Below are 57,671 nucleotides of genomic sequence, written 5' to 3'. Positions count from 1 at the left end.
GTGGCAAAGAGAGCTGTGCCGGTGTGTTCAGAGAGACCTCAACCCAGATTTCATTAAAATCGTGATGAGTTTACCACAGAATTCCGTCGCGTTAGAACCGGGCAGCATCACTGCCCGGATCCCATTTTACGGCTTCGGCGTATCCGCATCTTCCGCGTCCAACACCACTTCTTCCGGGCGCAGGACAGAAATCAGCTTGAAGATCAGGCTCAGACCGATCCCAACGATCGTCGCCAGCGCCATTCCTTTCAGCTCCGCCGCGCCAATGTGCACTTTCGCGCCGCTGACGCCAATGATCAGAATGACAGAGGTCAGGATCAGGTTCTGCGCTTTGTTGTAATCCACTTTCGATTCAATCAGCACGCGAATACCGGATGCCCCGATCACCCCGTACAGCAGCAATGACACCCCACCCATCACCGGTAGCGGAATGATCTGGATCGCCGCCGCCAGTTTACCGACGCAGGACAGCAGAATCGCGAAAATCGCCGCGCCGCCAATTACCCAGGTACTGTAAACACGGGTGATTGCCATTACACCAATGTTCTCACCGTAGGTGGTGTTGGGCGTGGAGCCAAAGAAGCCAGAAATCACCGTCGACAAACCGTTGGCAAACATCGAGCGATGCAGGCCCGGGTCGCGAACCAGATCTTTTTTGACGATATTCGCCGTGACCACGAGGTGACCGACGTGTTCGGCAATCACCACCAGCGCCGCAGGCAGAATAGTCAGAATGGCGAACCACTCAAAGCGCGGCGTGTAGAAGGTCGGCAGCGCAAACCAGTGCGCCTCGGCAATCGGTGTGGTATCAACCACGCCCATCGCAAATGACAGTGCATAACCTGCCAGTACCCCAATCAGGATCGGGATAATCGCAAGGAAACCACGAAACAGCACCGAGCCAAACACGGTCACCGCCAGCGTCACCATCGAGATAATGATGGTCTTCGAATCCGCAGATTGTCCTTCCGCAGGCAGCAATCCAGCCATACCAGCGGCCACGCCTGCCAGTTCAAGACCGATGACGGCAACGATTGCGCCCATTGCCGCAGGAGGAAACATCACGTCCAGCCAGCCGGTTCCCGCTTTCTTGACAATGAAAGAAACCAGGCAGAACAGCACACCACACATGATGAAGCCGCCCAGCGCCACTTCGTATCCCAACGGCAACAGCAGTAGAACCGGTGAGATAAACGCGAAGCTTGAACCTAAATAGGCAGGAATTTTTCCTTTACAGATAAAGAGATACAGCAAGGTCCCGATCCCGTTGAACAACAGAACGGTAGCCGGGTTGATATGAAACAGAACTGGCACCAGCACGGTTGCGCCAAACATGGCGAACAGGTGTTGCAAACTAAGCGGGATTGTCTGTAAAAGTGGCGGTCTTTCACTCACCCCGATAGCACGGCGCGTCATAGTGTTTTCCTCTGAGTGTGTTTGTTATGAATCGTTGAGTTGTTTTATTCAAAAAAAAGCCGACTCTTAAAGTCGGCTATTTATCAGTTATTCACTTACTTCGTACCAAAAATCTTATCGCCGGCATCACCCAGCCCCGGAATAATGTATCCGTGCTCGTTCAGGCCCTGGTCGATCGACGCGGTGTAGAGTTCCACATCCGGATGCGCTTTTTCCAGCGCGGCGATCCCTTCCGGGGCCGCCACCAGCACCAGCACTTTGATGCTGCTGCAGCCCGCTTTTTTCAGCAGATCGATAGTGGCGATAACAGAACCCCCGGTTGCCAGCATCGGGTCGACGATCAGCGCCATGCGCTCGTCGATATTGGATACCAGCTTCTGGAAATACGGGACCGGCTCAAGCGTTTCTTCGTTGCGGTACATGCCGACCACGCTGATACGTGCGCTGGGTACGTTTTCCAGCACGCCTTCCATCATGCCCAGACCGGCACGCAGGATAGGTACAACGGTAATTTTTTTGCCTTTGATTTGATCCACTTCGACCGGACCATTCCAGCCTTCAATGGTTACTTTTTCGGTTTCCAGGCCCGCAGTCGCTTCGTAGGTCAGCAGACTGCCTACTTCCGAGGCGAGTTCACGAAAGCGTTTGGTGCTGATATCGTTCTCACGCATCAGACCCAGCTTGTGTTTGACGAGTGGGTGTTTGACTTCCACGATCTTCATACTCTTCTCCTTTCCTCAGACGAGTGGCAACCACAAAAAAAATCGCCGGATTATACCGCTTTTCCTCTCTGGCGCAACATAACGTATGCATGACCTGGATCAAGCAAAGTAGTATACGTTTGGGTGATGAGTATAAAACACGCCCCGCATTCTGTGCGGGGCCAAGTATCAAGTGGCTGAAATCAGAGGGATTCACCGTTACTTTTTATCACCTGCTGATACCAGGCGAAAGATTTCTTACGACTGCGCGCCAGCGTCCCACTACCGTCATTATTTTTATCAACGTAGATAAACCCGTAGCGTTTTTTCATCTCTCCCGTTCCCGCAGAAACCAGATCGATACATCCCCACGGCGTGTACCCCATGAGATCCACGCCATCCTCTTCCACCGCTTTTTTCATTTCACGAAGATGTGCCGCCATATACTCGATACGGTAGCTGTCATCCACGGTGCCGTCAGGCAACTGAACATCAATCGCACCAAACCCGTTCTCAACGATAAACAACGGCAACTGGTAGTGATCCCAGAACCAGTTCAGCGAATAGCGCAATCCCACCGGATCAATCTGCCAGCCCCAGTCCGATTTCTGTACGTAGGGATTGGAGACCAGACTTTTGCTCTCGTCATAATCGAGTTGCGGGTTATCGTCTGTCGCTTTGGTGACAAACGACATGTAATAGCTAAAACCGATGTAGTCGACGCAGCCTTCGGACAGAGCAACACGGTCTTCTTCCGTGATATCGAGGTCAAACTCGCGGCGCGTAAAATAGTTGAGAATATGCTGCGGATATTTCCCCCGCACATGCACATCGGTAAACCAGTAGCGACGGTGCATGGCGTTCATCGCCATCATCATGTCGTTTGGCGCACAGGTCAGTGGGTAGATGGGGCACATGGCGATCATGCAGCCGATCTGCAATGCCGGGTTAATTTCTCGTGCCGCCTTCACCGCCAGCGCACTGGCCACCAGTTCATAGTGCGCCGCCTGGTACATTACCGGTTCACGATCTTCACCTGGCTGATACTTCAGGCCGGAGTTCGTGAACGGTGCAAAATCCTCATGGTAATTGGCCTGGTTGTTGATCTCATTGAAGGTCATCCAATACTTCACTTTGCCCTGATAGCGGGTAAAGACGACCTTCGCAAAGCGGACAAAAAAGTCGATCAGCTTCCGGTTGCGCCAGCCGCCATACTCCGTCACCAGATGGTAGGGCATCTCGAAATGCGACAGGGTAATTACCGGTTCAATGCCATACTTCAGGCATTCATCAAACAGATCGTCGTAAAATTGCAGTCCCGCCTCGTTTGGCTGCGTTTCATCCCCAAGTGGGAAAATGCGCGTCCAGGCAATGGACGTCCGGAAACATTTAAAGCCCATTTCAGCGAAAAGCTTAATGTCTTCTTTGTAGCGATGATAAAAATCGATCGCCTCGTGGTTAGGGTAGTTTTTGCCGGGCAGCACGCCATCGGTAATTTCTCGCGCCACGCCATGAGCGCCCGCCGTCATGACGTCAGCAACGCTGATCCCTTTTCCGCCTTCCTGCCAGCCGCCCTCAAGCTGATGAGCGGCGACCGCCCCGCCCCACATGAAATTCGCGTTAAATCCAGACATAGTTTCCCTCGTTAATTTGCTATGACAAAACAGAAACCGGTTTCAGTATGATACTGAGCAATCCCGGCACTGCTTTCAAGGGTGAAACTGAACCCGGTTTCATTTTCGTGGTTCAGGTCATAAAAACACCGCGCCGCGGAGAAAATGCAGCAAATCTCGACAGATAAAAACGGATGCAACACAGGCTCGCAAACGTTTGCTTTCCCTGCTAGAATTGCGCCGAATTTTACTTTTACCGTAAGAAAACGTGGGGAACCAGGCAGTGACCGATAAAACCTCTCTTAGCTATAAAGATGCCGGTGTTGATATTGACGCGGGTAATGCTCTGGTGGATCGAATCAAAGGCGTAGTGAAGAAAACTCGCCGCCCGGAAGTGATGGGTGGTTTGGGTGGCTTCGGTGCGCTGTGCGCATTGCCGCAAAAATATCGTGAACCAGTGCTGGTTTCCGGTACTGATGGCGTCGGGACAAAACTGCGTCTGGCGATGGATCTGAAGCGTCACGATACCATCGGCATTGATCTCGTGGCGATGTGCGTCAACGACCTGGTCGTTCAGGGTGCTGAGCCGCTGTTTTTCCTCGACTACTACGCCACTGGCAAACTGGATGTGGATACCGCAGCCAGCGTGATTAACGGTATCGCCGAAGGCTGCCTGCAATCCGGCTGCGCGCTGGTCGGCGGGGAAACCGCTGAAATGCCGGGGATGTATCACGGTGAAGATTATGACGTCGCGGGTTTCTGCGTCGGCGTGGTCGAAAAATCAGACATCATTGACGGTTCCAAAGTGGCCGATGGCGATGTGTTGATTGCACTGGGTTCCAGCGGTCCGCACTCCAACGGTTACTCACTGGTACGTAAAATTGTTGAAGTCAGCGGCTGCGATCCAGAAACGACGGTTCTGGAAGGCAAACCGTTGGCCGACCACCTGCTGGCGCCGACCCGCATCTACGTGAAATCGATTCTGGAATTGATTGAAAAGGTTGATGTGCACGCTATCGCGCACCTGACCGGCGGCGGCTTCTGGGAAAACATTCCGCGCGTACTGCCGGACAACACGCAGGCGGTGATCGATGAATCCTCCTGGCAGTGGCCAGCTGTTTTTAACTGGCTGCAAAGCGCCGGCAACGTCAGCCAGCATGAAATGTATCGTACCTTTAACTGCGGCGTCGGCATGGTCATTGCTCTTCCGGCGGCAGAAGTAGACAACGCCCTTACCCTGCTGAAGGCAAAAGGTGAAAAAGCCTGGAAGCTCGGCGTCATCAAGGCTTCCGATTCCGCGCAGCGCGTGGTTATTGAATAATGAATATTGTGGTGCTTATTTCCGGTAACGGAAGCAATTTGCAGGCGATTATTGATGCCTGCAAAGAGAAGAAAATCAACGGCACCCTGCGGGCAGTATTCAGCAACAAGGCCGACGCGTTCGGCCTTGAGCGTGCCAGAAAAGCGGCAATCCCGGCCCATACGCTGACGGCGGATCAGTTTTCCAGCCGTGAAGCATTTGACCGCGAGCTGATCCTTGAGATCGACGCGTATGCGCCTGACGTGGTGGTGCTGGCCGGTTTTATGCGCATTCTGAGCCCGGCGTTCGTCGCGCACTACAACGGTCGACTGCTGAATATTCACCCTTCCCTGTTGCCCAAATATCCCGGTTTGCACACCCACCGTCAGGCGCTGGAAAACGGCGATGAGGAACACGGCACCTCGGTCCACTTTGTCACTGACGAGCTCGACGGCGGACCGGTCATTTTGCAGTCCAAAGTTCCGGTTTTTGAGGGCGATGACGAAGATGAAATCACCGCCCGCGTTCAGGTTCAGGAACACGCCATTTACCCGCTGGTCGTCAGTTGGTTTGTGGACGGACGGCTGAAAATGCGCGATAACGCCGCCTGGCTGGACGGTGTTCGCCTGCCGCCACAGGGCTACGCTGCCGACGAGTAAAAACGGTGCCGGATAACGGATGTCATCCCTTATCCGGCCAGCGCTTCTCTTCAGACCTCCAGTCCCCCTTCCCCTTTGCGATCAGACGGTTTATTGTCATATTTTTCTGGCACAGTTGGACATCTGAGCGCAATGCTCGCCATAATAATCAGGCAGTGTCCCGTGAATAAAACGGAGTATAAGTATTAATGGGTCAGGAAAAGCTTTATATCGAGAAAGAGCTCAGCTGGTTAGCGTTCAACGAACGTGTGCTCCAGGAAGCCGCGGATAAATCAAACCCGCTAATTGAACGGATGCGTTTCTTAGGCATCTATTCCAATAACCTGGATGAATTCTACAAAGTTCGCTTCGCAGAGCTCAAACGTCGCATCATCATCAGCGAAGAACAGGGTTCAAATTCACATTCTCGCCACCTGTTAGGCAAAATCCAGTCCCGCGTACTGAAAGCCGACCAGGAATTCGATGGCCTGTATAACGAACTGCTGCTGGAGATGGCGCGTAATCAGATCTTCCTGATCAACGAGCGTCAACTGTCAGTCAATCAGCAAAGCTGGCTGCGCCACTATTTCAAACAGTATCTGCGCCAGCACATCACCCCTATTTTAATTAACCGCGAAACGGATCTGGTACAGTTCCTGAAGGATGACTACACCTATCTGGCAGTCGAAATTATTCGCGGCGACACCATTCGCTATGCGCTGCTGGAAATTCCGTCTGACAAGGTTCCACGCTTTGTGAATCTGCCGCCGGAAGCCCCGCGTCGCCGTAAACCAATGATCCTGCTGGATAACATTCTGCGCTACTGTCTGGACGACATCTTTAAGGGCTTCTTTGATTATGACGCACTGAATGCCTATTCCATGAAGATGACCCGTGACGCCGAGTACGATCTGGTGCACGAGATGGAATCCAGCCTGATGGAGCTGATGTCCTCCAGCCTGAAACAGCGTTTGACCGCCGAGCCGGTGCGTTTTGTTTATCAGCGCGACATGCCTAATGCACTGGTCGAAGTGCTGCGCGAGAAGCTGACGATTTCACGCTATGACTCTATCGTTCCCGGCGGGCGTTATCACAACTTCAAAGATTTCATTAACTTCCCTAATGTCGGCAAAGCCAATCTGGTGAATAAGCCGCTGCCGCGCTTACGCCATATCTGGTTTGATAAAGAGAAGTTCCGTAACGGATTTGACGCCATTCGTGAACGCGATGTGTTGCTTTACTATCCGTATCACACCTTTGAGCACGTTCTGGAACTGCTGCGCCAGGCCTCGTTTGACCCGAGCGTGCTGGCAATCAAAATCAACATCTACCGCGTGGCAAAAGACTCGCGGATCATCGACTCAATGATCCACGCCGCCCATAACGGTAAAAAAGTGACCGTTGTGGTGGAGTTACAGGCACGATTTGATGAAGAGGCCAACATTCACTGGGCGAAACGCCTGACGGAAGCGGGCGTGCATGTCATCTTCTCCGCGCCAGGCTTAAAAATTCACGCCAAGCTGTTCCTGATTTCGCGCAAAGAAGGCGAAGAGGTGGTGCGTTACGCCCATATCGGCACCGGTAATTTCAACGAAAAAACCGCGCGTCTGTATACCGACTATTCGCTGTTGACCGCCGACGCGCGGATCACTAACGAAGTCCGTCGGGTGTTCAATTTTATCGAGAACCCGTATCGCCCGGTGACGTTTGATTATCTGCTGGTCTCGCCGCAAAACTCGCGCCGCCTGCTGTATGAGATGATCGATCGTGAAATCGCCAACGCTCAACAGGGACTCCCCTCCGGCATCACACTGAAACTGAATAACCTGGTGGACAAAGGGCTGGTCGATCGGCTGTATGCCGCCTCCAGCTCAGGTGTACCGGTCAATCTGTTGATTCGTGGTATGTGCTCGCTTATTCCGAATCTGGAAGGTATCAGCGATAATATCCGCGTCATCAGTATTGTGGACCGTTATCTTGAGCATGACCGGGTGTATATCTTCGAAAACGGCGGCGATAAGCAGGTCTATCTCTCTTCCGCCGACTGGATGACGCGTAATATCGACTACCGCATTGAGGTGGCGACGCCGCTGCTTGATCCGCGCCTGAAGCAGCGGGTGCTGGATATTATTGACATCCTGTTCAGCGATACGGTAAAAGCCCGCTACATCGATAAAGAACTGAGTAATCGCTACGTGCCGCGTGGAAACCGCCGCAAAGTGCAGTCGCAACTGGCTATTTACGACTATATCAAATCACTCGAGCAATCTGACTAACGCTATGCCAATACATGATAAGACCCCACGACCGCAGGAGTTTGCGGCGGTCGACCTCGGTTCAAACAGTTTTCACATGGTGATTGCCCGTGTGGTGGATGGCGCCATGCAGATCATCGGTCGCCTGAAACAGCGCGTGCATCTGGCGGATGGTCTCGGCGAAGACAACATGCTGAGCGAAGAGGCAATGGAGCGCGGGCTAAGCTGCCTGTCACTGTTTGCTGAACGTCTTCAGGGGTTCGCCCCCTCCAGCGTGTGTATTGTCGGTACCCATACGCTTCGTCAGGCGCAAAACGCCACCGATTTTCTCAAACGAGCGGAAAAGGTTATCCCCTATCCGATCGAGATCATTTCCGGCAATGAAGAAGCGCGTCTGATCTTTATGGGCGTAGAACATACGCAACCGGAAAAAGGCCGCAAGCTGGTCATCGACATTGGCGGCGGCTCGACGGAGCTGGTCATTGGGGAAAACTTCGAACCGAAGCTGGTTGAAAGCCGTCGTATGGGTTGCGTCAGTTTTGCCCAGATCTATTTCCCCGGCGGCGTCATCAGCAAGGAAAACTTCCAGCGTGCCAGAATGGCGGCGGCGCAGAAGCTTGAAACCCTGACCTGGCAATTCCGTATTCAGGGCTGGAACGTTGCGCTGGGGGCCTCTGGCACCATCAAAGCCGCGCACGAAGTGCTCTTAGAAATGGGCGAGAAAGACGGGTTCATCACCCCAGAACGTCTGGACCGACTGGTAACCGAACTGCTGCAACACCGCAGTTTCGAGTCGCTAAGCCTGCCGGGGTTATCTGAAGAGCGAAAAGCGGTCTTTGTTCCAGGTCTGGCGATTTTATGCGGTGTCTTTGATGCGCTGGCGATCCGCGAGTTACGCCTTTCCGATGGTGCGCTGCGCGAAGGCGTGCTGTACGAAATGGAAGGTCGCTTCCGCCATCAGGATGTCCGCAGTCGCACCGCCAGCAGCCTGGCGAATCAGTACAATATCGACAGCGAACAGGCGCGACGCGTGCTGGAAACCACGATGCAGATGTATGACCAATGGCAAACGCAGCAGCCGAAGCTGGCGCATCCGCAGCTTGAAGCGTTGCTGAAATGGGCAGCGATGTTGCATGAGGTTGGACTGAACATTAATCACAGCGGCCTGCACCGTCACTCGGCGTATATCCTGCAAAACAGCGATTTGCCTGGTTTTAATCAGGAGCAGCAAACCATGATGGCCACGCTGGTTCGCTACCATCGTAAGGCGGTGAAGCTGGACGATCTCCCCCGTTTTACGCTGTTTAAGAAGAAGCAGTTCCTGCCGCTCATTCAGCTATTGCGTCTTGGCGTACTGCTGAACAACCAGCGCCAGGCCACGACCACACCGCCTACGCTGACGCTCATCACCGATGACAACCACTGGACCCTGCGTTTCCCTCACGACTGGTTCAGCCAGAACGCGCTGGTTTTGCTCGATCTGGAAAAAGAACAGCAATACTGGGAAGCGGTGACCGGCTGGCGTCTGAAAATTGAAGAAGAACGCTCACCGGAAATCGCCGCGTGAAGCACACTCAGGTGCCAGTCACTGGCACCTGCTCTTTCAGCGTGTCGCTTAACGGCTGCGGCACACCGATTAAATATCCCTGCATATAGTCAATCCCCAGAGAGATCGCGGCATGGCGAATCTCCTCGCTTTCGACAAATTCAGCGACCACCTGCATTTTCTTCATACGCGCCAGATGACAGATTGAGGCCACAATCTGATAGTCGAGGCTATTCGAAACGATATTGCGGATGAAACTACCGTCAATCTTCAGAATATTGGCGTTAACGTTTTTCAGCCTTGCATAACTGGCGTAACCCGTACCGAAGTCATCAATAGCGATTTGGCAGCCCAGTTGTTGCAGATTTTGCAGCGTTGCCTCCGCCTGTCCGGCATTCATCAGCGCCTGACTTTCTGTCACTTCAAATATCAATTGCCAGGCTTCGATCTGGTATTTGCTCAGCAGTTTGCTGATATCCTGCGCAAACCTGGCCCGACAGACCGAGGACGCCGACAGGTTAAGCGCAAAGCGACGGGCAGGCATCTGCGCACGATTCTCCGCCATAAAGCGTAACGTGTGTTCGATAACCCAGAGATCAATTCTCGAGGAGAGACCAAACTCATGCGCGACGGGCAGGAAGGCATCAGGGTTGATCATGCCACCGTCATCATCCAGCAATCGCAGTAAAATCTCATGATAAACATCGCCGCGAAGCCCTTCGATTGGCTGCGCCATCAGACAAAAACGGTCATGCTCCAGCGCATGCTGTAACCGGTTCATCATTGCGACTTTGTCTCGCAGATTACGCTGCATGTTCATCGCACCACTACGCTCTAAATTTTCCGGCGTGTTGGTCATGATGGACAGCTCAGCCGTCGTGCTCAACTCCCCCAGCAACAGGTAAATGTGATTTACCGGGGAACGCACATAGCAATAGCTCATCCCCACCTGTGGCTGGAACGTCATGCCATCCCAGACAAACCGGAACATCTTGATATGCTCATCCAGATCGTCAATGCGTTGCTGATGTGACTCTGTATTTAAGCGTAGCAGCAGGTCAGGCCCGGACATTTGGTAAACATGCTCATCAGGACCCAACTTTTCGGCAATCCAGTGGGAGAGCTGTTGCTTGTACTGGATACGCAGCATTATTCCGTAATTTTTCACGAGAAACTCGAGTTCAGGAACGCGCAGAAAGCACAACGCAGACCAGGGCGTATTTCTCAGCGCGCGGTTGAGCGCACGAAGATTGGGAAGATGGACAACCGGATCAAGAAACGCAAGCCGTCGGGCACGACTGCTCACAATCCGCTGACGCGTCGCCAGCACCGCCATGTAATTCACAATAAAAGAAAAAACCAGGAAACTGGAAGAGGTAATCGCCAGTTGTACATCGTAACCTGAATAATAGGGCGTATAGCTTCTGTAATTATGGATCGCAATAATTAAAACTGGCGCCCATAGCAGTGATATGAATCGATAGCCATAACGCATCGCTCCCCATAACATAACCGGGAGTAATAATGACATAGTATAGTTCGTGCTGAATATGGAACTATTTTCATTCAGTGGCATACAAAGCAAAGACATTAAAGCGGACAATACCAGCAACCAAATAATGATCTCTTTTTGCGAGGCCTTGGCATCAAACTGTAACTTTAATTGCGAATAATAGCCGCGTAAATGTAGCGGGTTACGAATAACGCGAATAATAAAGTAGAAGAGCGGTACACCAATCAAATTGCCCACCAGAATACCCTGGTAGTTTATTAATGCGTTGATGTTAAATGGTGTTCCCCCCATTAAGCTCAACTTGCTTTCATACAACCCCACAAAGGCTGCGAACTGGAAAAGCACCAGAAATAGCGTTGCGGGGCAAAAAACTTGCCAAAAAATGCGGGGGAAGACCAGCTGCGCGTCACCATGCGAGATGTTGTTACGTCGGGGCGTAAAAACACGGTAACCGCCCCAGCTGAGCACGACAGCAATAAGAAAATGCGCAATAACAGGCAATGTTTCCGCCAGACCTACCTGCGGATATTTGCGAATAAAAACCGCCAGAACAATACCGGGTAATGCCGCCCAACCGAAAAAAATCATCAGGCTCATCATGAGTGATAACGGTAAGTAGAAAAGGATGACATCCCCGGTGGCCACATGCGCATAGGTATTCGTATGGCTCACGAGCGGTAAAAACAGGGAAGGCAAAATCAGAGGCAGTCCCCACCACTTATCTCTGATTGCAATATAAGTTTTATTCAGTCGCATAGACGCTCAGCGGAACCCCTGGATCCTTAAGGGGTGAATCAGACAGGCATCCCACCTGACGTCAAAATTAAGATGAAAAACTCACCATACATGTCGCACAGATTTTAGTTATCAACGGGAAGTTATTTTTGACGTATATCAAATAATTCCGTCCCCATTAATCAATTATTACCTTTATTTCACGGTGTTATCATTCTCATATTATTAATGTAAATAATATCATTATTCTTCATAACAACGAGATATGATTCAACTGACGCAATTTTACATAATCAAGAATTGACCCGCCTGACACAGTGTGCCTTAATGTATCTATCGCCCGTATGGGCATCCCTTAAGGAACCTTTTGTGAGTCAGGCAACCAGTATGCGAAAACGACATCGATTTAACAGTCGCATGACCCGTATCGTATTGCTTATCAGCTTTATCTTCTTTTTTGGACGTTTTGTCTACTCTTCTATCGGCGCCTGGCATCATCATCAGGACAAAAAAGACGCGCAACAGTCTACTCTTTCTGTCGAAACGCCTGCTCAACGTTAATCCTGTTATTTCAGACAGACGCCATTTGGTCTTTTATACGCCCAAATAAAGCAAAAACCCCCTGTCTAAACAGAGGGTTTTGTCGATTATACGTCAGTGACGTGTGGGGATATTATTCCCACTCGATCGTAGCTGGCGGCTTACCGCTGATGTCATACACGACGCGGGAAATGCCGTTCACTTCGTTGATGATGCGGTTAGACACACGGCCCAGGAAGTCATACGGCAGGTGTGCCCAATGCGCGGTCATGAAGTCGATGGTTTCAACCGCACGCAGAGAAACCACCCAGTCGTATTTACGGCCATCGCCCATCACGCCAACAGAGCGAACCGGCAGGAACACGGTGAACGCCTGACTCACTTTGTTGTACAGGTCGGCTTTGTGCAGTTCTTCAATGAAGATAGCGTCCGCACGACGCAGCAGGTCGCAATATTCTTTCTTCACTTCACCCAGCACGCGCACGCCCAGACCTGGTCCCGGGAACGGGTGACGGTAGAGCATATCGTACGGCAGGCCCAGTTCCAGACCAATTTTACGCACTTCGTCTTTGAACAGCTCTTTCAGCGGCTCAACCAGACCCATCTTCATCTCTTTAGGCAGACCACCTACGTTATGGTGAGATTTGATGACATGCGCTTTACCGGTCGCAGAAGCGGCAGATTCGATAACGTCAGGATAGATGGTGCCCTGCGCCAGCCATTTCACATCTTCCAGCTTCAGCGCTTCTTCGTCGAAGACTTCAACAAAAACGCGGCCAATGATCTTACGTTTCGCTTCCGGATCGTTCTCGCCTTTCAGCGCGGTCAGGAAACGATCTTCAGCCGGAACATGCACAATGTTCAGACCAAAGTGATCACCGAACATATCCATCACCTGCCCGGCTTCATTCAGACGCAGCAGACCATTATCGACGAAGACACAGGTCAGGTTTTTACCGATCGCACGGTGCAGCAGCATCGCCGTGACGGAAGAGTCCACGCCACCGGAAAGGCCGAGGATCACTTTGTCATCGCCAACCTGCTGGCGGATACGCTCAACGGCGTCGTCGATGATTTTTGCCGGCGTCCACAACGCTTCACACTGGCAGATATCGCGGACAAAACGCTCCAGCATACGCATCCCCTGACGGGTATGGGTCACTTCCGGGTGGAACTGAACGCCGTAGAAGCGTTTTTCTTCGTTCGCCATAATGGCAAACGGGCAGCTTTCGGTGCTGGCAACGGTGACGAAGTCGGACGGAATTGCCGTCACTTTATCGCCGTGGCTCATCCACACATCCAACAGCGGTTTGCCGTCAGCGGTCAGGGAGTCTTCGATACCGCGAACCAGCGCGCTGTCGGTTACAACTTCAACCTGCGCGTAGCCGAATTCACGCTCAGTCGACCCTTCAACATGACCGCCCAACTGCATCGCCATCGTCTGCATGCCGTAGCACACGCCGAAGACCGGAACGCCGGCTTCGAAAACGTATTGCGGTGCACGTGGGCTGTTTGCTTCCGTGGTGCTTTCCGGGCCACCGGAAAGAATGATGCCGCTAGGATTAAACTCGCGAATCTGTGCTTCAGTTACATCCCACGCCCACAGTTCACAGTAAACGCCCAGTTCACGTACGCGACGTGCAACCAGTTGTGTGTACTGCGATCCGAAATCAAGGATGAGAATGCGATGCTTGTGAATATTGTCTGTCATTGACGCTAATTCCGAGGCAAGTGAAACAATAACAAAACGCCCGGTTAAAACCGGGCGCGGAAACTTATCAGGAGCCCATACGGTAATTCGGGGACTCTTTGGTGATGGTCACGTCGTGAACGTGGCTTTCCTGAATACCCGCACCACTGATACGTACGAATTCCGCTTTAGTACGCAATTCGTCGATAGTACCACAGCCGGTCAGCCCCATACAGGAGCGCAGGCCGCCCATCTGCTGGTGAATAATCTCTTTCAGGCGGCCTTTATAGGCAACGCGGCCTTCGATACCTTCCGGCACCAGTTTGTCTGCGGCGTTATCGCTCTGGAAGTAACGGTCAGAAGAACCTTTGGACATTGCGCCCAGAGAGCCCATGCCGCGGTAGGATTTGTAGGAACGGCCCTGGTAAAGTTCGATTTCACCCGGGGATTCTTCCGTGCCCGCCAGCATGGAACCCACCATCACCGCGCTTGCGCCAGCCGCGATGGCTTTGGCGATATCGCCAGAGAAACGGATACCGCCGTCAGCGATAACGGGAATCCCCATCCCTTCCAGCGCTTCAACAGCATCAGACACTGCGGTGATCTGCGGCACACCCACGCCAGTCACGATACGAGTGGTACAGATGGAACCAGGGCCAATACCCACTTTCACCGCGCTCACGCCCGCTTCCGCCAGGGCACGAGCCCCCGCGCCGGTCGCCACGTTACCGCCAATGATTTGCAGATCCGGGTATTTCGCACGAGTTTCACGAATGCGCTGTAAAACACCTTCAGAATGGCCGTGAGAAGAATCAATCAGCAGCACGTCAACACCTGCCGCGACCAGCGCATCAACACGCTCTTCGTTGCCAGCGCCTGCGCCAACCGCAGCGCCAACGCGCAGACGGCCATGCTCATCTTTACAGGAGTTCGGCTTACGTTCAGCTTTCTGGAAATCTTTTACGGTGATCATACCGAGCAGATGGAAGCTGTCATCAACAACCAGCGCTTTCTCGACGCGTTTCTCGTGCATTTTTGCCAGCACGACGTCACGCGCTTCGCCTTCGCGAACGGTGACCAGACGCTCTTTCGGCGTCATGTAAACGCTGACCGGTTGGCTCAAATCGGTGACAAAACGCACGTCACGACCGGTGATGATCCCAACCAGCTCATTGTCTTCGGTCACGACAGGATAACCTGCAAAGCCATTGCGTTCAGTCAGTTCTTTCACTTCACGCAGGGTAGTCGTCGGCAGAACGGTTTGCGGGTCAGTTACTACGCCAGATTCATGTTTTTTCACGCGGCGGACTTCTTCTGCCTGACGCTCAATCGACATGTTTTTGTGGATAAAACCAATGCCACCTTCCTGTGCCAGTGCAATCGCGAGGCGCGCTTCAGTCACGGTATCCATCGCTGCGGAGAGCATAGGAATGTTCAGACGAATCGTTTTCGTCAACTGCGTGCTGAGGTCAGCAGTATTCGGCAGAACGGTGGAATGAGCGGGAACGAGGAGGACGTCGTCAAACGTCAAAGCTTCTTTAGCAATACGTAGCATGGGCAATATCTCTAACCTGGGGGTGGATAAATATTGCCGTGGCATTATACAGAGCGTAATCGGTTGCATCCACACTTTTTTGCAAATAATGCTTGCGCTCCTGCTCAGGCGGGTTACTATCGATTGAATAACCTGCTGATTTAGAATTTGATCCCGCTCACATGTTATCCTCTCAGACCTCCGCAATTTTTACTGTTAGCCGCCTTAATCAGACGGTTCGTCTGCTGTTAGAACAGGAAATGGGACAGGTCTGGATCAGCGGCGAGATTTCCAATTTCTCACAGCCGTCATCGGGGCACTGGTACTTCACGCTAAAAGATGACACGGCACAGGTTCGCTGTGCCATGTTCCGCAACAGCAATCGTCGGGTGACCTTTCGCCCCCAGCACGGCCAGCAGGTTTTGGTTCGCGCCAATATCACCCTGTACGAGCCGCGCGGCGACTATCAGATTATCGTCGAAAGCATGCAGCCTGCCGGTGAAGGTCTGCTCCAGCAAAAGTATGAACAGTTAAAAGCTAAACTGCAGGCTGAAGGGCTTTTTGATCAGCAGCATAAGCAGTCACTTCCCTCTCCCGCCCACTGCGTGGGGGTGATTACCTCGAAAACCGGGGCCGCACTGCACGATATTCTCCATGTTCTGAAACGTCGCGATCCCTCTTTACCGGTTATCATCTATCCGACCGCCGTCCAGGGTGACGACGCACCGGGGCAGATTGTCCGTGCAATCGAACTGGCGAATGCGCGCCAGGAGTGTGATGTCCTGATCGTCGGTCGCGGCGGCGGTTCGCTGGAAGATTTATGGAGCTTTAACGACGAGCGTGTCGCACGGGCTATTTTTGCCAGCGCGATTCCGGTAGTCAGCGCCGTCGGCCATGAAACGGACGTCACCATTGCCGATTTTATTGCCGACCTGCGTGCGCCGACGCCTTCGGCCGCCGCTGAAATGGTCAGCCGCAATCAGCAGGAGTTGCTGCGTCAGATCCTGTCTGCACAGCAGCGTCTCGGCATGGCGATGGATTACTTTCTGGCGAACCGCAGTCGTCGATTCACTCAGATTTATCATCGCCTGCAACAGCAACATCCGCAGTTGCGTCTCGCTCGTCAGCAGACGGCACTGGAGAGGTTGAATCAGCGTATGAACGTGGCCATCGACGGCCAGTTGAAGCGCACCAGCCAGCGGCAATCCCGTCTGCTGCAACGCCTGAACCAGCAAAATCCGCAGCCACGCATTCATCGTGCGCAAACCCGCATTCAGCAACTGGAATATCGTCTGGCGGAGAATGTGCGTTCCCGTCTGAGCGCCACGCGGGAACGCTTTGGCAACGCAGTTACCCACCTGGAAGCGGTCAGCCCACTCTCGACCCTGGCGCGTGGTTACAGCGTCTCTACGGCCACCGACGGCAAAGTGCTGAAAAAAGTGACACAAGTGAAAGCCGGTGATGTGATGACGACCCGGCTGGAAGACGGCTGGGTAGAAAGTGAAGTCAAAAGCATAACGCCGGTGAAAAAACGCGCGCGAAAAAAAGCCTGACATCAGGCTAGCGTTCGTCTTCAGGTGAAATGAACAGCAATGCCCCCGACAGCCCAGAAAAAACAACCAGTGCCCCCGCCGCGCCAATCGCGCCATAAAGCTGACCAAATGCCACTGAGCCAACAATTTGCCCAACGGCCAGCATCAGGAAAGCCAGACTGACGCCCGCCGCTGGTGAAGGCTCCGCCAGCGCGGCGCCCCGCACCAACAGCACACCGGATAAAATGACATATCCCGCCCCGTTTAACGCCGCCACCGGAAACAGCCACCAGGCGAAACCGTGGCTTAGCGCCAGGGACACTAGCGAAACCGCCATAAACAGCAGCGAGCAACAGTAAACCCCGCGCATACCGATACGCTTTGCCGCACTTCCGGTAAATACAGCGGCAATTCCTGCACCACCGCTGACCAGCCACAGCATATGGGTGATGGCACTGTCCAGCCCGGTATGGCGCTGCAGCAATTCGGGGCCAAAACTCCACCATGCCGCGCTGGCGACACCGCTAACAAAGGCTATCACCAGCAGGCGAAACATCCCCGATTTCGCAAGGACAACGCGCCAGCGCGGCGGCGATCGGAGTTGTTCCGCACGTTCCCTTGGCAACGTACGCAGTACTGCAAACAGGCAAAATAGCGCCATGACTGCAAAGACGATGCATGCCAGGCGCCAGTTGCCCGACATAACCCGTAACACCAGAACCGACAGGATGATCCCCCCACTCGTTCCAGCGTTGATAAGGGTATTTACCTGGGTTTGCCGTTCCGCTGAGATTCGCTTACTCACCGCTGCGGCAAGGGACGGTGAGGCTAGCCCGGAGCTGAGCCCGGCGATAAAAAGACCTGTCGCCAGAATAAGGGGGGAATACGCCAACGCCAGGATAACTAATCCAATTGCTGCGGTGATCCCCGCCAGAACGGCCGGGAGTCGTGGACCAAAGCGATCCGTCAGAAAGGAGACCAAAAAAACGGATAAACAGTAGGCAACATAGCTGCAGGCCGCAATTATCCCGGCAACTTCTGGCGTGAAGGGAATCGCCTGACGGATATCAGGCAGCATGATTCCCCATGAAAATCGCGCCATTCCGTAAGTCACAGCAATCAGTGAGAAACCCGTCATCCCCAACGCGACATGTTTATTCATTGTTCCCCTCACCTTATGCGTCGTTAAAAACGTAAACCCTGATAGTCAGTTGCGCCACTTTCAGCAGCGCTGATTTGTCCGACTTTCCTGCAGGTTTGCTTCTATGATTTACACTTAACATGCTTACTTTTTCGGCATTGCCAGACTCAGGAGAGCCTTATGTCCCATGCTTACAGTGTGATCCCGCCCTATATCCTGCGACGCATTATTGAAAGCGGTTCGGCGATGCAGCAACAGTGCGCACGCCAGACGCTGACTCACGTACAAACCCTGATGGCGCACATGCCCGGAAAACCTGCGGCGCCGCATGTGAATCAACCCGGTCAACTTGAACGTGATATCTACGATGCGAAAAACAGGCAGGAATTACCCGGCACGCAGGTGCGCTATGAAGGCCATCCCTCAAACGGGGATGTTGCAGTGGACGAAGCCTATGATTACCTCGGTGTCACGCATGACTTTTTCTGGAAAAACTGGCGCCGCGACTCGCTGGATAACAAAGGCTTAATTCTCACCGGGACCGTGCATTACGGGCATGAATACCAGAATGCGTTCTGGAACGGTCAGCAGATGGTCTTTGGCGACGGCGATGGTGAGATATTTAATCGATTTACGATTGCCATTGATGTCGTGGCTCATGAGCTGGCACACGGGATCACCGAATCAGAAGCAGGGTTGATTTACTTTGAACAGGCCGGGGCGCTCAACGAATCGGTTTCCGATGTATTTGGTGCGTTGGTTAAACAGTATCATCTCAAACAAACCGCCGATCAGGCTGACTGGCTTATCGGGCAAGGATTGCTGGCGGACGGCATTAATGGAAAGGGATTGCGCTCCATGTCAGCACCGGGCACAGCCTATGACGACCCGTTGCTTGGGAAAGACCCACAACCTGCGCATATGCGGGACTTTATTAAGACACGCGAAGACAATGGCGGTGTTCATCTTAACTCTGGCATCCCGAACCGGGCGTTTTATCTGGCAGCCACCGCGCTCGGCGGCTACGCATGGGAAAAAGCAGGTTATGCCTGGTATGATACGGTCTGCGATCGACAACTGGCACAGGATGCAGACTTCATTGATTTTGCCCGCTTAACCGTTTATCACGGCGACAAGCGCAGCGGCGCGGAAACGGCGAAAGCGATAGAAGCGGCCTGGAAAGCCACAGGAGTGATGTGAATGGAGATCCCAGAATTAACTGATGACGCCGTGGTAGAACTGGCCCGGGAAGGTGGCGTCGCGTTTATGCCCAAACTGGCACGGCAGCGCAAAATTGCGCTGTCGACCTTATCGACTGTTCAGCGTCAGCGCGTGGCCGACATTCTCCGGCAGAGCCTGACCGTCGGTATGCCTCCGGGACAGACGGGATCGCCGGGTCGCGGCGACCAGCGCTACTTTCGCATACAGATCATCTGGACACAGCATAATCAGGCAGGCGTTACCGACATCATCGTACTGGTACCGGAAAACGATGCGCCAGCCTCACTGGTCGATCTTTGGCAAAAGGGCGAAGCCTGTATCTGCGATTAATCCTGCGACAGCACAAACTCAACGCGTTTTTTCGAAATCAGTCCGTGACCGTTGTGACAGAAATAATCGACTGCGCCGCAGGCTTTTAAAACCTGGAGCGGCTGATGACAGTCCGGGCAACGCGCTTCTACGCTAAAGTCTGTCTGACAGGTTTCACAATGTGCGTTATCGCCATGACGATCGAGCGGATGCTGACAAACGGGACAAATGAGTTCCACACTTCCTCCTCATATTCCTGTTGATGGCGCCCTCCCCGCCGGGAGAGGGCGTAATGAATTATTTGCTTTTTTTGATGTGCTTAATCAGACGTTTACGCTTGCGCATCTGAGTCGGGGTCAGCGTATTGCGCTTGTTGGCATACGGGTTCTCGCCCTCTTTAAACTGAATACGGATCGGCGTCCCCATCACTTCCAGCGATTTACGGAAGTAGTTCATCAGGTAGCGCTTATAGGAATCCGGCAGGTCTTTGACCTGGTTACCGTGAATCACCACAATCGGCGGGTTATATCCCCCCGCATGAGCATATTTCAGTTTCACGCGACGACCACGGACCAGCGGTGGCTGATGATCTTCAACCGCCATCGTCATGATTCGGGTCAGCATCGCCGTGCTAACGCGACGGGTGGAGCTGTCATAGGCTTCGCGGACGGATTCAAACAGGTTGCCGACACCGCTGCCATGCAACGCAGAGATAAAATGCACACGCGCAAAATCGATAAAGCCCAGACGGAAGTCCAGCGTCTCTTTCACCTGCTCTTTCACTTCCTGCGTCAGGCCGTCCCACTTGTTCACTACGATGACAAGTGAGCGCCCACTATTGAGGATAAAGCCCAGCAGCGACAAATCCTGGTCAGAGATACCTTCGCGGGCATCAATCACCAGCAACACCACGTTAGCGTCCTCTATCGCCTGCAACGTCTTGATAACGGAGAATTTTTCTACCGCATCGGTGATTTTCCCGCGTTTACGTACCCCGGCGGTATCGATCAGCACGTATTCGCGCTCATCACGTTCCATCGGGATATAAATACTGTCACGCGTGGTGCCCGGCATATCATAAACGACCACGCGGTCTTCACCCAGAATACGGTTAGTCAGTGTGGACTTACCGACGTTCGGACGACCGACAATCGCCAGCTTAATCGGCAGATCCTGCGGATTGAAGTCATCTTCAGGCTCTTCTTCACCGTTCTCGTCAGCTTCAAACTGTGCCCAGTATTCGGCGTCTTCGTCCACCTCTTCCTGCGGCGCGGCATCGTCCATCCACGGCAGCAGAACGTGTTCCAGCAGACTGAGCACGCCACGGCCATGAGACGCGGCGATCGGATGGATTTCACCCAGGCCCAGCGAGTAGAAATCAACGATAGCCTGATCCGGATCGAGTCCGTCCGTTTTGTTGGCGACCAGGAACGTCGGTTTTTCACGAGAGCGTAAATGCTGGGCGATCGCTTCATCGGCAGGCATCAGGCCAGCGCGCGCATCCACCATGAACAGCACCACATCCGCCTCTTCAATTGCCAGTAGCGACTGTTCCGCCATACGGGTTTCTACGCCATCTTCGGTGCCATCAATCCCGCCGGTATCGATGCAGATAAACTCACGGCCTTCAATCTCCGCACGACCGTACTTACGGTCACGAGTCAGACCCGGGAAATCCGCCACCAGCGCATCTCGGGTGCGAGTTAGACGGTTAAATAACGTGGATTTTCCGACGTTAGGGCGCCCGACAAGCGCGACCACAGGTACCATGTTTAAAGCCTCATTTTAAAAATCATCAGACAACAGACGCGATTTTTGCGCCGTTGTTAAAAACAGGAAAACGGCCCCTGCACCAGGAGCCGTTTTTTAAAGCGTACGACCAGGACGATTAACGTGTAATGGAATACACGGTACCGTCTTTGGCCTGGATCAGCAGCTTGCCATCAGCAGAGACCGGTTCAGTCAGGAAGCCGGAGCTGTCTACTTTCTGCTGAGCCACAAAACGGCCATCTTCGACGTTAAGCCAGTGCAGATACCCTTCGCTGTCACCCACCACCAGGTTGCCATTATACAACGCCGGGGAAGTCAGCAGACGGTGCAGCAGATCGCTTTGCGTCCACAGCGTAACGCCGCCATCGGTCGTCAACGCCAGTACGCGGTCATTCTGATCCACCAGATAGATACGGTTGCCGTCGACGATAAAGTCATTCACCGAGCCCAGTTCACGTTTCCACATGATCTGGCCACTGCGCAGATCCAGCGCGGTCAGGTTACCATTATAAGCCAGGGCGTAAACGACGCCATTGACGATGACCGGAGTGGTGTCCACATCGCTCAGACGGTCAATCTCTGTAGAACCGGTCGCCTGAGAAATACGCTGCTGCCAAATCATCTGGCCTTGCTGCATCAGTACGGCGCTCACGCGGCCGTTATCGCCACCGACAATGGCCGCACCAAAGGCGGTTGCCGGCGCAGATTCGCCACGCAGTGACAGCGAAGGCATATCCAGGTTCACGGTCCACTTAATGGCGCCATCGGCTTCGTTCAGTGCCTGCAACTGACCGTTGCTGGTATGAATCAGCACCATGCCGTCACTGACTACCGGACGGGAAAGCGCTTCGCCAGCCACTTTGGTTTGCCACGTAACCGTACCGTCCGCTGCGTTCAGCGCATAAACCTGCGCTTTTTCGCTGCCGATATAGACGTGACCGCCTGCAACCGTTACGCCGCCAGACAACTGGGCTGACGAACGCGAGAACCAGCCATCTTTCTCACCCAGGTTCACCGACCAGATTTCTTTGCCGTCATCAGCATTTAACGCTTTCACCACGCCAGCGCGATCGGCTGCGTAGACCACGTTATCGGCATACGCCGGGTGGAGGTTGGAATAGAAATCGCCGATACCATTACCTACAGACGTGCTCCAGGCCGTAGACGGGGTAAACTGATTTTCAACCACCGGTAATGGGGACATTTTAACAACGTCTTCTTCGCCACTAAACAGTGAACAGCCGCTCAACAGGGTAACGGAAAGCAGCCCTGGCAGAAGTAATTTACGCAATTGCATCGGGTCCCTCTCAGATGGACAAATTATTGATTTTCATCTGCATCATTTCGCTCAGTGCCGGGGAGGCGTTACTTTTCACGCCCGCTTCCCACGCACTACGCGCACCTTGTTTATCACCTTTGCTCAGCAGCGCTTCGCCGCGCAGATCGGCAACAATCGCCGCCCATCCTTCACCCTTCACACTCTCCAGGGTTTTCAGCGCCGTATCCGCCTGCTTGAGTTGAATCTGAACGCGAGCAAGACGCAGCGTGATCACTGCGTTAAGATTCTCATCACTCGTGGCGGCCAGTCCCTGCTGAAGCTGGGCTGCGGCCTTCTCAAGTTGATTCTGATCGACAAACTGCTGCGCCAGTTCCATCGACGCTAACGCGCCGTAGGTGTTCTTATTGTCGGCAGCAAATTTCTCTGCGGCTGACAGGTCTTCCGCTTTACCCGCGCTGAGCGAACTCACCACGGTTTGATATGACAGAGAAGCAGAGCGTGCGGACTCAATCTGATGATTGTTCCAGTAGCGCCAGCCTACCAGCGCACCAACACCTAAAATAACCCCAACAGCCAGGGCTTTGCCGTTCTCGGCAAAGAAGCGTTTAATCGCCTCAACCTGATCGTTTTCGTTCTCGTAAATTTCCACGCAGTCCTTCTCCTTAAGCCATTAACGTGCGCAAATGCGTTGCAACGCTATCCTGTGCAACTTCAGTTTGCTCACCGGAGCGCAAATCCTTCACTACGACAGTACCGGCGGCCACTTCGGACTCGCCAAGCACCAGTGCAACGCGGGCACCCCATTTATCAGCTCGGGCAAACTGTTTCTTAAAGTTGCCGCCGCCGTGGTTTGTCATTAGCTTCACGCCCGGGATTTCATCACGCACGCGCTCAGCCAGTGTCATTGCCGCAGACTGCGTATCCGCACCTGAAGCGACCAGGTATATATCGACAACAGAATCGGCTTTAAATTCCGGATTAACTGCCTGAACCAGTAAAACAAGGCGTTCCAGGCCCATTGCAAAGCCCACTCCCGGCGTCGCGCGACCGCCGAGTTGCTCAACCAGTCCGTCATAACGACCGCCCGCACAGACGGTGCCCTGTGAGCCCAGGCTGCTGGTGACCCACTCAAACACGGTGCGGTTGTAGTAGTCGAGGCCACGAACCAGACGCTGGTTGACAGTGTAGGCAATCCCTGCGGCTTCCAGCAGTTTGCACAGGCCAGCAAAGTGTTCGCGGGAATCGTCATCCAGATAGTCGCCAAGCTGAGGAGCATCGTTGAGCAGCGCCTGTACGTCCGGATTTTTTGAATCCAGCACGCGCAGCGGGTTGGAGTACATGCGACGTTTGCAGTCTTCGTCCAGTTTCTCAACGTGCTGCTCCAGGAATGCCACCAGCGCATCGCGGTAGTTTGCACGCGCGTCCAGCGATCCGATGGAGTTCAGCTCAAGATTGACATGTTCAGCGATACCCAGCGCACGCCACCAGCGCGCGGTAAGCATAATCAGTTCGGCATCAATATCCGGCCCTTGCAGACCAAAGGCTTCGACACCCAACTGATGAAACTGACGATAGCGCCCTTTCTGCGGACGTTCGTGGCGGAACATCGGCCCGATGTACCACAGGCGCTGTTCCTGATTGTACAGGAGACCATGCTCGATGCCGGCGCGTACACAGCCCGCCGTGCCTTCCGGACGCAGCGTCAGGCTATCGCCATTGCGGTCCTCAAAGGTGTACATCTCTTTTTCAACCACGTCGGTCACTTCGCCGATCGCGCGTTTGAATAACGGGGTCTGCTCTACAATCGGCAAGCGGATTTCACTGTAACCGTAGCTGCCGAGCACGTTTTTGAGTGTGCCTTCAATGCGCTGCCAGATGGCGGTCTCGCCAGGCAGATAATCGTTCATGCCGCGAATGGCTTGAATGTTTTTTGCCACGTTTATTCTCTTTCTGAATATAAAAATGAACCCTCAGCGCTTCCCCGAGCGATACGGGAGCCATGCGGGTTCAATCATACACGGGAAGCACGCCGCTTCCCATCACGTTATTATTTTTCAACCTGCTGCACGTTAATCCGCTGCGCTTCGTCGAGCATCGTCGCTTTGGCGCGGATACGGGCTTCAAGCTGGTCAATCATATCGCTGTTATCCAGACGATCTTTTCGCACGCCGTCTTCATAGAGGCCGCTTTTTTTGTTACCACCCGTCACGCCCAGCGTCGAAACCAGTGCTTCACCCGGTCCGTTAACGACACAGCCAATGATGGAAACGTCCATCGGCGTAATGATGTCTTCCAGACGCTGCTCCAGGGCGTTGACCGTGCCGATCACGTCAAACTCCTGACGCGAGCAGGTCGGACAGGCGATGAAGTTTATCCCGCGAGCACGAATGCGCAGAGACTTCAGGATATCGAAGCCAACCTTAATCTCTTCCACCGGATCGGCAGCCAGCGAAACGCGCAGCGTATCGCCAATCCCTTCGGACAGCAGCAGGCCAAGACCGATTGCCGATTTCACCGCACCACTGCGCGCACCACCGGCTTCGGTGATCCCTAAATGCAGTGGTTGATCGATTTGCTTCGCCAGCAGGCGATAGGATTCAACGGCGAGGAAAACATCAGACGCTTTTACGCTGACCTTGAACTGATCAAAGTTCAGACGATCGAGATGATCCACATGGCGCATTGCCGATTCCAGCAAAGCCTGCGGCGTGGGTTCGCCGTACTTTTCCTGTAGATCTTTTTCCAGCGATCCGGCGTTAACACCGATACGAATCGGGATATTCTTGTCGCGCGCGCAATCCACCACCATGCGGATACGCTCTTCATTGCCGATGTTGCCTGGATTAATCCGCAGGCAGTCAACGCCGTATTCCGCCACTTTGAGCGCAATACGGTAGTCGAAGTGAATGTCGGCGACCAGCGGAACAGAAACCTGTTGCTTGATCAGTTTGAAGGCTTCTGCGGCATCCATCGTGGGTACGGAGACACGAACAATGTCAGCGCCAACGCGTTCCAGCGCTTTGATCTGATTAACCGTCGCTTCCACGTCCGTGGTCCGCGTGTTGGTCATCGACTGGACGGCGATGGGAGCCCCATCGCCAATCGGCACATTCCCAACGTAAATTCGCGTTGATTTTCTACGTTGAATTGGAGCCTGGTTATGCATGAAAAATCTCCCGCGTTACCCGTCTATTACTGCGCCGGTGATTGTTCGGCATTTAGGGTCAGACGCGCAACCTGGTTAGTTCTGATAAAACGGCTCAGATCGACAGGTTTTCCTTGATACTGGATCTGCACCGCAGCCGGCGCGCCAATTTTAAGCTTGTAAGGTGCCTGACCGGTCAGGTTTAAATTACCATCTTTACGCTGCATTCCGCTGAACAGCTTTTTACCTGTCGCATCGCTGACTTCCAGCCAGCAATCGGCGGTAAAGTTCATCACCAGCGCGTTTGGATCCGCAGCGGCTTCCACACCCGCCTGATTGGTCGGCAACGGTGCCGCGCCATCCGGCGTTGCCGGTGTCGCAGGAGAGGTTGTAGCGGTATCAACGTTGGCCTGAGAAGGCGCGACTACGGCGTTCTGCTGCGGGTCAACCGCAGGTGCCGTCGTCGGCGCAGGCGTTTGCACCGTCTCCGCCGGACCGGTTGCCGCTGGCGTGTTGTCCTGAGTTGCCGTCGCGCTGGTGTCCAGCGGCACGCTTTGTGTGTTTTCGCTGTTGGCGTTCAGCTCAGCAGAGGATTGATCGGCCATCGTGGAGATCTCTTCCTGTTGCGCTTTGTGGTTTTGCCACCACCATGCGCCCGTCAGGCCGACCACCACAAACAGCACCAGCCAGGTAAACGTCATCAACCAGCCATCACGCTTTCTACGACGCTTGCCTAATGAGAAGCTCTGCATCGGTGCCACTTTCGCCGCACGAACCGGAGCCTGTTTCTCCAGAGCCGGTAACAGTTCTTCTTCAGGAATATGGACCAGGCGTGCATAAGAGCGAATGTATCCGCGCAGGAACGTTGAAGCCAGGTCGGCAGGCGCCTTATCGTCTTCAATGTCGCGTACGGTGGATACCTTCAGGCAAAGTCGCTCAGCGACAGCCTGCTGGCTGAGTCCGAGTTGTTCACGGGCATTACGTAGGCGAACGCCGGTGGATTGTGCTTCATGTTGGTCGTGAGTGGCTTCAGTATTCATTCGCTACAGCTGCTGGTGAAAATTAGGGTTCAGGCGCCGGTGAGTCACAATGCCCACCCACACCGCGAAAATCGGTTCAGTCAACCTGAGTCAAACAGTATAAACCTCTCTGCTGACTCTTAACAAAAACAGCTTAAGCCTGAGGGCTAAACTATTGTCGCGCCGTACATACTGCCTTAAAGTCGACAAAAACGCACCGTTATTATTGACCGGACAAGTACAACCCTGGCCCTCATGCAAATTACATTGCGCCACAGCACAAAAATCCGGCTGTAGCGCAATGTGCATCAGACGGTTTTAACGTCGATAGCCTCACCCTGCATACGCTTACGTAGAGTACGTTTAGTCCGGTCAATCACATCCCCCGCCAGTTGTCCGCAGGCAGCGTCAATATCATCACCGCGCGTTTTACGCACAATGGTGGTAAAGCCGTAGCTCATCAGCACCTTAGAGAAACGGTCAATACGGCTATTAGAACTACGTCCATAAGGTGCCCCCGGGAACGGGTTCCATGGGATCAGGTTAATTTTACAAGGCGTGTCTTTCAGCAACTCTGCCAGTTGATGCGCATGCTCTGTGCCATCGTTAACGTGATCCAGCATGACGTATTCAATAGTGACGCGTCCCTGGTTGGCATTGGATTTCTCCAGATAGCGGCGAACCGCGCCCAGGAAGGTTTCGATATTGTACTTTTTGTTGATTGGTACAATTTCGTCACGAATGTCGTCATTCGGCGCGTGCAGCGAAATCGCCAGCGCGACGTCAATCATGTCACCTAATTTGTCGAGCGCAGGCACGACGCCGGAAGTCGACAGCGTGACGCGACGCTTGGACAGACCGAAGCCGAAATCATCAAGCATGATTTCCATGGCTGGCACAACGTTAGTCAGGTTGAGCAGCGGTTCCCCCATCCCCATCATCACCACGTTGGTGATTGGACGCTGACCGGTGATTTTCGCCGCGCCGACAATTTTCGCCGCACGCCAGACCTGACCTATAATTTCAGAAACGCGCAGGTTACGGTTAAAACCCTGCTGTGCGGTTGAACAGAATTTACATTCCAGCGCACAACCCACCTGCGAAGAGACGCACAGCGTGGCGCGATCATCTTCCGGGATATACACCGTTTCGACGCGCTGATCACCCACGGCAATTGCCCATTTGATGGTGCCATCGGAGGAGCGCTGTTCTTCAACCACTTCCGGTGCGCGGATTTCCGCCACCTCTTTGAGCTTGTTGCGCAGCACTTTGTTGATGTCAGTCATCTCATCAAAGTTGTCGCTGCAATAGTGGTACATCCATTTCATCACCTGGTCAGCGCGAAACGGCTTCTCACCCATCTCTTTAAAGAATTCGCGCATCTGCTGACGGTTCAGATCCAGCAGGTTGATTTTGCCATTTTTCGCAGGAACCGCAGGGGTGATGATTTCGGAAGTGTTAACTAATTCAGACATAATTTTTTCCGGCCTCGTTGTTACACGTTATGGCCCATGGGAGGTTGAAAAGAAACGCCCCGGTAAGCTGTGCTCATCCGGGGCGTTGCATTGTACAAAGTCTGGCGCAAGGATGCCACGTTTGCACGCGGCATTTACCGAAAATTATTCCCGAAGGGATCAGCGAGTGCGAGCGCACACTTCGCCTTCACCGAAGAAATAGGCGATTTCGCGCTGGGCGGATTCCACTGAATCCGAACCGTGAGTCCCGTTTTCAGTGAAGCTGTCGGCGTAGTCGGCACGCAGCGTACCCGCCAGGGCATTAGCCGGGTTGGTTGCACCCAGCAGATCGCGGTGACGCTGTACCGCGTTTTCGCCTTCCAGCACGGACACCACGATCGGACCAGAGGTCATGAACTCGACCAGACCGTCAAAGAACGGTTTGCCGTCATGCTCAGCATAGAAACCGCGCGCCTGTTCAACGGTCAGGTGCAGCATTTTGGTACCGACGATTTTGAACCCTGCTGCTTCAAAGCGCGCAAAGATATTACCAATAACGTTTTTTGCCACCGCGTTTGGCTTGATGATGGAAAAAGTACGTTCAATAGCCATGATTACCTCTGAAAGATGTTCTGTTGTGTTTTACCTGGCGCGGATTATAAAGAGCATCCCGGCTATTGCATATGGATGAAGGTAACATTTTTTTAAAATAAGATGAGCATTAGCAACAAAAAGTGTCAACCTGGTCTACTGCAACGTAAACCTCACCGTCGCAACCTGCCCGCTCTCATCCATCGCCAGTAGCTGATAGTCACCTTTTTCGCGCAGACGTAACGTGACACCGCGCCCACGTTCTTGTAGCGGTTCGCCATTAAGGAACCACCAGCGCTCTCCTGTGCCGCCGCTGCTCTGAAGCGTTACGCTCGCCTCTGTAGCCCCCGGTAAACGTCTGACGATTGCGCCATCACGCACGCCAGACAGCAACAGTGGTAATGCGGGATCCTGCCCGTGCGGCGGACACACCGTTGAGGATAACGGCAAGCGCGCACGGCGACGCTCAGCGGCGGGCAACCACGGTTCAAGCGGCAACGGCCAGACAATCAGCATTTGTTCTTGCGCCTGCGGACAATCTGCGGCAACGCGTCGGCCTGCCTTATCCAGCCAGATCGGGAAACGAATACCGCTCACCCCTTCCTGCTCCGGCAGCAACAGCGTGGGCGGCTGCACGTCTTCCAGCAGCCAGGTGGCCAGACGACGCCGACAATTGCTGTCACCAGGGGGAAGAGACTGCCCGCCAGGCCAGCACACAACGCCACGGGTGACCGACTGCGGGCGCGGATCTTCCGGCAGCGAGGCGCCACGGGCTAAGAGCAGGTTGTTTACCTGATTGAGCAGCGGGATTGCACTGGCATAACCGAACTGTCCGGCAACGGGCGTACCGTCCGGTCTGCCCGTCCAGATACCGATGACATAGCGAGCATTGAGGCCAATCGCCCACGCATCGCGATAGCCATAGCTGGTGCCCGTTTTCCATGCCGACGGGGCCACCCGGGGAAGCGCGCTATCCGGCAGCGGCTGCGCTTCATCGGCCAAAATACGCCGGATGATCCACGCCGCACCGGGCGACATCAGTCTGCGTTCGACAAGGGGATCGCCCGGCTGCAAACGCAATTTTCCCGCTTTGCCGTGGCGAGCAAAAGCGCTGTACGCCGCGACCATATCCTCAAGCCGCGCGCCTGCGCCCCCCAAAATAAGCGACAAATTAGGAGTCGCGCCCGCAGGCAAGTACAGCGGCAGTCCACTATTACGTAATTGTGCGGCAAAACGCTTCGGACCGTAGGCCTCAAGCACCTGTACCGCAGGTAAATTCAGCGAGCGCACCAGCGCTTCGCTCATACTGACAGGGCCATGAAAACCGCTGTCAAAATTACCAGGACGATAATCCCCACTACGGCGCGGTACATCCTGCAATAAAGACGCCGGGTGGATTAATCCATCATCCAGCGCCAGCCCATAGACAAAAGGCTTAAGCACGGAACCGGGCGATCGAATCGCCTTGACCATATCCACATGACCGAAACGCGTGGCATCATTCAGATCGACCGAACCGACCCAGCCACGCACGCTCATGTCAGTGTGATCGACGACGATCATCGCCAGCGAACTTCGCGCTGGCAGCCTGCCCTTCCAGTTTTGTGCCAGCTCTTCCAGCTGTCGTTGCAGCCCGGCATCCAGGGTGGTGACAATTTTGTCGCCTTGATTTTTACCCAACATCATCCGCGAGAACAGCGGTGCCAGTTGCGGCATCTGGCGAGGCGTCAGCCAGACCGGCTCTTCACGTGATTCCTCCACCTGGTGCGGCGACCAAATCCCCTGCATTGCCATCCGCTCAAGCACTTTGTTGCGCGCAGCTTCTGCCCGATCCGGCCAGCGATCAGGGCGCAGTCGACTCGGTGCTTGCGGTAATACCGCCAGTAACGCGGCTTCAGAGTAACTGAGCTGTGACGGAGGTTTTCCGAGATAGGCCCAACTGGCCGCGCCAATTCCCTGCAACGTGCCGCCAAACGGCGCACGATTGAGGTACAGCGTCAGGATGTCGCGTTTTGAGAGATGCCATTCGAGCTGCAGAGCGCGCCAGAGCTGGCGAAACTTACCGCCAAAAGTGCGGGGATGTGGATCGAGTAATCGCGCTACCTGCATGGTCAGCGTACTGCCGCCAGAAATCACCCGTCCGGAGGAGAGATCCTGCCAGGCGGCACGAAGAATGGAGAGAGGGTTTACCCCCGGATGTTTCCAGAACCAGCGGTCTTCGTAGTTAATGAGCGCCTCAAGATAACGCGGAGAGACCTCTTCAGGCGTTACCGGATAGCGCCAGATGCCATCCGCGTCAGCAAACCGCCACAGTGGCGTTCCGTCATGGGCCACGACCACTCGCGCCGGATTGACCTCACGTAAAGGCAGCGGCCAGATTTTATCTGCCACCCAGACGGCGCAAACGAGTAAAACAGACGCGGCGGTCAGCCAAAGCCAACCGCCGCGTTTGCCGGTTAATAGCCCCATTTACGGCTTAACAATCAGAATGTCCCCGGCTACACCGGTCGCCCGCCATTGTGGAACATACATCGATTCTACCATGGGCATCGGCACCTGATAGGTTCCCGGCGTCACCGCTCGCGCCAGATAGACCAGCGTCACCGGCTGTCCACTATTCACGGCCACGGCGGCAACAAAGCGGTCATCCCGAAACTCAACGTGCTGAATATCTGCCTGCTGCATTTGATTGAGCAGGTTTTGCACCTCGCTGCCGCTGTCCTGCAAGCTGGCGCTACCGTTTGCCAGATTCTGGTTTTCCAGTTCCAGCCCGGCTGGCAGCAGATCCACCACCAACGCATCCGGTACATCCTGACTGGCTTTCACTTCCAGCCAGACCAGAACAAGTTCACCACTACGCAGGGAATCCAGCGATTTGCTCTGCCCGTCACTGCCCAGAATATGACGCTCAATCTGCAGCACATTGCTGGCAGGTGCCGGAGCCGATTGTGGATAGCCGCTCACGTCCAGGCGCAACCACATCGGTTGAGCACCGTTATTCGTCACCTGCAACGCCGCAAGTTGATCGGCATCCAGATTACGGGTTTGCGCTTTATCGCCCGTCAGCGGTTGCTCCGCAAGAGAAGTCTGCGCCTGCCAGGTACCGGGTAGATCCTGCAGCGAACGGGCTGCCAGGAACAGCGCATTATTCTCCTGCGTTGACAGCCAGCGCTGACTAAACGCTTGTTCAGAGAGCGTGTTCAGCAGCGAGTTCTGGACGTCCGGCTTAAGGTTATTTTCTTCCAGCAGCGCCAGCATCAGGGCATTATCGCGAAGCGGACTACCGTAATCAGCCAGCCACTGACGTTCATCGTGACGCGGTGTGGAGAGCGCCAGCGCAACCGCATCGTCACTCCGTTTCGCGTCCCCCATCGTTTTCAACGCTATACCTAATTGCAGCAGCGGTAAGCCGGATGCCGCCTGACTGCGCCGTTCCCAGATCTCGCGCAGCGCGCCAAGTGGGGCTTTTTGCTGCCGCGCCAGGACCAGCGCGGCATAAGCCTGCACGGCAAATTTGCTTGCCTGCGTATCGCTGGAGTAGCGAATCGACATCATTCCCGGATCCTGCAGGTATCGCAGCAGGCGCGCATTGCCCTGATTGATCCCCGCCGCTGGAACGCTATAGCCCTGCTCACCCGCCCGAACCAGGAAATCCATCGCATAGGCGGTCAGCCAGTACTCTTCCGGACCATTTTTGTCCCACAGCGCGAAACCACCGTTATCACGCTGCATTTGTAACAGGCGGGCAATCCCGGTTTCGATTGCCGCACGACGCTTCTCGTCGGTATCACCCGCGATGCCCAGCGCTTGTAGCTGCGCGGCATTGGTATAAAGCGACGGGAACAGGCCACTGGTGGTTTGTTCCAGACAGCCGTATGGATACGCCTTCAGTTCGCGAATATAGCGCGCCAGATTTAACGGCGGTTTACCACTGAACAACAGTTGGCCCTGTACCGTCACCGGCGAGAAGTTCATCACCTCTTCTTCAGGAAGGGTCCAGCTTTCCCCCGGTTGCAGCATCACGCCGTTATTGACCGTTTGCGCCGGGAATGCCGGACGTACGCCAATCTTCCACTGCTTTTGCTGCGGTCCGATGTCTTCTCCCGGCACGTTCAATCCACTTAACGTCGCCTGCAGCTCACCATCACCAAATCCTTCTTTTGCACGAACAGGAACAAACAAGGTCGTGCGCACGCCCGGCTCCAGATTGACCTGCGCAGGCTGGTCGCTGACCAGTTCGATCAGTCCGCTGGCGGCCAGCGTCACGTTCAGTGACTGTGGTCGATCGGTAAGGTTGGTCACGTCCAGCACCAGTCGCGAGGTATCGCCACCGGCCATAAAGCGCGGCATATTCAGCTCAGCAATGACCGGGGCGGCGACAATAGTTTTGCTTTCATTGCTGCCAAAGTCATCCGCCGTCCACGCCTGCGCCATCACGCGCAGCTCGCCATTAAAATCGCCAATCGGTAACGTCACACTGCCTTCACCCTGCTCATTGAGCGTGACCGGTTGCGCCTGCTGCGCCACGATATTTACATGGTTGACCGGCGGTTTACCGCCGCGCTTCAGTTCATCGCCATCACCGCCAAAGCGCAGTGCGGCCAGACGCCCCTGGCCCTCAATCACCTGACCATAAATGTCATAAATATCCGCGCCGTAGCGTTTTTGTCCAAAGAAGGCCTGCCACGGATCCGGCGTAACGTAATCGGTAATGTTCAACACGCCGCTATCCACTGCCGACACCAGGACGTTAACCTGTTTTGGCGTCTCGCCGTTTTTACTGCTGGCCTTGATCTTCACGGTCAGCGGCTGGTTCGGACGCATTTTAGCCGGACTTTCCAGCGCCAGCTCCAGACGTCGGTTTTCGTCTCCCAGCGGTAAATGCAGCAAGCCTACGGCACGTTTCGGCGTTGCAGAACGAGATTTATCTCCCGGACGCACCACTAGCGTGCTCAGGTAGAGATCGTGGCGATTCCACGATTTATCGACCGGAATGGAGAGCTCCAGCCCCTGTGCCGGGACATCAATTTCCTGCCACCACAGCGGACCTTCACTGGATTCTACCATCGCATAGCCTTTCCCCGCCGCCGGTGCTGCAATATGTAGCTTCATGGTGTCGCCCGGACGATAGGCCGGTTTGTCCAGCTTCAATGTCACGCGATCCGGCCGAGCCGCCCCGCTGCCATCACTGTTATCCTGCCAACTGTAACCTGCCCAGAAACGGACGCTACTGATCGCATCGTTTGGCGCTTTCACTTCCAGTCGGTAGGCACCCCATTCGACCGGGAATGTCACTTTGCCGGTTTCATCGGCTTTCAGATCCAGCGTCTGCTCACCTTCCACCAGATCTTTTTGATCAAAGCGCGACTGCCAGCCTTCGCTTTCCAGCCAGTCCCAGTAGTAGTCGCGACGCTCACGAATCAAACGCACCTGTAACCCGGAGACCGCTTTCTTCTCTCCCTGGGCATCGACATAGACAATGTCAAAAGCGGCGTTGCTGTCTTCATCAACAATCGGCTGATTCACCGTAGTATCGGTGCGGTAGTCATACACCGCTTTAACGGCAAATTGCGGGCGGATACCCGGTAATGTGTCAGCCGGCCAGATCGCCTGCTCAGCGCGACGCGTAACTGGACGACCACCGGACTCCAGCAGGCTGGCCTGCAATATCACCTGCAACGGTGAGTGGGTCTCACGCCACTCGCTATTGGTGCTGATGTCACCACGCCCGGTTTCATCCAGCGTCAGTTGGACTTCATCGAGACTGCGCGACAGGTTCTCCTCGGCAATATTGCCAAACTGGAAGCCGGGCAGTGACGGCACGGCATCACGCAGTGGGCGCAGGTACAGCTGCCCTTGCAGCGCATTGCCATTCGCCGGGGCGCCGTAGAGGTAGTAGCCCGCCACCGAGAACGTCACCTTATCAGACGGCGACAAAGGCGTTTCCTGACTGGTGAGATTTAACGCCATTCGCTCCGGCATGAAATCTTCAACGTGGAAATCCCACATCTGGCTTTGGTTATCGCCCGTGTTGGCGCGAATGTGCCACATTCCGGTTGGCGCACCGCTGTCCAGCGGATAAGTAAAGTGATACAACCCGTTATCCGGTTGACTGACGACAGTACGAATCACCTGGCCGTCCGGTTTAACGACCTCCAGTTTCACTGGCTGATCGGGCAGCGTCTTGCCATCGCTGTCACGCAGCAGACCGTTAAGGATCACCGTCTCGCCAGGACGGTAGAGATCGCGCGGGCCAAACATAAAGAACTGTTTGCTGTAGCCGGGATCCCCCGCGATGTCGAATTCTGCTAAATCCAGCGCCGGGAGTTTCAGATCCAGCAGCGTGGTTTGCCCCTCTTTACGCGCCAGCAACAGCGCGGCATTCTGGTGATTTTCAAGCTGTACATGGCCTTTCGCATCGCTGGTCGCTTTCGCCAGGGTCTGTCCTTTTTCATCCAGCAAAGCGACATCTACCCCCTGCTGCGCGGCACCATTCTCCAGACTTTGCGTAAACACATCGAGCCGGTTCTGATAGCGATGTGCCGATACGCCGACGTCGCTGAGCGTGAACAACGTTGCGGCGTTGCTGTACTCGTACTGCCCGGCTTTGGTCATCACCGCAACGTAGACACCGGCCTGCTGCAACGGCTTAATCTCGCTCAGCGGCAGAAGAAGTTTTTCGCGGGTGTTACGCGCAGGATTGAGATCAAAGCGACCGGTATAGACCAAATCCGCCATTTTCAGCAGATTGTCGGACTCCCAGTTGGACATCGAATTCCGGTACTCCCACTGACTGACAAAGGCTGCCAGCGATTCAGGTTTCACGCGGAAAAAGTTAACGTCTACGTTGTTCACGTTGAGCGCCATCACGGGCAGCCCTTCCACCACTTTCCCCGGCAGCAGTGAACCACGGCTGGCAAAACCCACGCTGGGTTGAATATCACGCGTGGTGAGGCTTTTCTCATAGTTGATTTCGAAGGTCGCGTTGTTCAGCGCCCTGAGATCGCGCTCAATGGTCACCAGCAGGTCACGATTCGGTTCCAGGTGGCGTAAACGCAGCTCTTTCAGATTCGGCGACAGTTCCCATGCGCCATCGACTTTGCCGCTTTTTTTATCCACCACGTGGACGAGACGGGCAAAATCCTGTTCAGGATCTAACGGGATGGAAAAGGTCAACACCAGCGTCGATGCACCGTCCAGTTGCACCTCTGAGACATCCAGCAGCGTCAGCGCTTTGCCCTCGCTTTCTCGGGCCAGTTTCTGCAACTGCGCGGTATCTTTTTCTGCTTTCTTTTCCGCCGCGGGTTGTGCGGCGGGAGCGTCGTTTTTTGCCGCTATCGGAGCTTTATCGTTGTTGTCGCACCCAGCCAGCGCCAGCATGAGCATGCAGGCGACTACGCGTATGTGTTTCATTTTTCATCCCTGGCCAGTATGGCCCGTTAGCAACGTAGAATCGTTATTATGCGTGAGATTTCACTTTGTGTAAGTCTCTTTCCCCTCCCATCTTGTCTGAATTTAATTAAGAAATGTGGGATCACCGGACAAATCAGCCTCTTTTACTTGTCCCCTGTCGGCAAAGGCCTGACAATTTACCGGACACCTGATAAACATGGAGATCCCCATGACTACCGCCTTTTTTGTCGCCGCCGACTGGCTTGCCGAGCATATTGACGATCCGCAGATTCAAATTATCGACGCCCGCATGGCGCCGCCAGGACAGGAAGACCGCGACGTTGCGCAAGAGTATCGCTCGGGACATATCCCGGGTGCGGTGTTTTTCGATATCGAAGCGCTCTCCGACCACACTTCACCTCTGCCGCATATGATGCCACGCCCGGAAAGCTTCGCCGTGGCGATGCGTGAGCTGGGGGTACATCAGGATAAACATCTGATCGTGTATGACGAGGGTAGTCTGTTCTCCGCCCCGCGCGCGTGGTGGATGCTGCGCACCTTTGGCGTGGAGAACGTGTCCATTCTGGGTGGTGGTCTGGCGGGCTGGCAACGTGATGAGTTGCCGCTACAGGAAGGTAACGTCGAACTCCCGGAAGGTGAGTTTGATGCAGCGTTTACCTCTGAAGCCGTCGTGCGCGTCACCGACGTCCTGCTCGCCAGCCATGAGAAAAGCGCACAGATTGTCGATGCCCGCCCGGCAGCACGTTTTAATGCTGAAGTCGACGAGCCGCGTCCAGGTCTCAGACGCGGTCATATACCCGGCGCCTTAAACGTGCCGTGGACAGAACTGGTTCAGGAAGGCGAATTGAAAACAACCGACGAACTGGATGCCATCTTCTTTCGCCACGGCGTCAGTTTTGATCGTCCGATTATCGCCAGTTGTGGTTCTGGCGTGACGGCAGCCGTCGTCGTGCTGGCGCTTGCGACGCTGGACGTGCCAGACGTCACGTTGTACGACGGCGCGTGGAGTGAATGGGGATCGCGTACCGATTTACCGGTAGAACCGGCTGACGCTAAATAAATTCTGATGTCTTAGTCAGCTTCGCCCACAAAAAAACCGCTCAAACATTTGAGCGGTTTTTTTGTGCTGGTCCGGTTCGCGGCCTTTCCAGCTGGCTGTGTTGCCATAGCAACGCAGGCATGCCGTAGTGGGGTAATACTCTCTTTTAAGGAAAATAATGTCAAGTTAGTTAGCCAGGAAACTATTAGGAAGTTGATGTATCATTCTTCCCGGCCCTTTTCGCCGCCTCGCAAGCGGGCACTGGCTTCAGAAAAGGATGTCCCATGTCCGTTAGCGCAGGCATGTCGTAGTGCTTGCTGTCACGGCATTATTGCCAGTGGTGCTGTCGTGAAGCGGTCTTTGCATGGACCGCACAATGAAGATACGGTACGTCTTTATCGTGCTTCTTGTTTCTGGTGTGTTGTGCCTTCACGCAGACCAGAGTTACCCCAGTAATTCTGTTCTCGTAAAGACCAGCGACCAGGGCAGGTAAGCGAGGATGCCGCCTTTCGGGGCGGCTTTCCTTCACTTAAATAATTCGGTTCTGTTTGAAATCACGCAGGAACCCGCCCCAGCGGCGTTCGTAGAACGGCGCGATGTGTTCGGTGATAAAGTGGCTGATCCCTTTCTCCCCTTTTTTCACCTGACAGATATCGATCGGTTCATCGCCCGGTAGCGTATCAGTTGCCACACTGCCCGCAGCCTGAATAATCTCCTCAATATCGCCATCGGCCTCAATACCAATCAGCAGATTTGCCTCAGCGTCCGCGCGCTCTTTAATTGAGCAGAGAAACGCACGCTTCACCGGCTTGATGGTCTTAAACAGCGTCGTGAGCGAATCGATCATCTGTGCTGGTGGTTCAGCCACTTCGGAGAGAATCAGCGATTCCCCACCTTCCAGCACTTCCTGCGTGCTCAGTGGATTGCCCTCTTCCCCCATCAGCAGGCTGATTTCGCGAGGCATAAACTCTTTACCAGTCGGCAATTTGGCGTTGAGGAACAGCGTTTCGCCGAGCGTCATTTCAAACAGCGTCCGTACTGGCATCACCACAAACGCCTGCTCATCTTCGACGGCCTGCTGCAACGCTTCCAGCGAGGTGAAAAAGGGGATAACGGTGGTGCCATCTTCTTTTTCCCAATGCTGAAGATCGAGCGCGCTGTCTTCGACAATCGCTTCGCCGTCTGCCGCAGTACCAGGTACCCAGACAGTGGATTCCAACAGGGTGCGGAAAAATGCCGGACGGTGTGCGGGTTCAGTCGCCGCCTGCTCCAGCAGGGTTTCTAATTCATTTTTTGTTTCAGACATAGAGATCACAAATAATATATGGATTGTAGGCCTGATAAGACGTATGACGTCGCCATCAGGCAAAATGCCGGGGAGCGCCTCGCTTACCCGGCCTACAAAAATACCCTTCAGGCAGTCAGTAGATTCGCGATTGTACGCACGCCCAAACCGGTCGCCCCGGCAGACCACTGCTCAACCGGCGCTTTGCGATAGGTTGCCGAACAGTCGATATGCAGCCAACCCTGCTGGTAGTTTTCCACAAAGTGCGACAGGAATCCTGCGGCTGTGCTCGCCCCTGCCGGATACGCCGCGCTGCCGGTATTGTTCAACTCGGCAAAATTAGACGGCAACTGGTTGCGATGAAATTCCGCCAGCGGCAGACGCCAGAACGCCTCGTTTTCTTCGGCTGCGCTTGCCAGCAGACGGTTCGCCAGTTGGTCATCGAAGCTGAACAGCGCGTGGTAGTCGTTACCCAGCGCGGTTTTCGCGGCTCCGGTCAGCGTCGCAGCATCAATGATCAGCTCTGGCTTCTGCGCGCTGGCGTCAATCAGGCCATCCGCCAGCACCAGACGCCCTTCCGCGTCGGTATTCATCACTTCGACGTTTTTACCGTTGCGATAGTGGATGATATCGCCCAGCTTGAACGCGTTACCGCTGATCAGGTTATCCGCACAGCACAGGTACAGTTTCACGCGTTTGTTCAGACCGCGCGTGATCGCAAACGCCAGCGCGCCGGTTACCGTTGCGGCACCGCCCATGTCGGACTTCATGGAGTCCATAAAGGCACTCTGCTTGATGCTGTAACCGCCGGAATCAAAGGTGATCCCTTTCCCGACCAGGCAAGCAAAAACCGGGGCTTCTTTATCTCCTGTCGGGTTGTAGTCGAGCGCCAGCAGGACCGGAGGACGTTCAGAGCCGCGCCCCACAGTATGCAGCCCCATATAGTTCTGCTCACGCAGATCTTCGCCTTTGGTAATACGGTAAGAGACGTGATCGCACGCCACGCTGCACAGCAGGTCAACGGCACGCTGCGCCAGTTGCTCTGGCCCCAGCTCTTCCGCCGGTGCGTTAATGGTGTCACGCACCCAGTCAATGATGGTCAGACGGTTATCCAGCTCCTGACGCTGTACGTCGTCCAGCTCTGGCCATTCTACTTTTCGGCTGCCTTTCGGCCCTTTGTAGCCCTGCCAGAATGACCAGCAGCGGTCTGCATTCCAGCCCTCGCCTGCCAGTTGCACATGCTTGATGCCAAGGCCGTCGATTTTACGTGCCGCGCGCTGAATAAGACCCTGGTCATCTTTCCCATTAAGGTGCAGGGCAATACCATCGTTATTGATACTGTATGTGGCTTTTTCACCCCAGCGTGCGTCAGCAGGTTGTGTGGAAAGCGTAATTTTCATGGCTTCTGTCATGTTATTTATCCTTATTAGCAAACGGGCCGCCTCATGGCAGCCCGTTATGTGACTTACTCTGCTTCATCTAACCAGACTAGCAGAATCGCCTCCAGAATTTTTTCATTGGATGCGTCAGGGTCGTCATCAAATTCCTCAAGATCGCAGATCCACTGATGAAGATCGGTGAAACGAACGGTCTTTGGATCGAGATCGGGGAACGCATCGTACAGCGCTTCACCGATTTCGCGGCTATCGGTCCACTTCAGTCCCATACTACCCTCTGTTAATGCTCACGAGCATGATTGATTGTGTAACGTGGGATTTCGACTACCAAATCATCCCCGGTTACACGAGCCTGACAGCTTAAACGGCTCTCCGGCTCCAGTCCCCAGGCTTTATCCAGCATGTCGTCTTCTTCTTCCGTGCTTTCCGGCAGGGAGTCAAAACCTTCACGCACAATGCAGTGGCAGGTCGTACAGGCACAGGATTTTTCGCAGGCGTGCTCAATCTCGATACCGTTGCGCAGCGCAACGTCAAGAATGGTTTCACCGGTCTTAGCTTCCAGAACTGCGCCATCCGGACAGAGATCCTGATGAGGCAAAATAACAATCTTTGGCATATTAAACCTCGTCCACGGAATGGCCTTTCAGCGCGCTACGGACCGACTGATCCATACGGCGAGCGGCAAATTCCTGGGTTTGTTTGTCTACGTTTTTAATGGCTTGTTCGATAGCGTCAACATCATCGCCCAGCGCCACTTCGCTCAGGTGCGCGGCGGCATCGTCGATCAATTGACGTTCTGCGGCGCTTAGCAGCGCGGCATCAGCGGTCAGCGCGCCGGTTAAACTCTCCAGCACGCGCGCCGCTTCGACTTTCTGCTCTGCCAGCATACGGGCTTTTACGTCCTGCTCGGCAAAGCTCATCGAATCCTGAATCATTGAGGCAATTTCGCTGTCGGTCAGACCGTAGGACGGTTTCACCTGAATAGAAGCCTCAACGCCGGTGGATTTTTCCATCGCAGTGACGCTCAGCAGACCGTCAGCATCCACCTGGAAGGTCACGCGAATATGCGCGCCGCCTGCCGGGAGCGCCGGAATACCACGCAGGGCAAAGCGCGCCAGCGAACGGCAGTCCTGCACCAGTTCACGTTCACCCTGCATGACGTGAATCGACATCGCGGTCTGGCCGTCTTTGAAGGTAGTAAAGTCCTGCGCGCGCGCCACCGGAATCGTAGTGTTACGCGGAATCACCTTCTCCACCAGGCCGCCCATCGTTTCCAGTCCCAGCGACAGCGGGATCACGTCGAGCAGCAGCATTTCACTGTCCGGTTTATTACCAACCAGAATATCCGCCTGGATTGCCGCGCCAATCGCCACCACTTTATCCGGGTCGATTGACGTCAGCGGCGGGCGACCGAAGAATTCGCCCACACGTTCACGCACCAGCGGTACGCGCGTGGAACCGCCAACCATCACCACTTCCAGCACCTCTTGCGCCTCAACGCCGGCATCTTTCAGGGCACGACGACAGGACAGCAGCGTACGCTTAACCAGCGCGGAAATGAGTTCATTAAACTGTTCGCGGGTAATCTCGCCCTGCCAGCCCGCCACGTTAATCGTGACTGACTCGGTATCGCTGAGCGCGATTTTCGCCGCGATGGCGGCATCCAGCAGTTCGCGCTGCACGCGGTTATCGCTGCGATCGGCAATTCCCGCCTGTTCACGGATGTAATCCGCCAGCAGGTGGTCGAAGTCATCGCCGCCAAGCGCGGAATCCCCGCCTGTCGCCAACACTTCGAACACCCCGCGACTCAGGCGCAGAATAGAAATATCAAACGTTCCGCCACCGAGGTCATACACTGCAATGACGCCCTCTTTGCCGGAATCCAGACCGTAGGCAATCGCCGCAGCGGTCGGTTCATTGAGCAGGCGCAGCACATGGAGGCCCGCCAGGCGTGCGGCATCTTTGGTCCCCTGACGCTGTGCATCGTCAAAGTACGCCGGTACGGTAATCACCACGCCATCCAAATCGCCGGAAAGCGACTCAGAGGCTCTCGCCGCCAACGCTTTCAGGACATCGGCTGAAACACGGACCGGATTTAGCAAACCCGCCGCCGTTTCAATCATCGGCAAGCCATTTTCACTTGCCTGGAAACGGTATGGCAGATGCGGGTAGCGAGTCTGAATATCCGCCAGTGAACGTCCCATCATGCGTTTCACTGAACTGATAGTATTGGCGGTATCCAGCGCGGCATTAGCGCGCGCATCATAGCCGACCGTGTGGCCCTGCGGCTGATAGTGAACGACGGACGGCAGCAGATGACGACCGTCGTGATCGGCCAGCGTTTCCGCCTGACCGCTACGCACGGTTGCGACCAGAGAGTTGGTGGTCCCGAGATCGATACCCGCAGCCAGACGACGCTGGTGTGGCGCTGCGCTCAGACCAGGCTCACTAATTTGTAATAAGGCCATAATTGCTTCCGAAGTTTAAAAATCGAGCAGTTTTTCTTCGAGTTGTTCTGCACTGCTTCGCAGTTTATCGAGAAAACGCAGTTTACGCACGGTATCGGCCGCGGCGTCCCACGTCTCGCTATCCAGTTGTTCCACCATCAACTGATGGCGGCTATCAAACATCTTTTTCACGCGCTGAATAAACTGTTCCAGCCGCGCCTCGTCTTTCGTCTGTTCGATCTCATCGAGTTCTTCACGCAGTTCCAGTTGTTCCATCAGGAACGCGGTATCGCGCACCGTGTGCTGCTCGTTGCTGAGATCAAAACCGTGTAGCGACAGCAGATATTCTGCGCGCATCAGGGGATGGCGCAGCGTTTGCCAGGCCTGGTTGATAGTGGCGGATTGCTGGACGGCAGCAAGCTGTTCCGCCTGGGTACCGCTGGCAAATTTATCAGGGTGATACTGGCGTTGCAGATCCTGAAAACGAAGGCTCAGCGCCTGAATATCGAGCGGATAACGGGCCGGTAAGCCAAAGAGGGTGAAGTAGTCCATAACATTCTCAGGGGTAGCCTGTTAGAACAAACCCCACACGTAGCAAGGCCACGGCGGGGTTTTCGGATGACGCGCGTTACACGTGGAAGCTTTCGCCGCAACCACACTCGTCTTTCACGTTCGGGTTTGTGAACTTGAACCCTTCGTTCAGACCTTCTTTCACGAAGTCTAACTGCGTTCCGTCCAGAAATTGCAGGCTTTTTCCGTCGACCACAACCTTAACGCCTTTGTCTTCAAACACGGTGTCTTCTGCCGCCGGTTCATCAACAAATTCCAGTACATACGCCATACCTGAGCAGCCGGAGGTTCTCACGCCCAGACGCAGGCCAAACCCTTTACCACGGTTCGCCAGGAAGGTATTTACTCGCGCTGCTGCACTGTCGCTAAGTGTAATCGACATAATAAAACCTCAACTCTTCTTATTTTGCTTCACGTTTGCTTTTGTAGTCCGCAATGGCGGCTTTGATCGCGTCTTCTGCCAGAATAGAACAGTGAATTTTCACTGGCGGCAGCTCAAGCTCATCGGCAATATCGGTATTTTTGATCGCCTGTGCTTCGTCCAGTGATTTCCCTTTCACCCATTCGGTAACCAGGGAGCTGGAGGCGATAGCGGAACCGCAGCCGTAAGTCTTGAAACGCGCGTCTTCAATGATACCTTCATTGTTAACTTTGATCTGCAACTTCATCACGTCGCCACAGGCTGGTGCACCCACCATGCCGCTACCGACGTTCTCGTCGCTGTTGTCAAAAGAGCCCACGTTACGTGGATTCTCGTAATGATCGATTACTTTTTCGCTGTAAGCCATGATGAATTCTCCTTATCGATACCGATTAATGATGTGACCATTCGATGCTGTTCAGATCCACGCCCTGCTTGTGCATTTCCCACAGTGGAGAAAGGTCACGCAGACGGCCGATAGATTTACGAACCAGTTCGATGGTGTAATCAATCTCTTCTTCGGTAGTAAAACGACCTAAAGAGAAACGAATAGAGCTATGTGCCAGCTCGTCGGTCATTCCCAGTGCGCGCAGCACGTAGGAAGGCTCGAGGCTCGCAGAGGTACAGGCAGAACCGGAAGAGACCGCGAGGTCTTTCAGCGCCATGATCAGCGACTCGCCTTCAACGTAGTTAAAGCTGACGTTGAGGATATTTGGTGCGCCCTGCTCAAGGTCACCGTTCAGGTAGACTTCTTCCATATCTTTCACGCCGTTCCACAGACGGTTACGCAGACCGCGCAGACGCGCCATCTCGGTTTCCATCTCTTCTTTCGCGATGCGATAGGCTTCGCCCATACCGACGATCTGGTGGACAGGCAGCGTACCGGAACGCATGCCACGCTCGTGACCGCCGCCGTGCATCTGTGCCTCAATGCGAATACGCGGTTTACGACGAACGTACAGCGCGCCGATCCCTTTCGGGCCATAAATTTTGTGACCGGAGAAGGACATCAGGTCAACTTTCAACTGGCTCAGATCGATAGGCAGTTTGCCCACGCTCTGGGTGGCGTCAACATGATAGATGATGCCGCGAGCACGGCACATTTCACCGATAGTCGCGATATCCTGTACCACGCCGATTTCGTTATTCACGTGCATGATGGAAACCAGGATGGTGTCGTCACGCATCGCCGCTTCCAGTTCTTTGAGATCGATAATCCCGTTGCTCTGCGGCGCCAGGTAGGTCACTTCAAACCCTTCACGCTCCAACTGACGGCAGGTATCCAGTACCGCTTTGTGCTCGGTTTTACTGGTGATAATGTGCTTGCCTTTTTTCTGATAAAAGTTGGCTGCACCTTTGATCGCCAGGTTGTCGGATTCAGTCGCACCGGAAGTAAAGACGATTTCACGCGGATCGGCACCCACCAGATCGGCAATCTGATTACGGGCGATATCAACCGCCTCTTCAGCCTGCCAGCCGAAACGGTGTGAACGGGAGGCCGGGTTACCAAAGGTTCCGTCCAGTGTCAGGAACTGCATCATTTTCTCGGCAACACGCGGGTCCACCGGCGTGGTTGCGGAGTAGTCGAGATAAATCGGTAATTTCATTGCTCTATAAACTCCGTACATCGCTTCAATGCAAGGAGTCAGGCAACCGGCTGGATGTACGACCGTGTTAACGGAGCGCAAACGCTCCGGCCTGACTCGAAAATCTTCTTATCGTTAACCTAACTGTTTCGCGTTTCAGCAAGGCGGTAAACATGCGCATCCCCGAGAGCTTACAAAAGTAAGCGGGGTGAACATGTGCAGCCAACGCAGATGCAACCCGAAACAGGACGGTTAAATTAAGCGCGTAACTTAACGTCAATCGCGTCTTGTGCACGATTTGTGCGTGGAGCGTCGTGGCTGTGCTGGCGACCAGACACATCCAGGACTTCCTGGTTATTCACCAGTTCACCTAACGTAATGTTGTTGAGGAAACCGGTCAGACGGTCGCTCAGATCGCGCCACAGCGCGTGGGTCAGGCATTTATCGCCGCCCTGACAACCGCCTTTGCCCTGACAACGTGTCGCATCTACCGACTCGTCAACAGCGCTAATCACTTCACCGACTGCAATACTGCCGGCATCTTTACCCAGCAGATAACCACCGCCTGGCCCACGTACGCTGGACACCAGACCATTTTTACGCAAACGGGAGAACAGCTGTTCCAGATAAGAAAGGGAAATTCCCTGACGTTCAGAAATATCAGCCAACGGTACCGGGCCCGCTTCGGAGTTGAGCGCAACGTCCAACATTGCGGTCACGGCATAACGCCCTTTAGATGTCAGTCTCATGTCTTACTTAGCCTCAAACTCGCCCCTGCCCGGGGTTTTTTATTGTAAAATGGGGTATTGCATAGCAGGGCCAAGTCTGACATTCCCGACTAAATCAGTCAACTATTTACTTGACTGTTTTAGTCAGGTATTTAACCTTCAGTGCCATTTTGCTTTGCCAGCTGGTTTGCACTTACTTGTCTTTATTCTGCTGCTCAATAGAAGCAAGCATTCCACGCAGAATATTCAGCTCCTGGCTCTCCGGACGCGCACGCGTAAACAGACGGCGCAACTTGTTCATCACTTGTCCCGGATGGTTTTCACGGATAAACCCCGTCGACAGCAACGTCTGCTCAAGGTGACCGTAAAACCGCTCCAGATCGTCTACCAGCGGGTACGGTGCTTCTTCATGCACGACCGCATCAGGATTTTGCTGCGTCGCCAGCCAGGCCATGCGCACTTCATACGCGATGACCTGTACCGCCATTGCCAGGTTCAGCGAACTGTATTCCGGGTTCGCCGCAATCGCGACATGGTAATGGCATTTTTGCAGCTCGTCATTGGTCAGCCCAACGCGTTCACGACCAAACACCAGCGCCACGGGGGTATTTGCCGCTTCCGCTACGCTTTTTAAACCGCATTCGCGCGGGTCAAGCATCGGCCACGGCAGCGTACGCGAACGTGCACTGGTCCCGACCACCAGGCTACATCCGGCCAGCGCTTCATCGAGGGTATCGACGATCTGCGCATTGCCGATCACATCACTGGCCCCTGCCGCCAGGGCGATGGCCTGGGAATCAGGTTTCACGAGCGGGTTCACCAGCCACAGGTTGGTTAACCCCATTGTTTTCATGGCGCGGGCAACAGAACCCATATTGCCGGTGTGAGACGTTTCCACCAGCACGATTCGAATATTTTGCAGCATTGTCTTTCTTCAGCTAAAGATTATTCAGCCATATTATCATAAATCGAAGACATATTCCGATCTCGCTGCTATACTCTGCGCCGTTTTCCCGTTCTTTAACATCCAGTGAGAGAGACCGATGCATCCGATGCTGACCATCGCCGTGCGCGCAGCGCGCAAGGCGGGTAATGTAATTGCCAAACACTACGAAACGCCTGACTCAGTAGAAACCAGCCAGAAAGGCAGCAATGATTTCGTGACCAACGTCGATAAAGCCGCTGAAGCGATTATTATCGAAACGATCCGCAAATCTTACCCGCAGCACACCATCATCACCGAAGAAAGCGGTGAACATGAAGGTACCGATCAGGATGTTCAATGGGTTATCGATCCACTGGATGGCACCACCAACTTCGTAAAACGTCTGCCGCACTTCGCGGTTTCCATCGCCGTACGTATTAAAGGCCGCACTGAAGTCGCCGTGGTTTACGATCCGATGCGTAATGAACTGTTCACCGCAACCCGCGGTCAGGGCGCACAGCTGAATGGTTACCGTCTGCGCGGCAGCAATGCGCGTGACCTGGACGGCACTATTATCGCGACAGGCTTCCCGTTCAAAGCCAAACAGCACGCCACCTCTTACATGAATATCCTCGGCAAAATGTTTACCGAGTGTGCTGACTTCCGTCGCACCGGTTCTGCTGCGCTGGATCTGGCCTATGTTGCCGCTGCGCGCGTTGACGGTTATTTCGAAATTGGTCTGCGTCCGTGGGATTTCGCCGCGGGTGAACTGATCGCCCGTGAAGCTGGCGCTCTGGTCTGCGACTTTACCGGTGGTCACAACTACATGACGACCGGCAACATCGTGGCGGGCAACCCGCGCGTGGTAAAAGCGATGCTGGCGAATATGCGTGACGAACTGAGCGACGCGATGAAGCGTTAATTTCAGTACTGCCCGGTGGCGCTAACGCTTACCGGGCCTACGCGAACAGTAGGCCAAATAAGCGCTAACGCCATCCGGCAAAATCAAAACGGTCTTAATCCCCTTCCCACTGGCACCGCACTCACCCACATCACTCCTGCTGCCACCACTAATATTGCGCCACCGGCTAACGCCAGCGTTAACCAACCGACCTGCCGCCATAGTACCGGTGCATGATTGCTGCTCAACCTGACTGCCAGCGTACGAAAACTGTGCACCAGCAGCGCCAGAGAGGTAATCGTCAGCGACGTTCCCGCCGCCATTGCCAGCGCCGAAACTATTCCCCAGCCAAAGACGCCGATGACTTTGCTGAACAGCAGTACCATGATCGCCCCGGAACAGGGACGCATCCCCATCGACAGAATAATCATTAGCCGCGCGCGCCAGTCATCATCGTGGTGGATCTGCTCCGGATTCGGCATGTGCTGATGCCCGCAGCCACAGTTTTCATGGTGCACATGGTGTGGCGTGAAGGCGACAAACCTGGGTTTGCGCAGCAGCGCATGCAGTTTCTTCAGCGCCCGCCAGCAGAGCAAAACGCCCAGAATCCCCACCAGCGCATAGCTCCCCTTCTCCAGCCAGAAACCGCTCAGATGTAACTGTCTCGCCGGCAGTTGCAGGATGCTGAGCACGACCACGACCAGCCCGATTGCCACCAGCCCCTGCAATAACGAAGAAGCCAGCGTCAGCCCGATGCTCGACTTAAGCTTTGAAGGATGGGTCGCCAGCCAGGTGGTGATCACGACCTTTCCATGCCCCGGTCCCAGTGCGTGCAGCACACCATATAAAAAGCTAAACAGCAGCAATGACCCACCCGCCTGGGCTGGACTGGCGGCAACGGCCTTCAGCAATACGCTCATCTGCTGATTCACCTCCCGTTGCCAGACAATACTTTTGATCATCACCTGCGGCCAGGCGTACCACAGCCAGACACCACCGATCGCTGCAATCAGCAAAAACAGCGCCAGCGGCCACAGCGACAGCCAACGCCGTGCGCGAATGCGGGTTGTGGATATTACTGACATGAGACCGTCACCGTCTGTGCAAATTGTTTCCCCAGTTCCATATCCTCCGGAGGCGCGTCTTCTTTATCCAGCGACTGGGCAAAGCTGAGCGATTCTTCGCTCGGGGTCGGTGTGTTCACGGCGATTTTACATTGCTCACGCAACGCCGACGATAGCGTTGCATCGTTATCTTCTTCGTAGCTCATATCGACATAATAAGAGGGATCAAAGGTCGAGAAGGTGTAACGCTGCCCGCTCAATGGTTGCGGTTCGGCAAGCGGCAGCACAAAGGTGAGCACGGCCTGATGCTCAACACGCTCCATGCTATATTCCGTGGGGCGGTTCTTAAATTTAACGCGCTGCCCGTTGTGCCACATTTCGGTAAAGTAATGCTGTCCCAGCACATTCGCCATCACTTCCGCCGCCAGCTTCTTCCAGATTTCAGAACCCGGTTGAGCGTCGCCCGCATCATAGAGCAGATCGGCAGAGGTCAGTTCATCCATTGTCCAGCGCATCTTCAGCGCCACAAAAGTCCCGTTATCGCCGATCACTTCCGTTTTCAGACGAATAAAACTGTGAGGATGTGCACTCACCGTAGACGTCAAAAATGCGAGTAATACCAGCAAAGCGCCGCGTATCATGAATGGTATCAACTCCCCACAAAAACAGGACGGGCCACGCGAGTCACGATCGTCGTGGCAGGATTGTCCGTGAGAATAACATTGAAATGAGGAATGTTGGGCGCTGATTTCTGGACTCGATTCAGTTCTCAGATTTGCGATTTCGTCGCTGAGGGCGGTACGCCTGCTGCGGTTATTTTCTGTGTGCAATAGCCAATTTGATAATTAATTGTAAAAATAAATAAGCATTTTTCGATACTTGTTAACAATTAAATTAACCAAAAAAGCATTTCAATCGTTGAAATTAACTATAACTTAACCATAAAACACCCATAAATTAACAAAAATGGGCATTTATCACATTTATGAAACTTGAGATTCATTACCTCTTCCCTTCGTTGATAACCTCCTGTTCGTGACATGCCCCGGTCCCTACAAAAGGTACAACTATGAAATTCAAACTCGCATTACTCAGTGCAACCCTGGTTTCTGCATGCATGTTGTCCGGCCCGTCCTTTGCGGCAGAAAAATATGAAATCGCTGTGGTTGCTAAAGTCACCGGTATTCCGTGGTTTAACCGCATGGAAACCGGCGTGAATGAAGCCGCGAAGAAACTGGATGTGAATGCTTACCAGACTGGCCCTTCCACACCGGATCCGGCTCAGCAGGTAAAAGTGATTGAAGATCTCATTGCCAAGAACGTTAACGCGATCATTGTGGTACCTAATGACGCCAAGGTGCTTGAGCCCGTGCTTAAAAAAGCGCGCGATAAGGGTATTGTCGTCCTGACTCACGAATCGCCAGATCAGCAAATCGGCCAGTGGGATATCGAAACGATCGACAGCGAGAAGTACGCGCAGGCTAACGTTGACGAGCTGGCGAAGGATATGGGCGGTAAAGGCGGCTATGCCATTTACGTCGGCTCGCTGACCGTGCCGTTGCACAACGCCTGGGCCGATTACGCCATCAAGTACCAGAAAGAAAAATACCCGGAGATGTTTGAAGTCACCACTCGTCTGCCGGTGGCTGAGAGCATCGACAAATCCTACTCCACGACGCTGGACCTGATGAAAACCTATCCGCAGATGAAGGGCATCATTGGCTTCGGTTCGCTGGGTCCGATTGGTGCCGGTCAGGCAGTACAGAAAAAACGCGCGAAAGATAAAATTGCCGTGGTGGGGATTGCAATGCCCGCACAGGCAGCGCCTTATCTGATGCGTGGCGACATCAAAAAAGCGATGCTGTGGGATCCAAAAGATGCCGGCTACGCGCTGGTGACCGTGGCAGATCAGTTGCTGCAGGGCAAAGAGGTCACGCCAGATCTCACCATTGAAGGATTAGGGAAAGCCGATGTCGACATGGAGAAGAAAGTGATCCGCTTTAACAAGATCCTCGAAGTCACCAAAGACAACGCGCAATCACTCGGTTTCTAAGGCTCCAGCCACCACCAGGGAAACCTAACGCCGACCGTCTGGTCGGCGCTATCAACAGGCTTAACACTCTGCGCCCGTCAGGGCGCTCGCAGGGGTATTGTCCATGACAGACACCACCGCATTTATCACTCTTGAGAATATCAGCAAGCAATTCCCGGGCGTGCTGGCGCTGGATAATGTGAATCTGACGCTGAAAAAAGGCGAAGTTCACTGTCTGGCAGGACAGAACGGGTGCGGTAAAAGCACCATTATTAAAGTGATTTCCGGAGTCTATCAGCCGGAAAAAGGAGCGCAGATCCTGCTGGATGGCAAACTGTTTCACCAGTTGTCACCACAGCTCTCTTCGCATTACGGCATCCAGGTTATCTATCAGGATTTATCCCTCTTTCCTAACTTCAGCGTGGCGGAGAATATTGCCGTCAACCGCTACCTGCCCGGCGGCGACATTTGGGTGCGGCGCGGTACGATGAAGCAACAGGCGCTGGCGGCAATGAAGCGGATTGGCGTCAGCATCGATCCCGATAAAAAAGTGGAAAAACTCTCCATTGCCGACCGTCAGCTCGTCGCGATTTGTCGCGCCATTGCCGCCGACGCGCGTCTGGTGATTATGGACGAACCCACCGCTTCCCTGACGCGCCAGGAGGTCAACGGCCTGCTGCGCGTGGTCAACGAACTGAAAGCCGACGGGATTTGCGTGGTGTTCGTCAGCCACCGTCTCGATGAGGTGATGGAAGTGGCGGACCGCATCAGCGTAATGCGCGACGGCAAACTGGTGGGGACGTATCCCGCCAGCGAACTCGACAGCCATGAACTGGCATTCCTGATGACCGGTCAACGCTTCCACTACAGTCCGCTGCCGGAAAAACCGCCGGTTGAGCAGGAGCCAATGCTGGAACTGCGCAACCTGAGCCGCAAAGGAAAATATCAGGACATCAACCTGTCGCTGCGCAGCGGTGAGATCGTGTCAATTGTCGGCCTGCTTGGTGCAGGGCGCACCGAGCTCTGCCTGAGTCTGTTTGGCATGACGCATCCGGACAGCGGGGAAATTCGCATTAACGGGAAACCGGTTCAACTGCGCAACAACCATGACGCTATCAGACACGGGATCGGCTATGTCTCGGAAGATCGCCTGACCCAGGGGCTGATCATGGAACAGTCGATCTACGACAACACGATTGTCACGGTCTTTGACAAACTGCATACCCGCAGCGGCCTGCTCGATCACGGGAAAGCCAAAACGCTGGTCGCCGATCTGATCCGTGAACTGAACATTAAGGTTTCCGATCCGCAGTTGCCGGTCAAAACGCTCTCCGGCGGCAACGCCCAGCGTATCGCCATCGCCAAATGGGTGGCGACCCAACCGCATATCCTGATCCTGGACTCCCCAACGGTGGGGGTTGATATCGCCAACAAAGAGGGGATCTACCAGATCGCCCGCAATCTAGCGGAACAAGGCATGGCGGTGCTGATGATTTGCGATGAGATCCCGGAAGCGTATTACAACAGCCACCGCGTACTGGTCATGCGTCGCGGAAAGCTGGTTGCCGAGTTTAATCCGCATCGCTGTCGTGAAGAAGACATTGCAGAGGTGGTCGAGGTCATCCATGAATAACTTTCATCTCTCCCGTTTAATCGGGCACCATGAATTCTGGCTGGGCCTGCTGGTGATTGCGCTTGCCGTTGGGCTGAGCGTCAGCACTGACGAGTTCCTGTCACTCGGTAATCTGACGGACGTCGCCACCAGCTACGCCATTCTCGGTATTCTCGCCTGCGGGCTGTTTGTCGTGCTGATCTCCGGCGGAATCGATATTTCGTTCCCGGCGATGACGGCGATAGCGCAATACGCGATGGCAAGCTGGGTGATCGCCCACGGCGGCAACTTTCTGCTGGCGCTGACCATCGCCATCGCCGTCGGGTTATTGCTCGGGCTGATTAACGGCTTCCTGGTCTACTGGCTGCGCGTGCCCGCTATCATCATCACCATCGCCACGCTTAACGTCTATTACGGTCTGCTGGTTTACGCCACCAAAGGCACCTGGCTGTACGGCTTCCCGGACTGGTTCATGAACGGTATCAACTGGTTCTCGTTCACCGCGGCAGATGGCTATGACTACGGTATTACCCTGCCGTTACTGTGTCTGGCGGCAGTGATCGTCTTCACCGCTATCCTGATGAACTACACCCGTCTCGGTCGCCAGATTTACGCGATGGGCGGTAACCGTGACGCCGCCTCCCGCCTCGGGCTGAATCTGTTGAAACTGCATTTCTATGTCTACGGCTACATGGGTATTCTGGCCGGCGTCGCCGCCGTCGTGCAGGCGCAGATCACCCAGTCCGTAGCGCCAAACTCGCTGCTCGGTTTTGAGCTGACGGTGCTGGCGGCGGTGGTGCTCGGCGGCACCAGCATGAGCGGCGGTCGGGGCACATTGACCGGAACGCTGCTGGGGGTGATTCTGCTGGCCTTTTTGCAAAACGGTCTGACGCTGCTCAGCGTCTCCTCGTACTGGCACACCGTTTTCAGCGGCATCATTATCCTGGTCAGCATCAGCGCCACCGCGTGGAACGAAAAACGCAAACTGGCAAGGGAGCTTTGAGATGAAAGCGTTCGCAAGAGTATTACCCGGTGATGCCATCATCCGCCTGCAGTGCGTGATTATTATCGTCGTCACCGTCGTCTTCTCAGCGCTGTTGGGCACTCGCTTTTTCAGCGTCGCAAACTTCCAGTCCATCGGCTCACAGTTACCGATCCTCGGCATGCTGGCGCTGGGAATGGGGATGACCATGCTGACGGGCGGCATTAACCTGTCGATTATTGCCGGTGCCAACGCCTGTTCGCTGGTGATGGCGGCGGTCATCGTCAGCCATCCGGACAACCCGTTGTTCCTCGCACTGGCGCTGCTGGCCGGTGCAGCGGTCGCCGTGGCGATAGGGACACTGAACGGCGCGCTGATCGCCTGGGTTGGCGTGTCACCGATCCTCGCCACGCTCGGCACCATGACGCTGATCTCTGGGCTGAACATTTTGCTCTCTAACGGCACGGTGATTTCTGGCTTCCCGGCAGCAATTCAGTACCTCGGCAACGCCACCCTCGCAGGTATTCCCGTGGCTCTGCTGCTGTTCATCGTGGTTGCGGTGCTGCTGTGGGTATTGCTGGAACACACCACGCTCGGGCGTAGTCTTTATCTGATGGGGTCCAACGAACAGGCGACCCGCTACAGCGGCGTGAATACCGTTCGGGTGCAGATTTCCGTCTACGTCATTTCCGCCCTGCTCGGCTGGGTGGCCGCAATCTTAATGATGGCGAAATTCAACTCGGCGAAGGCCGGATACGGTGAGTCTTATCTGCTGGTCACTATTCTCGCCTCGGTGCTGGGCGGCATCAATCCGGACGGCGGATTTGGCCGTATCATCGGCCTGGTGCTGGCGCTGATTGTGCTGCAAATGCTGGAAAGCGGCTTTAACTTGCTGGGGATCAGTAGCTATCTGACGATGGCGCTTTGGGGCGCGGTACTCATCCTCTTTATCGCATTACAGAATCGTAGAGCCTGATTTCAGGAGAAAAATTATGGCGAGTTACTTTATTGGTGTGGATGTAGGAACCGGCAGCGCTCGCGCAGGGGTGTTTGATCTCAACGGCAGAATGGTCGGCCAGGCCACTCGCGCGATTGAAATTTACCGCCCGCAGGCCGATTTCGTCGAGCAGTCGTCCGATAACATCTGGCAGGCTGTCTGCAACGCGGTTCGTGATGCCATTAATCAGTCCGATATCAACCCCATTCAGGTGAAAGGGTTGGGATTTGACGCCACCTGTTCGCTGGTGGTGCTGGATAAGGAGGGCAAACCGCTGACCATCAGCCCTTCCGGGCGCAGCGAGCAAAACATCATCGTGTGGATGGATCACCGCGCCATCACCCAGGCCGAGCGCATCAACGCGATGCACCATCGGGTGCTGGACTACGTAGGCGGGATCATCTCCCCGGAAATGCAAACGCCGAAACTGCTGTGGCTGAAACAGCATATGCCTAACACCTGGGCCAACGCGGGCTACTATTTTGATTTACCCGACTTCCTGACCTGGCGCGCCACCGGCGACGACACGCGTTCACTGTGTTCCACGGTGTGCAAATGGACCTACATGGGCCATGAAGACAAGTGGGATGCCAGCTACTTCCGCGAGATCGGACTGGAAGATCTGCTGGAACACGATGCGGCAAAAATTGGTCGCTATGTGAAAACGATGGGCGAACCGCTTGGTCACGGACTGACTCAGCGCGCCGCCAGTGAAATGGGGTTGATTCCAGGCACTGCCGTCAGCGTGTCGATCATTGATGCCCATGCGGGTACCCTCGGCACGCTTGGCGCCTGCGGTGTCTCTGGCGAAGTCGCTGACTTTGACCGTCGCGTTGCCCTGATTGGTGGAACCTCTACCGGGCACATGGCGATCTCAAAAGAGCCTCGCTTTATTGGCGGCGTCTGGGGTCCTTACTATTCCGCCGTGTTGCCGGAATACTGGCTCAATGAAGGCGGACAGTCCGCGACCGGCGCGCTGATCGACCACATTATTCAGTCGCACCCTTGTTACGATACGCTGCTGGCGCAAGCCAAAGCGCAGGGGCAAACCATTTATGAAGTGCTGAACGCGCTGCTGCGTAAAATGGCAGGCGAGCCGGAGAATATCGCCTTTCTGACCCGTGATATTCATATTCTGCCCTACTTCCACGGCAACCGTTCGCCGCGCGCCAATCCGACGCTGACCGGGGCGATCAGTGGGCTGAAGCTTTCCCGCACGCCGGAAGACATGGCGCTGCACTATCTGGCAACCATTCAGGCCATCGCGTTGGGTACGCGTCACATCATTGAAACCATGAACCAGAGTGGGTACAGCATCGACACTATCATGGCCAGCGGCGGCGGCACCAAGAACCCTATCTTTGTGCAGGAACATGCCAATGCCACTGGTTGCGCCATGCTACTTCCGGAAGAGAGCGAAGCGATGCTGCTTGGTGGCGCAATGATGGGCACCATCGCCGCCGGCGTGTTCGAGACCTTCCCGGAAGCAATGTCGGCCATGAGCCGGATAGGTAAAACGGTCACCCCGCAGACCAATCGCATTAAGCAGTATTACGACCGTAAATATCAGGTGTTCCACGAGATGTATCAGGATCACATGAAGTACCGTCAGTTGATGCAGGGGGATGCATGAGTAGCCCATGGCAACAGGCCACCGATACCTGGACCCTCTACAGTGAGGCGCTGGCCGGTCTGGGTCAGCATTTGAGCGAACCGGTCTGGAATGCATTAATGACGGAATTGCGCGAATGTCGGGGGAAAATCGTGGTCACCGGCGTCGGCACCTCTGGCATTGCGGCGCGTAAAATCGCCCACATGCTCTCCTGCGTTGAGCGCCCGGCGATCTACCTCAACGCCACCGATGCCGCGCACGGCGATCTCGGTTTTTTACGCGCTGACGATCGGATGATTTTACTCTCGCGCGGCGGTAACTCTGACGAGCTCACGCGCTTATTGCCAGGCCTTGCGGCGCGCAACGTGCCGATTATCAGCGTTACGGAAAACGCGAATTCCGCCATTGCAAAGGCCGCCCGGCTGGTGATTTCCACCGGCGTCCAGCGCGAGGCGGATCCGCTGAACATGCTGGCGACCACCTCCATCATGCTGGTGATTGCGATCTTTGATGCTGCTTGCGCCTGCCTGATGAGTGAAAGCGGCTATACCAGAGAAACGCTGCTGGCCGTGCATCCGGGTGGGGATGTCGGGTTAACCCTGCGACAGGATCGTTAATCCATTAATAACCTTTCAGCCTCGTCTCCCCTGGCGAGGCTTTTTACTGCACAATCTGAAGATAAAAACGCGGAAAATCCTAATAAAGCGCTGCGTTAAACTCTCTTACGCGGTTGCACACGTGAAAAATTCTGTGACCTCTCCCTGCATTCCTGACGCAAAACATTTCATTCGTAATGGCTATGGAAAAACTTTAGCTATTCTTATCTAACATACCTAAGGGAGATCCGACAGATGATGACAACGCTTGCTCCGCCATCTGTACTTTCTGCTCCCCAGCGCCGTTGCCAGGTTTTGCTGACGCTTTTCCAGCCGGGGCAGATTGCCACCGCGGAAATGTTCAGTGCGCTAAATGGTGTCGATGATACTGTTGCCCGTGAGGATATTGTCGAAACGGGACTGAAGATCCAACGCTATCATCGACTTAGCATTAGCACTGGTCCGAATGGGTGCTACCGGATCGAAGGTACCGCGCTTAACCAACGCCTCTGCCTCTTACACTGGCTCAGACGCGGCCTGCGTTTGTGTCCGGCGTTCATTAATCAACACTTTGCCCCCGCCCTCAAAATTGAGCTAAAACAGCGGGGGATCCTGCGCACGCTGTATGACGATACCAATCTGCATGCGCTGATTAACCTTTGTGCGCGTCGTCTGCAAAAGCCGTTCGAGTGCCGGGACATCCAGTTCCTGCGCCTCTATCTGCAATATTGTCTGTTGCAACATCATGCGGGGATCTCGCCGGAATTCAATCCCGTCCAGCAGCGCTGGGCGCAGTCCTGCGCCGAATACGCGTTAGCGCAGGAGATTGGCCGTCACTGGCAGCGTCGTGTCCGGCAGGATGCGCCATTAACGGAATCGCTGTTTATGGCGCTGCTGTTTTCGATGGTCCGCATCCCGGACCCGATTCGCGATAACCATCAGCAGAACCGGCGGTTGCGTCTGGCGATCGCCCGCTTGATCCTGCGTTTTCGCGAAATGGGCGCGGTGCGTTTTAACGACGAGCAGGGGCTAAACGATCAGCTCTATATCCATCTGTCCCAGGCGCTGAACCGCTGCCTGTTTTCGATTGGCATCGATAACACCTTGCCGGAAGAGTTCGCC

At 54.6% G+C, this 57,671-nt stretch carries 50 protein-coding genes (2 of these 50 cut by a window edge); 18 read left to right on the top strand and 32 right to left on the bottom strand.

Annotated features, from left to right (window positions below):
- The 4 genes from OGW13_RS02525 to OGW13_RS02510 form a co-directional block, all read right to left on the bottom strand.
- Positions 1-31 carry the 5' portion of a DnaA inactivator Hda gene (locus OGW13_RS02525; RefSeq protein ID WP_061069784.1) on the bottom strand. It extends 671 nt beyond the left edge of the window, so only the first 31 of its 702 coding nucleotides appear in the window; the start codon lies at positions 29-31; its stop codon lies off the left edge, out of view.
- A 95-nt stretch (positions 32-126) separates the two neighbouring features.
- Complete coding sequence (gene uraA / locus OGW13_RS02520; protein WP_042999850.1) at positions 127-1,416, bottom strand: uracil permease; 1,290 nt, start codon at positions 1,414-1,416, stop codon at positions 127-129.
- Between the two features lie 95 nt (positions 1,417-1,511).
- The gene (gene upp, locus OGW13_RS02515) at positions 1,512-2,138 is read right to left on the bottom strand and encodes a uracil phosphoribosyltransferase (protein WP_003037929.1); all 627 of its coding nucleotides are present in this window, start codon (positions 2,136-2,138) and stop codon (positions 1,512-1,514) included.
- Positions 2,139-2,320: 182 nt separating this feature from the next.
- On the bottom strand, positions 2,321-3,751 hold the full coding sequence (locus OGW13_RS02510) for a 6-phospho-beta-glucosidase (protein ID WP_042999849.1): 1,431 nt from the start codon (positions 3,749-3,751) through the stop codon (positions 2,321-2,323).
- A 262-nt stretch (positions 3,752-4,013) separates the two neighbouring features.
- Between OGW13_RS02510 and purM the strand changes: the two genes are divergently transcribed.
- The 4 genes from purM to ppx all read left to right on the top strand — a co-directional run bounded on the left by purM (position 4,014) and on the right by ppx (position 9,490).
- Positions 4,014-5,051 carry a phosphoribosylformylglycinamidine cyclo-ligase gene (purM, locus tag OGW13_RS02505; RefSeq protein ID WP_044256983.1) on the top strand — a complete coding sequence of 346 codons (1,038 nt, stop codon included), beginning with the start codon at positions 4,014-4,016 and terminating at the stop codon, positions 5,049-5,051.
- Positions 5,048-5,689 carry a phosphoribosylglycinamide formyltransferase gene (gene purN / locus OGW13_RS02500; protein WP_044328044.1) on the top strand — a complete coding sequence of 214 codons (642 nt, stop codon included), beginning with the start codon at positions 5,048-5,050 and terminating at the stop codon, positions 5,687-5,689. The genes purM and purN overlap by 4 nt, the downstream gene beginning before the upstream one ends.
- Before the next feature lie 188 nt (positions 5,690-5,877).
- Complete coding sequence (gene ppk1 / locus OGW13_RS02495) at positions 5,878-7,944, top strand: polyphosphate kinase 1 (RefSeq protein ID WP_042999847.1); 2,067 nt, start codon at positions 5,878-5,880, stop codon at positions 7,942-7,944.
- A 4-nt stretch (positions 7,945-7,948) separates the two neighbouring features.
- On the top strand, positions 7,949-9,490 hold the full coding sequence (gene ppx / locus OGW13_RS02490) for an exopolyphosphatase (RefSeq protein WP_042999846.1): 1,542 nt from the start codon (positions 7,949-7,951) through the stop codon (positions 9,488-9,490).
- 7 nt (positions 9,491-9,497) lie between these two features.
- Here the strand turns inward: ppx and OGW13_RS02485 are convergent, their stop codons facing one another.
- The gene (locus OGW13_RS02485) at positions 9,498-11,738 is read right to left on the bottom strand and encodes a bifunctional diguanylate cyclase/phosphodiesterase (protein WP_042999845.1); all 2,241 of its coding nucleotides are present in this window, start codon (positions 11,736-11,738) and stop codon (positions 9,498-9,500) included.
- Between the two features lie 348 nt (positions 11,739-12,086).
- Here OGW13_RS02485 and OGW13_RS02480 point away from each other — a divergent pair, with 348 nt between their 5' ends.
- Entirely contained in the window at positions 12,087-12,278 is a 192-nt protein-coding gene (locus tag OGW13_RS02480) for a YfgG family protein (RefSeq protein WP_042999844.1), read from the top strand.
- A 112-nt stretch (positions 12,279-12,390) separates the two neighbouring features.
- On the opposite strand, the gene guaA is transcribed toward OGW13_RS02480, so the two are convergent.
- Both guaA and guaB read right to left on the bottom strand, forming a co-directional pair.
- The gene (gene guaA / locus OGW13_RS02475; RefSeq protein WP_042999843.1) at positions 12,391-13,968 is read right to left on the bottom strand and encodes a glutamine-hydrolyzing GMP synthase; all 1,578 of its coding nucleotides are present in this window, start codon (positions 13,966-13,968) and stop codon (positions 12,391-12,393) included.
- 67 nt (positions 13,969-14,035) lie between these two features.
- A complete protein-coding gene (gene guaB / locus OGW13_RS02470; RefSeq protein WP_042999842.1) occupies positions 14,036-15,502 on the bottom strand; it encodes an IMP dehydrogenase in 1,467 nt (488 codons plus the stop codon).
- A gap of 161 nt (positions 15,503-15,663) precedes the next feature.
- Between guaB and xseA the strand changes: the two genes are divergently transcribed.
- On the top strand, positions 15,664-17,034 hold the full coding sequence (gene xseA / locus OGW13_RS02465; protein ID WP_044328040.1) for an exodeoxyribonuclease VII large subunit: 1,371 nt from the start codon (positions 15,664-15,666) through the stop codon (positions 17,032-17,034).
- A 7-nt stretch (positions 17,035-17,041) separates the two neighbouring features.
- On the opposite strand, the gene OGW13_RS02460 is transcribed toward xseA, so the two are convergent.
- A complete protein-coding gene (locus tag OGW13_RS02460; RefSeq protein ID WP_287115569.1) occupies positions 17,042-18,175 on the bottom strand; it encodes an MFS transporter in 1,134 nt (377 codons plus the stop codon).
- 159 nt (positions 18,176-18,334) lie between these two features.
- Between OGW13_RS02460 and OGW13_RS02455 the strand changes: the two genes are divergently transcribed.
- Together OGW13_RS02455 and OGW13_RS02450 are read left to right on the top strand one after the other, a co-directional pair.
- Positions 18,335-19,354 carry a M4 family metallopeptidase gene (locus tag OGW13_RS02455; protein WP_044264884.1) on the top strand — a complete coding sequence of 340 codons (1,020 nt, stop codon included), beginning with the start codon at positions 18,335-18,337 and terminating at the stop codon, positions 19,352-19,354.
- On the top strand, positions 19,355-19,705 hold the full coding sequence (locus tag OGW13_RS02450) for a protealysin inhibitor emfourin (RefSeq protein WP_042999838.1): 351 nt from the start codon (positions 19,355-19,357) through the stop codon (positions 19,703-19,705).
- On the opposite strand, the gene OGW13_RS02445 is transcribed toward OGW13_RS02450, so the two are convergent.
- From OGW13_RS02445 to OGW13_RS02395, 11 genes are all read right to left on the bottom strand, one after another.
- Positions 19,702-19,923 carry a zinc ribbon domain-containing protein gene (locus OGW13_RS02445; protein WP_042999837.1) on the bottom strand — a complete coding sequence of 74 codons (222 nt, stop codon included), beginning with the start codon at positions 19,921-19,923 and terminating at the stop codon, positions 19,702-19,704. The genes OGW13_RS02450 and OGW13_RS02445 overlap by 4 nt on opposite strands.
- Before the next feature lie 58 nt (positions 19,924-19,981).
- Positions 19,982-21,454 carry a ribosome biogenesis GTPase Der gene (gene der, locus OGW13_RS02440; RefSeq protein ID WP_042999836.1) on the bottom strand — a complete coding sequence of 491 codons (1,473 nt, stop codon included), beginning with the start codon at positions 21,452-21,454 and terminating at the stop codon, positions 19,982-19,984.
- Positions 21,455-21,572: 118 nt separating this feature from the next.
- The gene (bamB, locus tag OGW13_RS02435) at positions 21,573-22,751 is read right to left on the bottom strand and encodes an outer membrane protein assembly factor BamB (protein WP_061069780.1); all 1,179 of its coding nucleotides are present in this window, start codon (positions 22,749-22,751) and stop codon (positions 21,573-21,575) included.
- A 10-nt stretch (positions 22,752-22,761) separates the two neighbouring features.
- Positions 22,762-23,382, bottom strand: a complete 621-nt coding sequence (locus tag OGW13_RS02430; protein ID WP_042999834.1) for a YfgM family protein — start codon at positions 23,380-23,382, stop codon at positions 22,762-22,764.
- A gap of 13 nt (positions 23,383-23,395) precedes the next feature.
- Positions 23,396-24,670, bottom strand: a complete 1,275-nt coding sequence (gene hisS / locus OGW13_RS02425; RefSeq protein ID WP_042999833.1) for a histidine--tRNA ligase — start codon at positions 24,668-24,670, stop codon at positions 23,396-23,398.
- Positions 24,671-24,780: 110 nt separating this feature from the next.
- On the bottom strand, positions 24,781-25,899 hold the full coding sequence (gene ispG / locus OGW13_RS02420) for a flavodoxin-dependent (E)-4-hydroxy-3-methylbut-2-enyl-diphosphate synthase (RefSeq protein WP_042999832.1): 1,119 nt from the start codon (positions 25,897-25,899) through the stop codon (positions 24,781-24,783).
- Positions 25,900-25,925: 26 nt separating this feature from the next.
- Positions 25,926-26,918, bottom strand: coding sequence for a cytoskeleton protein RodZ (gene rodZ / locus OGW13_RS02415; protein WP_044327914.1), 993 nt, complete (start codon positions 26,916-26,918; stop codon positions 25,926-25,928).
- A 287-nt stretch (positions 26,919-27,205) separates the two neighbouring features.
- Entirely contained in the window at positions 27,206-28,372 is a 1,167-nt protein-coding gene (gene rlmN / locus OGW13_RS02410; protein ID WP_042999830.1) for a dual-specificity RNA methyltransferase RlmN, read from the bottom strand.
- Between the two features lie 159 nt (positions 28,373-28,531).
- Complete coding sequence (ndk, locus tag OGW13_RS02405; protein WP_042999829.1) at positions 28,532-28,963, bottom strand: nucleoside-diphosphate kinase; 432 nt, start codon at positions 28,961-28,963, stop codon at positions 28,532-28,534.
- Between the two features lie 135 nt (positions 28,964-29,098).
- Positions 29,099-31,411, bottom strand: coding sequence for a peptidoglycan glycosyltransferase PbpC (pbpC, locus tag OGW13_RS02400; protein WP_287115566.1), 2,313 nt, complete (start codon positions 31,409-31,411; stop codon positions 29,099-29,101).
- Positions 31,412-36,355, bottom strand: a complete 4,944-nt coding sequence (locus OGW13_RS02395) for an alpha-2-macroglobulin family protein (protein WP_287115565.1) — start codon at positions 36,353-36,355, stop codon at positions 31,412-31,414. It abuts the gene before it with no gap.
- Positions 36,356-36,563: 208 nt separating this feature from the next.
- Here OGW13_RS02395 and sseA point away from each other — a divergent pair, with 208 nt between their 5' ends.
- Both sseA and timP read left to right on the top strand, forming a co-directional pair.
- A complete protein-coding gene (sseA, locus tag OGW13_RS02390; RefSeq protein WP_044264898.1) occupies positions 36,564-37,415 on the top strand; it encodes a 3-mercaptopyruvate sulfurtransferase in 852 nt (283 codons plus the stop codon).
- A gap of 343 nt (positions 37,416-37,758) precedes the next feature.
- The gene (gene timP, locus OGW13_RS25665) at positions 37,759-37,887 is read left to right on the top strand and encodes a small toxic inner membrane protein TimP (protein WP_353622472.1); all 129 of its coding nucleotides are present in this window, start codon (positions 37,759-37,761) and stop codon (positions 37,885-37,887) included.
- A gap of 36 nt (positions 37,888-37,923) precedes the next feature.
- Here timP and sseB read toward each other — a convergent pair whose 3' ends face one another.
- The 11 genes from sseB to trmJ form a co-directional block, all read right to left on the bottom strand.
- The gene (sseB, locus tag OGW13_RS02385) at positions 37,924-38,700 is read right to left on the bottom strand and encodes an enhanced serine sensitivity protein SseB (protein ID WP_042999825.1); all 777 of its coding nucleotides are present in this window, start codon (positions 38,698-38,700) and stop codon (positions 37,924-37,926) included.
- A 107-nt stretch (positions 38,701-38,807) separates the two neighbouring features.
- Positions 38,808-40,091, bottom strand: a complete 1,284-nt coding sequence (pepB, locus tag OGW13_RS02380; RefSeq protein ID WP_042999824.1) for an aminopeptidase PepB — start codon at positions 40,089-40,091, stop codon at positions 38,808-38,810.
- 53 nt (positions 40,092-40,144) lie between these two features.
- Positions 40,145-40,345, bottom strand: coding sequence for a Fe-S cluster assembly protein IscX (gene iscX / locus OGW13_RS02375; protein ID WP_042999823.1), 201 nt, complete (start codon positions 40,343-40,345; stop codon positions 40,145-40,147).
- 11 nt (positions 40,346-40,356) lie between these two features.
- The gene (gene fdx / locus OGW13_RS02370; protein ID WP_042999822.1) at positions 40,357-40,692 is read right to left on the bottom strand and encodes an ISC system 2Fe-2S type ferredoxin; all 336 of its coding nucleotides are present in this window, start codon (positions 40,690-40,692) and stop codon (positions 40,357-40,359) included.
- 1 nt (position 40,693) lies between these two features.
- Positions 40,694-42,544, bottom strand: coding sequence for a Fe-S protein assembly chaperone HscA (gene hscA / locus OGW13_RS02365; RefSeq protein ID WP_042999821.1), 1,851 nt, complete (start codon positions 42,542-42,544; stop codon positions 40,694-40,696).
- A gap of 15 nt (positions 42,545-42,559) precedes the next feature.
- Complete coding sequence (gene hscB, locus OGW13_RS02360; protein WP_042999820.1) at positions 42,560-43,075, bottom strand: co-chaperone HscB; 516 nt, start codon at positions 43,073-43,075, stop codon at positions 42,560-42,562.
- 76 nt (positions 43,076-43,151) lie between these two features.
- Positions 43,152-43,475 (bottom strand): iron-sulfur cluster assembly protein IscA, encoded by a 324-nt coding sequence (iscA, locus tag OGW13_RS02355; RefSeq protein WP_003037681.1) that lies wholly within the window; start codon positions 43,473-43,475, stop codon positions 43,152-43,154.
- 19 nt (positions 43,476-43,494) lie between these two features.
- On the bottom strand, positions 43,495-43,881 hold the full coding sequence (iscU, locus tag OGW13_RS02350) for a Fe-S cluster assembly scaffold IscU (RefSeq protein ID WP_002913991.1): 387 nt from the start codon (positions 43,879-43,881) through the stop codon (positions 43,495-43,497).
- A 25-nt stretch (positions 43,882-43,906) separates the two neighbouring features.
- The gene (iscS, locus tag OGW13_RS02345; RefSeq protein ID WP_042999818.1) at positions 43,907-45,121 is read right to left on the bottom strand and encodes a cysteine desulfurase; all 1,215 of its coding nucleotides are present in this window, start codon (positions 45,119-45,121) and stop codon (positions 43,907-43,909) included.
- Positions 45,122-45,357: 236 nt separating this feature from the next.
- On the bottom strand, positions 45,358-45,849 hold the full coding sequence (gene iscR / locus OGW13_RS02340; RefSeq protein WP_042317591.1) for a Fe-S cluster assembly transcriptional regulator IscR: 492 nt from the start codon (positions 45,847-45,849) through the stop codon (positions 45,358-45,360).
- Between the two features lie 172 nt (positions 45,850-46,021).
- Positions 46,022-46,753 (bottom strand): tRNA (cytosine(32)/uridine(32)-2'-O)-methyltransferase TrmJ, encoded by a 732-nt coding sequence (trmJ, locus tag OGW13_RS02335; RefSeq protein WP_042999817.1) that lies wholly within the window; start codon positions 46,751-46,753, stop codon positions 46,022-46,024.
- Between the two features lie 118 nt (positions 46,754-46,871).
- Here trmJ and suhB point away from each other — a divergent pair, with 118 nt between their 5' ends.
- Positions 46,872-47,675, top strand: coding sequence for an inositol-1-monophosphatase (gene suhB, locus OGW13_RS02330; RefSeq protein ID WP_287115563.1), 804 nt, complete (start codon positions 46,872-46,874; stop codon positions 47,673-47,675).
- An 83-nt stretch (positions 47,676-47,758) separates the two neighbouring features.
- On the opposite strand, the gene OGW13_RS02325 is transcribed toward suhB, so the two are convergent.
- Positions 47,759-48,739 (bottom strand): nickel/cobalt transporter, encoded by a 981-nt coding sequence (locus OGW13_RS02325; protein ID WP_061069776.1) that lies wholly within the window; start codon positions 48,737-48,739, stop codon positions 47,759-47,761.
- Positions 48,730-49,359, bottom strand: a complete 630-nt coding sequence (locus OGW13_RS02320) for a DUF1007 family protein (RefSeq protein ID WP_054176540.1) — start codon at positions 49,357-49,359, stop codon at positions 48,730-48,732. Before OGW13_RS02320 ends, OGW13_RS02325 begins: the two co-directional genes overlap by 10 nt.
- A gap of 428 nt (positions 49,360-49,787) precedes the next feature.
- On the opposite strand from OGW13_RS02320, the gene OGW13_RS02315 reads away from it, so the two are divergent.
- The 7 genes from OGW13_RS02315 to csiE form a co-directional block, all read left to right on the top strand.
- Positions 49,788-50,771 (top strand): autoinducer 2 ABC transporter substrate-binding protein, encoded by a 984-nt coding sequence (locus tag OGW13_RS02315; protein ID WP_042999813.1) that lies wholly within the window; start codon positions 49,788-49,790, stop codon positions 50,769-50,771.
- A gap of 103 nt (positions 50,772-50,874) precedes the next feature.
- Entirely contained in the window at positions 50,875-52,383 is a 1,509-nt protein-coding gene (locus OGW13_RS02310; protein WP_044264914.1) for a sugar ABC transporter ATP-binding protein, read from the top strand.
- The gene (locus tag OGW13_RS02305; protein ID WP_044253103.1) at positions 52,376-53,365 is read left to right on the top strand and encodes an ABC transporter permease; all 990 of its coding nucleotides are present in this window, start codon (positions 52,376-52,378) and stop codon (positions 53,363-53,365) included. Before OGW13_RS02310 ends, OGW13_RS02305 begins: the two co-directional genes overlap by 8 nt.
- Before the next feature lies 1 nt (position 53,366).
- A complete protein-coding gene (locus tag OGW13_RS02300; RefSeq protein ID WP_054176539.1) occupies positions 53,367-54,320 on the top strand; it encodes an ABC transporter permease in 954 nt (317 codons plus the stop codon).
- Positions 54,321-54,336: 16 nt separating this feature from the next.
- Positions 54,337-55,974, top strand: coding sequence for an FGGY-family carbohydrate kinase (locus OGW13_RS02295; RefSeq protein ID WP_042999809.1), 1,638 nt, complete (start codon positions 54,337-54,339; stop codon positions 55,972-55,974).
- Positions 55,971-56,570, top strand: coding sequence for a KpsF/GutQ family sugar-phosphate isomerase (locus OGW13_RS02290; protein ID WP_044264916.1), 600 nt, complete (start codon positions 55,971-55,973; stop codon positions 56,568-56,570). Before OGW13_RS02295 ends, OGW13_RS02290 begins: the two co-directional genes overlap by 4 nt.
- A 234-nt stretch (positions 56,571-56,804) precedes the next feature.
- Positions 56,805-57,671: the 5' portion of a stationary phase inducible protein CsiE gene (gene csiE / locus OGW13_RS02285; RefSeq protein ID WP_287115562.1), read on the top strand. It continues 414 nt past the right edge of the window; only the first 867 of its 1,281 coding nucleotides appear in the window; its start codon is at positions 56,805-56,807; its stop codon lies off the right edge, out of view.

Source organism: Citrobacter sp. Ca225, from assembly GCF_030337175.1.
Classification (GTDB): Bacteria; Pseudomonadota; Gammaproteobacteria; order Enterobacterales; family Enterobacteriaceae; genus Citrobacter_A; species Citrobacter_A amalonaticus.
The sequence above is the reverse complement of the archived record's forward strand: the minus strand, read 5'-3'. Positions and strand labels throughout refer to the sequence as shown.

What these genes read in the sequence shown, in the direction of transcription:
- uraA (WP_042999850.1), bottom strand. Translation starts at nt 1,416, where the DNA reads ATGACGCGCCGTGCTATCGGGGTGAGTGAAAGACCGCCACTTTTACAG.
- upp (WP_003037929.1), bottom strand. Translation starts at nt 2,138, where the DNA reads ATGAAGATCGTGGAAGTCAAACACCCACTCGTCAAACACAAGCTGGGT.
- OGW13_RS02510 (WP_042999849.1), bottom strand. Translation starts at nt 3,751, where the DNA reads ATGTCTGGATTTAACGCGAATTTCATGTGGGGCGGGGCGGTCGCCGCT.
- ppk1 (WP_042999847.1), top strand. Translation starts at nt 5,878, where the DNA reads ATGGGTCAGGAAAAGCTTTATATCGAGAAAGAGCTCAGCTGGTTAGCG.
- ppx (WP_042999846.1), top strand. Translation starts at nt 7,949, where the DNA reads ATGCCAATACATGATAAGACCCCACGACCGCAGGAGTTTGCGGCGGTC.
- OGW13_RS02485 (WP_042999845.1), bottom strand. Translation starts at nt 11,738, where the DNA reads ATGCGACTGAATAAAACTTATATTGCAATCAGAGATAAGTGGTGGGGA.
- guaA (WP_042999843.1), bottom strand. Translation starts at nt 13,968, where the DNA reads ATGACAGACAATATTCACAAGCATCGCATTCTCATCCTTGATTTCGGA.
- guaB (WP_042999842.1), bottom strand. Translation starts at nt 15,502, where the DNA reads ATGCTACGTATTGCTAAAGAAGCTTTGACGTTTGACGACGTCCTCCTC.
- xseA (WP_044328040.1), top strand. Translation starts at nt 15,664, where the DNA reads ATGTTATCCTCTCAGACCTCCGCAATTTTTACTGTTAGCCGCCTTAAT.
- OGW13_RS02460 (WP_287115569.1), bottom strand. Translation starts at nt 18,175, where the DNA reads ATGAATAAACATGTCGCGTTGGGGATGACGGGTTTCTCACTGATTGCT.
- OGW13_RS02455 (WP_044264884.1), top strand. Translation starts at nt 18,335, where the DNA reads ATGTCCCATGCTTACAGTGTGATCCCGCCCTATATCCTGCGACGCATT.
- OGW13_RS02450 (WP_042999838.1), top strand. Translation starts at nt 19,355, where the DNA reads ATGGAGATCCCAGAATTAACTGATGACGCCGTGGTAGAACTGGCCCGG.
- der (WP_042999836.1), bottom strand. Translation starts at nt 21,454, where the DNA reads ATGGTACCTGTGGTCGCGCTTGTCGGGCGCCCTAACGTCGGAAAATCC.
- bamB (WP_061069780.1), bottom strand. Translation starts at nt 22,751, where the DNA reads ATGCAATTGCGTAAATTACTTCTGCCAGGGCTGCTTTCCGTTACCCTG.
- ispG (WP_042999832.1), bottom strand. Translation starts at nt 25,899, where the DNA reads ATGCATAACCAGGCTCCAATTCAACGTAGAAAATCAACGCGAATTTAC.
- rodZ (WP_044327914.1), bottom strand. Translation starts at nt 26,918, where the DNA reads ATGAATACTGAAGCCACTCACGACCAACATGAAGCACAATCCACCGGC.
- rlmN (WP_042999830.1), bottom strand. Translation starts at nt 28,372, where the DNA reads ATGTCTGAATTAGTTAACACTTCCGAAATCATCACCCCTGCGGTTCCT.
- ndk (WP_042999829.1), bottom strand. Translation starts at nt 28,963, where the DNA reads ATGGCTATTGAACGTACTTTTTCCATCATCAAGCCAAACGCGGTGGCA.
- pbpC (WP_287115566.1), bottom strand. Translation starts at nt 31,411, where the DNA reads ATGGGGCTATTAACCGGCAAACGCGGCGGTTGGCTTTGGCTGACCGCC.
- OGW13_RS02395 (WP_287115565.1), bottom strand. Translation starts at nt 36,355, where the DNA reads ATGAAACACATACGCGTAGTCGCCTGCATGCTCATGCTGGCGCTGGCT.
- sseA (WP_044264898.1), top strand. Translation starts at nt 36,564, where the DNA reads ATGACTACCGCCTTTTTTGTCGCCGCCGACTGGCTTGCCGAGCATATT.
- timP (WP_353622472.1), top strand. Translation starts at nt 37,759, where the DNA reads ATGGACCGCACAATGAAGATACGGTACGTCTTTATCGTGCTTCTTGTT.
- sseB (WP_042999825.1), bottom strand. Translation starts at nt 38,700, where the DNA reads ATGTCTGAAACAAAAAATGAATTAGAAACCCTGCTGGAGCAGGCGGCG.
- pepB (WP_042999824.1), bottom strand. Translation starts at nt 40,091, where the DNA reads ATGACAGAAGCCATGAAAATTACGCTTTCCACACAACCTGCTGACGCA.
- iscX (WP_042999823.1), bottom strand. Translation starts at nt 40,345, where the DNA reads ATGGGACTGAAGTGGACCGATAGCCGCGAAATCGGTGAAGCGCTGTAC.
- fdx (WP_042999822.1), bottom strand. Translation starts at nt 40,692, where the DNA reads ATGCCAAAGATTGTTATTTTGCCTCATCAGGATCTCTGTCCGGATGGC.
- hscA (WP_042999821.1), bottom strand. Translation starts at nt 42,544, where the DNA reads ATGGCCTTATTACAAATTAGTGAGCCTGGTCTGAGCGCAGCGCCACAC.
- hscB (WP_042999820.1), bottom strand. Translation starts at nt 43,075, where the DNA reads ATGGACTACTTCACCCTCTTTGGCTTACCGGCCCGTTATCCGCTCGAT.
- iscA (WP_003037681.1), bottom strand. Translation starts at nt 43,475, where the DNA reads ATGTCGATTACACTTAGCGACAGTGCAGCAGCGCGAGTAAATACCTTC.
- iscU (WP_002913991.1), bottom strand. Translation starts at nt 43,881, where the DNA reads ATGGCTTACAGCGAAAAAGTAATCGATCATTACGAGAATCCACGTAAC.
- iscS (WP_042999818.1), bottom strand. Translation starts at nt 45,121, where the DNA reads ATGAAATTACCGATTTATCTCGACTACTCCGCAACCACGCCGGTGGAC.
- iscR (WP_042317591.1), bottom strand. Translation starts at nt 45,849, where the DNA reads ATGAGACTGACATCTAAAGGGCGTTATGCCGTGACCGCAATGTTGGAC.
- trmJ (WP_042999817.1), bottom strand. Translation starts at nt 46,753, where the DNA reads ATGCTGCAAAATATTCGAATCGTGCTGGTGGAAACGTCTCACACCGGC.
- suhB (WP_287115563.1), top strand. Translation starts at nt 46,872, where the DNA reads ATGCATCCGATGCTGACCATCGCCGTGCGCGCAGCGCGCAAGGCGGGT.
- OGW13_RS02325 (WP_061069776.1), bottom strand. Translation starts at nt 48,739, where the DNA reads ATGTCAGTAATATCCACAACCCGCATTCGCGCACGGCGTTGGCTGTCG.
- OGW13_RS02320 (WP_054176540.1), bottom strand. Translation starts at nt 49,359, where the DNA reads ATGATACGCGGCGCTTTGCTGGTATTACTCGCATTTTTGACGTCTACG.
- OGW13_RS02315 (WP_042999813.1), top strand. Translation starts at nt 49,788, where the DNA reads ATGAAATTCAAACTCGCATTACTCAGTGCAACCCTGGTTTCTGCATGC.
- OGW13_RS02310 (WP_044264914.1), top strand. Translation starts at nt 50,875, where the DNA reads ATGACAGACACCACCGCATTTATCACTCTTGAGAATATCAGCAAGCAA.
- OGW13_RS02305 (WP_044253103.1), top strand. Translation starts at nt 52,376, where the DNA reads ATGAATAACTTTCATCTCTCCCGTTTAATCGGGCACCATGAATTCTGG.
- OGW13_RS02300 (WP_054176539.1), top strand. Translation starts at nt 53,367, where the DNA reads ATGAAAGCGTTCGCAAGAGTATTACCCGGTGATGCCATCATCCGCCTG.
- OGW13_RS02295 (WP_042999809.1), top strand. Translation starts at nt 54,337, where the DNA reads ATGGCGAGTTACTTTATTGGTGTGGATGTAGGAACCGGCAGCGCTCGC.
- OGW13_RS02290 (WP_044264916.1), top strand. Translation starts at nt 55,971, where the DNA reads ATGAGTAGCCCATGGCAACAGGCCACCGATACCTGGACCCTCTACAGT.